Below are 57,671 nucleotides of genomic sequence, written 5' to 3' on the forward strand. Positions count from 1 at the left end.
GGCTTCAAGTCACAGGCCAAGCAGAAGGTCATAGACGGTGTCAAGAACGCAACTGATCTCGGTATGTACGCAATAATCGACTGGCACATCTTAAAGGACGGCAACCCTCAGACACACCAGAGCGAGGCCGTAGCGTTCTTTACCGAGATGGCCAAGAAATACAAGGGACAGAACAACGTCATCTACGAGATATGCAACGAGCCAAACGGCGGCGTTACATGGTCAAGAAACATCAAGCCCTACTGCCAGGCGATAGTCAGCGCTATAAGAAAGTATGACAAGAACGCTATCATCGTATGCGGCACAGGCACATGGAGCCAGGACATAGACCAGGTGCTCGGCAACAGGATAGACGACAAGAACTGCGTCTACACGCTGCACTTCTATGCAAACACTCACACCGACTGGCTGAGAAACAGAGTTACAAGCTGCTATTCAAAGGGTCTGCCGATACTTGTTACTGAGTTCGGCACCTGCGATGCATCGGGCAACGGCGGCTTCAATGCGGCTCAGACAAAGACATGGCTCAGCCTGCTTGACAAGTACATGATAGGTTACATGAACTGGAGCGCCTGCGGCAAGGCAGAAACAGCCTCGGCGTTCAAGAGCGGCACAAACCTCTCCGCAATAAAGAAGGGCACCACCCAGCTCACCGAGAGCGGCAAGCTGATACGCTCGCTTTACAAAAAGAGGACAGGCAAATAAGAATAAGAATACCCCCTGCGGCCGTGATGACTGCGGGGGGTGATGTATAAAGAAGATGATAAATATGGAAAGGAAAGAGATAATATTATATGAAACAGCAGATCATGCTGTAAAGCTTGATGTGACGACGGACAGGGATACGGTGTGGCTAAACAGAGCGCAGATTGCAGAGCTGTTTGACCGAGATGTAAGTGTTATTGGACGACATATCAATACGGTATTTAATGAAAAAGAACTTGATAAAGAAAGCAATGTGCAAAATATGCACATTCCAAATTCTGACAAACCGGTCGATTACTACAACCTCGATGTGATAATCTCGGTGGGATACCGTGTAAAGTCGCAGCGTGGCGTGGAGTTTCGCAGGTGGGCGAACGGAGTGCTCAAGGATTACATAATCAAGGGGTATGCTGTCAATAATAAGCGTATAGAACAGATAGGCGAGGTCATACGCATTATGAAGCGTGCAGAAAATCAGCTTGATGCAAAACATGTGCTGTCGGTGATAGAAAAATTCAACACCGCACTTGATCTGCTTGATGATTACGATCATCAGACAATGAAAAAGCCGGCAGGAAACAAGGCAGTATATGTGCTTGATTATGACGAGTGCCGCAGGGTGATAAATGAGATGAGGTTTGCATCAGACAGTGAGCTTTTCGGCAATGAAAAGGACGACTCCTTCAAGGGCAGTATCGCAAACATCTATCAGGAATTCGGCGGCGTGGAGCTTTACCCCTCGCTTGAAGAAAAGGCTGCGAACCTGCTCTACTTCGTCACCAAGAACCACAGCTTTTCAGACGGCAACAAGCGCATAGCGGCGGCGATGTATTTATATTTTCTTGACAAGAACGGGGCACTGTTTCTTGATGATGCCAAAACAGAAAAAGCCATAGCCGACCAGACGCTTGCCGCACTCACGATAATGATAGCCGAGTCACAGCCGAGCGAAAAGGAAATGATGATAAACGTCATTATGAATTGTATGGTCAAATAGTTTCCCCCCTGCGGCCGTGAAAGGCTGTAGGGGGGGTTCTATTTAGTAGGCATACGACCTACATCGATCTCCTTTTCGAGAACGCCTTCATCGTCATATATGTATACATAAAACAGATTTATCCCTTCGATGTCGGTATTCTTCGGGTATTTCCTTGTCTGAAAATATCCGATATCATAAACTATGCCATTATCTGTGGTCGTTTTTTAAGGCAACACCGCACAAAGATTGTGGTACAGATACGCAGTCAGAATTTTCGTCAGATTGCCCAAATTTACCGCAGGAATACTAACGTATTTCAAGGTGAATTTGGGTGATATGACGGAAAATCTGCAAGTAGATGTGCCGCAAAGCTCTCAGGCGGTCTTTGTGCGGTGTTGCCTTAAATTCGATACCGAGATGTGAGTCTGATATCTCGCCGTTTTTGTCGATCGTCATTCCTTCTCGGGGAATGCTCACCATTCTCTGCCCTCGTTGTTTTTTTCAAGAATATGCCCGTCTTCGGGGTCAACGAGGAATCTTCTTCCTAAAAAGTCATTTACCTGCAAAAGCCCGTCGGACTCTCTTATGTACATTCCTGTGTAGCACACCGACGAGCTGGCTGCCTTTGGACTGCCTGTTCTTTTGAAAAACCTACCGCTTTTTTCTATCTGCCACAGTATATTTGCCTCAAAGTCAACGCAGAAGATGTTTGCAGGATCATCTGCGCCGTTTGGGATATCCAGCAGCACAATGACCCGATCATCGGTTATATCTATCTGTCTGATGTTATAGTCAAAATATATATCGTGATGATCAATATGGAGATCGTTCCCGTTTATTTCAATGTTCATTTTAGTTTATCCTTTCGGCCGGGTCAGTTGTTATTTCTATAGGCAACACCGCACGAAGATTGTGCGCAAATTGCGCAGTCAGCTTTTTCGTCAGATTGCACAGATTTTCCGAAGGAATACTACCGTATTTCAAGGAAAAAATGTGTAATATGACGGAAAAGATACAAGTAAGTTGCGTACAAAGCCTTCAGGCGGTCTTTGTGCGGTGTTGCCTATATACAATATACCGGAATAAGTATTCACATATCAATATTTAAACATATTACATAGCACAGTAAAAGCATTACTGCACTCAGACAGCCTAAACCGATCATAAGGTCTTTTCTTATTTTTGCCAGCGGTATGTTATAACATAAGAGCAAAAGAAAACAAAACAATACTGAAAGGTACGCATTTCCGTTTACGAGCATAAACCACCAGGAACCAAAAATGCAAAGGATAATATTACTGATAATTGTATCTGTCATGATCGTTCGTCTGCTCAGTTCTGTTATATCATCATCTTCAAGCTGACTGACAAGAAAAAAATATCTTAGGAAAATAATACCTAATCCTGATACATAGCAAATAGGATAACCTATCAGATCTCTGTCATTACCATAGAATCCTCCGGTCGCTGTTTTACACAATGATACGCCGAACAGAAACGGTATGAATGATAATACAGTTGCGATTTTTTGTTCTTTTTTATTCATATGTATGTACTTCCGATGCTTTTACTTAAATTTATATGAATATTATATCATTACTGACTTATTATGTCAATCTCCGCACCGCAGGCATTGATTATTTTACATATAAAATACAGTTTTTGCAGGGAATTTTTGAGTAATAAGATAAATTTTCAAAAAGTGCTTGACAAGTGCGTATGGATATGATATAATATTATCTGTCAAGCGGCAGTGCTGGAATAGGCAGACAGGCACGTTTGAGGGGCGTGTGTCTTTGACGTATGGGTTCAAGTCCCATTTGCCGCACCATCTAAAAGCTCGTAAACACGGCGTTTACGAGCTTTTTTCATGCCCAAAAACATAGCCTGTCCATTAACTGTCCATTATTGTAACTTGGCTGTCCATTGTGTGACCTGATGTAAGTTTATTCAGCTTGCATCGGGCTTTTTCTTTTTAAAGTCAAGCACATTTGCGATAGCATCGCCTGCCCTCGCCTGCGCCTGCTGAAAGGTATGGCAGTAAATGGAAGTCGTTGTTCCGATAACACTATGTCCTAACGCACTCGACACAGCCGCAGGGTCAACGCCCTCGTTGATGAGGGAACTGGCGTAGAAGTGCCGCAGGGAGTGTATGTCGCAGAATTTGAAATCGTGGCTCTCGCAAAACCTCTTGAACCAAATGTACGGCGTGGTGTGATACATCGGTAATCCGTTCTCCTGCACAAAAAGTCTGTCGGTGTCCGTCCACTTGCTGCCAATAAGCGCCCTGAAAGCGTCCTGCTCTGACTTGTAGCTTTTCAGTAAGTCCATTACATGGTCGGGAAATTTAAGTGAGCGCTGCGACTTTTTCGTTTTTGTAGTGTCGGTGTAGGTGCCTTTGCTTGCGGTGTAGTTGGACGTTCTCCAAACGCTTATGATATTATTATCAAAGTCAATGTCCTTCCACTCCAAGCCCAAAAGCTCTCCCCTGCGAAAGCCGCTGTATATCGCCAATGTAAAGAACACCTTGTATTTTAAAGGGGCGTCCTCCAACAGCTCAAACAGCTTTTCGACCTCTTCAAGCGTGTAGATCTCTTTTTCTTTTTTGCTGCCCTTCGGCACGCTGACCTTAGCACACGGGTTGTCCGACAGCATATCCATTTTTACCGCATAAGCAAAAACGTCGCTGATAAAGCTTAAATGATGAACCACCGTCTTGCGTGAAAGCGGCTTGCCGCTGCGGAGATTTTTGCCGTTCTGCGACAGATCATTGATAAACTGCTGAATATGCCTTGCGGTTATCTTGTCTATCCGTATATGCCCGAGCGCAGGATATACCCTCGCTTTGAGGTTCTTCATTCGCTCAAAAGATGTGTTCCTAAGATTGAGCCTCGCATACTCCTCAAACCACTGCTCTGCAAATTCCTCAAATTTCACATTCGCTGTGACTTGCCCTCTTAGACACTTTTCTTCAAACAGTATCGCTTGCTTTTGAACTTCCTTCTCTGCCTGCTTTACGGTCATTCCTTCCGGCGGTTTCCAACTCATAGTCTGCACGACTTGCTCACCGTTCAGCTTGTACCCACACGATACCCTGATCTGATATGTATTTCCTCTTTTTCTGATATTTGCCATGTCTGATCCCTCCTATAATCAGACCCTTGACATCTCTGTAATTATTATTATACACCATTTCACGTTGTAAAGCAATAAAGCGAATTGAAAACTTTTTATTACAAAGATGCCGGTCTGTTTTCTTTTGTCCTTTTATCTTTTTCTCTTCGGGTGTAAGAAATTATCCAGCTTTTCCTTTAATCCCTGCTTGTGGATAAAATCCATTACCCTGTCAAATCTGTTCTTTAATGATGATAACTCATCTGTAAGACCTGTTATGACCTTATTGAGCCTTGACTGCTCGTCTTTTAGAAGCATTCTTTCCTTGTTCAGCTTGTTAATAAGCTCGACCTTTTCTTCCAACGATAGCTTCATCAAGTCTATTTCTTTGTTGAGCTTGGTGTTCTCTGCCTGCAAATCAACTTGCTCCGAAACGCTGTCATAATATTCCGAGAACTGTATATCCAGTTCTATATATTTTGCCGAGAGCACTTTGTTCTCCTGCTTTAAACTTTCATTCTCATTGCAGAGCCGTCTGTTTTCCTCTGATAGCTCTTTGTTCTTCTCTTCAAGAGCTTTGGCGGTAACATATCCCTTTGCTGCCGATGCCAGCGTTTCAAAGTCTGCCCTTTTGACAGACACCATATTAAAGGGAAGATTTGTGGTGCTGATGCTGTCAACGGCTTTGACCTCTTCCACCTTGCCTTGCAGGTCGGCAAGCTGTTCTTCTGTCTTTTTGATTTTATACTCTTCTACGGACAGATGCACGGCGCTGCTGCCTTTAACACCTCGTTCAAGGTCGTAACCGCAGTTTGTCACCCACTCATAAAATTCGTCCTGTAAGCGTGAGTAGCTGTCCCTGCCTTTCCAGAATTCGGAGGCATTTATTCTGCGGCAGGGGTTGCCCTTCCTGTCCTTGCCTTTGACTGTCGGGATAAAGGTAAGGTGCATATGCGGCGTTTTCTCGTCCATGTGAACGACTGCCGACACTATGAATTCCTCACCGCCGACCTTGTGAGCGGCAAATCGGTAGGTGTCAAGAAAAAACTGCTTTGTCCTCTCCTTGCCTATGCGGTCAAAGAACTCTTTGTCGGATGTTATGATAAACTCACAAAGTATTGTGCTCTGCTTCTCGCCCGTAAGACGAAGATTGCCTTTTAAGCCATAGGCTTCCTTTATGCGGTAGAATTCTTTTTCGTAGCTCGTCTCTTGCGGCTTTTTTATTGCATAGTTTTCGTGTGTGCGGGAATGATCTATGTCCTTGTTTGTGTAATTATGATTGCGCCTTTCATTGTGCCTTTCCACAAGAGGCACTGCACCCATTTTGTGATTTGCGTTCCTTATAATTGCGTAGCTTATGTTTTTCTTGTCTCCTTTCTTTTTTAAAGCCAAACTATCCCACAAGGATAGTTGTAACCCACTAGGACTATTTGACAGGCAAATAGTCCGGTGGGCAAGCAGTTCCTCTTGACCCCTTTATTGTCGGGCTGCGCCCTCCCTTTTGGGAACGGGCGCTGCCCGATATTTTTATGCGCACACCGCACCGAGGTATTCAAGCAGGCTGTCTCGGCTAACGAGTATTTTTCCTCGCTCGCCCTGACCACACCTGATAAATTTCACCTTGTTTTGCTTTACCAAAGTTCTGACGGTGTGCTCGGTAAGCCCCGACACAAGCTCGGTACATTCCTTAATGGTGAGCATTTGCGGAGCAGAAGGCTTGCTTACAGCTATGGCAGGGGTGTCCTTTTCGACAGGGATAAGCTGCTGCAATAGATCAACTACCTGCCGAATCAGTTCATTCTTTTCTTGTAAATTCAAGTGCCTCCTCCTTTCGTTTTGTCAGCTCTTCGATCTTTGTTAGCATTTCAAGCTGAGTCTCCTCATCAAGCTCAAAGCGCAAGCGCCTCACCATAGTCTGCTCGGATATACCGAGTGCAGCGGCAAGCTGCCATTGGCGCACGCCCTTTGCTTTGAGTTCCTCTCTGATAATTTGATTTGCCATTTGTCTTCTCTCCTTTGTATTATTTTGAGGGTATCTTCCCTCTGATAATAATGATAACACGAAAAATGCATCTGCGCTGTATGTTTCATAATCCGAAAAAAATGAAAGCGGCAGACTTGAAATTTCATATGTGGAATGATGATATGGAGAAGGAATAAGAAAAAACTCCTGTTTTTGAGAATATTTAAATTATTCTAAAAAACGTATTGTTTAATCACTTTTGTTCTGATATAATATTATTATAAATCTATTAAGAAAGCAGGGATCATATAATGATAAACCGCAATTTAATGTTTAAGCCTGAGAATAATATTTTTCAGAAAGATACGGAAGAGATCAGCCGACCAGTCAAAACCTTTATCGATCCTTCTTTAAATAATATCAAGTATGGTGAAAAGCTGGAAGAGCTTTTGAATGAATTGGGAATCAAATATGGAGACTTTGCTAAATCCATAGGTATGACAAGAGATAATTTAGCCGAAATCAGGAATGGCATAAAAGCCAGACCGCTTAAGGATGATATAAAGGCTATAATAAACCTTGCACTGAATAAGGAAATGTACTATAAGGGCTATAAACATATGCCTGCAGAGGAGTTTGGCAAGCTGTTTGCCGAGCTATGGGAGGAATTCAAGTCCGATATAATCCAAGAAGATTTTGCTGTTAAAGCAGGACATAACAACCAAAGCCATATCAGCCAGAAAAAAACCGGAGATGAACTTGTAAGATCAACAAAAGAACAATATGATTACCTGTTGGCATTTTATGACCTCTGTAAAAGGAGAACTCACTACTGGTTCAGCGACAGAAACTCCGGCCTTGAGTTTTATACACGGCATCGTGAAGCTGCTGCTAAACTGGAAAAGCTGTTGTTCGGCAGCCCGGTATCACACGATACGTTAAGTGATAATGAAAACAACGATGAAGAGCTGTCAGTAACTGTTATTAACACAGTCATAGAGCATCTTATAACTCTGCCGCAAGAGGCACAAAAACTGATCCTGTCATATCCATATGCATTCTTTGATTCGCTTGCAGCTCCGAATTTTCACCATTCCGACGGAAGCTATATAAGTGCCGGTGAGTTTATCGAACGGTTCAGGCAGCTTACCAAAGATGAGAGACTTCGCTTCTATAACGATATGCAGAAACTTAACTCAGATGAAAAAATAAACAATTACATTTATAACAGCAGCGATTGGTTTCTGTTTGACATAAATCTGCATTATCAGAATATGATAAACAATGCAAGACACAGAAATATTGCCGATCCTATCATTACAGGCTGTTATAATGATGAAAGCGATCCGATACATGACATCAGTCTCGACAGCTTCCGTTCTGATAAAAAGAATAAGAAAATTGACAGTGAAAAGCAAAGATACTTATTTGAAGGCGTGATCAGCTCTTTTGATAAAAGATGCTGGAAAAACCGCCCGAAGGATATTATTACAGATACTATTATAGATGATATAGAATACAGGCTGAATATGAGTCCTTTTGAGTGGCATTTGTGGGCACTGTATGCCTCATATGTTTATACCTTCCATTCTGACAAAAGAATAGAGGTTCTGTTTAACAAAACAGAAATCGAACAGGGGCTTTCGGTCATCGCCGATCATATCATAAGCCTGCCTTTTGACAAACAGGAAAAGATCTGCCTTAACCCTATGTTTTTCTTTGATTCTATGGCGCTTTGCAGTATAAATTATGATAGTAAATCATCGGTAGTATATCTCAAAGCTCAGATGCTATTTGAGCAGTTTGATGCTCTGTCTGATGGAGAAAAGCAGCAGTTTATTAATAAAACTAAAGACTTTCGTGATATGTCAAGCGATTATGCAGGCTATCCTATAAGGTGTGATTACTACGATAATTACAAAGAAATACCTGTTTATGGTAATGCTCAAACCCAGAAAGATGCAATAATGGAATTCTTATTTTATCTTACGAACTACACATCTGACGAAACAGCCGCTTACAAAGAACTTGCAGAACTTGTCATAGATGACATTTCGTATAAGCTGAGTATGAGCCAGGAGCAGTGGGATATTTGGTGTCTGTTTATTGAGACCGTGTATAATATGTCATTCGGATCTTCCAAAGCCGTTTCAGCTTTAGAAGTACTTAATAGAATAATAGAGGCTGTTAAGAAACAGTAAAATCACTAGTATTTCTTATAAACAGCTTTTAGCTACAAAAAGGTTATTCCCAATCAAGGGAGTATCCTTTTTGCTTTGCCTTAACTGTATTAAGCTGTTTTGACCATAATAAAAAATGTCCGCAAAAAAGAATAATCAGAGTATTCCTTCTGAGGTATGGATTTACGCTTCGGCTTATGATAGAATAACATCATCGAAGACAGGGCGGCAGCAAACCGCCCGACAACACAAAGACCCAAACGGAGGAAGATAATATGGATTTTATTGAAAGATTAAGAGACCCCGAGAGCATTACAGATTATCACCTTGTAGCATTTATAATACAGCTTGTGGTGATTGCAGGGGTTGTACTTGGTTTCTATAAGTTTATTATGGTGACCGATGCAGGCAGATATGAGCTCGATACTGAGGATACATTTATATCATCAGTAATAAAAGACCTGAAGACCGAAGAAGGCGAAGAAAAGTTTCTGCGTAAGATACCCTCGCTTAATTCGGATCATGAAAAGGTACAGACCGACAGATTTATAGACATTAAGAATCAAGGCTTGTGGTTCACCGATAAACAGGATGTTATGTTTACAGGCTATCTTTTGGGTATGTATTTTGCCAACATAATACTTGTCGTTTTAGGTGCAGGACCTTTATATAGGCGTATAAAAGAGGTTTTGAAAACACTCTCAATAAAACTGTTACCCGGAATCTTTTTGATATTCCCATTTATAATATGGGCAGGTATCATGTGTGGTGTTTTCTATATAATGGGGATCACAACTATGTTTTTAGCTCCCTTTATTCTTGCTTATCATCTGATAATGGGTATCATTCAGATAGTAATAAAGATCAAGGACTGACAACAAACCGAAATCAGAAAGGAACAGGTGATACTATGTTAGAAACATATAAATCAAGCAATATGCTGCCTAAGAAAACAACAGTTGAGGATTGCAGGGGCAGCAGAGATACGGATATCATAACACAGCAGTTCTCAAAAGCAAGGCTTTATCTTGTGGGCGAGATAGACCAGAAAATGGCTATGGACTTTGTCGCAGCCATGTCTGTGCTTGCCGACGAGCAGAGAGATGTGGAGATAATAATAAACAGCCCAGGCGGCGAGGTTTCGGCAGGGCTGGTGATATATGATATTATACAGTCATATCAGTACAGGATAACAATGTACTGCACGGGGCTTGCGGCGAGTATGGGTGCTGTTATCCTTGCAGGCGGGCAAAGGGGCAGGAGGTATATTCTGCCACATTCAAAGGTGATGATACACGAGCCCCTTATATCGGGCGGTATGGGCGGCTCGGCAACCACCATAGAAAAAACGGCACAGAATATTCTTGAAACCAAGTCGGTGCTAAACAAGATACTTTCCCGCCACACAGGCAAGACCATAGAAAAGATCAACGAAGCAACGCTGTTTGATAATTATATGACCGCAGAGCAAGCCGTAGAGTTTGGTATCTGTGATGATATAAGAAGCTTTTTTACACGATAAACAACCACAGACGCATAGATATGAAAGGAATGATAATTATGGATAATAGAAACATAACTACAAAAGAATACCCCATAAGCTACATTTGCTGCTACCACACACCATATAATTCGCAGGAATTTGAAGCGGTAAGTTGTACTGACATAGCGGCTGCCATGGAAAAAGCGAAAACAGATCTTTCAGCTTATCATTTTGTTGACAGCATTTCTTTCGGTGACGATGAAACAAAGGTCGAACTCATACCCGATGATATAATTTTATCAGGCGGTATGATCAAAGTTACGTCAGGCTGTTATATTTATCAATGGCATACCGACAACATATGCTCGGCACTTGCTGATAAACTGCCTTTCGTGATTTGCAATAATAACGTGATTTCATAATCGGATAATATGGAACAGGAGTGATACTATGATAAGAGAAACAACAAGATACAATATCAAAAAGGCACACAATATGGGGTACGGCATTCTGCCAAACGGCGAGCTGTTTAATCTCGACAGCATAAGCACCAAGCTCAACAACAATATGGCTGTACTCGGCGCATCTGGTGCAGGAAAAACAAGAAGCGTAGTCATTCCTAATATTCTTGCAGCCTGCGGCAGCTATATCATTTCCGACCCGAAGGGCAGCCTGTATAAGAAATATGGCGATCATATGAGGCGCTGCGGCTATAAGGTCGTTCACCTTGACCTTATACACCCCGAATACTCTGACAAATACAATCCGCTAAACTATATCCGCAATACCGATGATGTGATGAAGCTTGCTTCGCAGATAGTCCTGCTCGGCTTTGGCGGCAAGACTGCAAGGGACGATCCGTTCTGGGAGAAGGCTTCCGAGCTACTCATATCCTCTCTGATAGGCTATATTATGGAGGGCGGCGATGAGATAGAGGGCTCTGTTCACGGCATAGCCGAGCTTCTTGCAAAGATAGACCCAAACGTATATGAAAACGACGGCAGATGTGCGATAGACTCAATATTTGAAATGCACCTCAGAGACTACCGCTCACGCACAGGCGAAACGAGCTGGGCTTACATGCAGTATGAGAAGTTCAAGTCAACAGCACCGCGTACCTTTGGCTGTGTTATCATAACGCTGCAATCAATGATAAACGCATTTGATTCGCTGGGAATGAGGGCTATGACCTCGGGGGAGTGTGAGCTTGATCTCAGAAGAATAGGCGAAGAAAAGACCGCAGTGTTTTTAAGCATAAGTGACACAGACCGCTCTAAGGACACGATAGCGAACATCTTTTACAGCCAGGCTATGAACGAGCTTTGTGATTACGCAGACGAGGAATGCGAGGACAGCCGTTTGCCCGTTCCCGTGAGATTTATTCTTGACGATTTCGGCACAAACTGCCGCATACACGGCTTTGAGAATATGATCTCAAATATCCGTTCAAGGGGCATCTCGGCAATACTTATCCTGCAATCGGAATCACAGCTCGCAGAGGGCTACGGCGAGAGCAGCCACACTATTCTTGACAACTGCGACACGATAGTTTATATGGGCGGCAACGATGTTGAAACAGCCCGTATGATCTCCGAGCGAAGCAACCAGCCGCTGCATAAGGTGCTTAATATGCCGCTGTGTACAAACTGGATATTCCGCAGGGGCTCGGAGCCTAAGTTTTCAAACACAGTCGATCTGTCGGAGTATCACATACAGAGCAGGCACTTTGACAAGGCATAAACATAAGAGTAACAACAACCCGTTAATCAAATGAGAGGATGATGAATTATGTTCAGAAGAAAAGACAAGGCTATGGTAGAAATGATCAACAAGGCATACGTGAGCGAGAGCATAAAATGGAGGGGCGTTTTCAGGGTAGCGCAAAGCGTCAAGTGCAATAGCTTATTCTATTTCGGCAAAGACGGTGATGTGATCATCGCACAGTTTTCTAAAACAGCTGACGGCAAGCAGCGGGAAGAGTTCTCTTACCGCACATCAGCAAAATCGTCAGCCGAGCTGCCGGTATTCTCTGTTTCAAATCACGGCACATACGCAAGAATACTTGATGACAATAATTTCTTCTCCCTTCCGAAGGAGTTCCGAAATATGATGTTCTCATACCGCAGCGCAGCCGAAAGAAAGCGTATGGGTATTGGAACGCCGACAGATGATGATTATTTGCCGGTAAAAAGGAATGGAAGAAAAAGTCCGTTATTTGATTGATCGTTTTCATCAAATACATTGTAAGGGAGCCGGTCGGTCGTGAGTCCGGCTCTCTTTTATGTTTATGCTAACTTGTTTTATTGGGCCAATCCTAAATCGATATTATGGCCTTCCGGTTCCTCAATCATATTGGTGAGGATATTTGCTGCCTCTGCATCGGCATCGGTCAGGTAGTGCAGATATTTCTGCGTAGTTTCGATTTCGGAGTGCCCGAGCCTTGCCTGTACCTGTCTGATATTTACACCGCCGTATAGCAGGAGCGTTGCCGATGTGTGACGTAGGCTGTGGAGATTATCAGAATACTACTTCAGCATCAACTGTACCGAATTTGGTACTGCTGGGCATATAATCTGAACTGTCCATAATTTGTTACATCACAATTTGAGATATATGGTATAATAGATGTGAAAAGAAACACCAAAACATCAAGGAGAGTGATATAATGAGGACAACTATGGGCGAAAAGATAAAGGACCTGCGAGTGGAGCGGCACATGACAACAAAGCAGCTTGCACAGGCAACGGGCATATCCGAGGCGGTGCTTAACGGCTTGGAAAATGACACGGGCAGAGATGTAGGGTACAGTCGTATCATAGAGCTTGCAAGGTTCTTCGATGTGCCGAGTGACTATCTGCTTGGGTTTACCGAAAGTAGAATCACCAAGAATATAGAACTGAAAGAACTGGGGCTTACCGACAAGGCTATCAAGGTTCTGCTTGAAAAGAAGCAGGACAATGAGCTTTTGAGTCAACTCATAGAGCACAGCGAATTCAGCAACCTTATCAATGCTATTGATATTTATGTTAAGCAGCTTGCCACAAAGTCGATAAATACAATAAATAACCTCACTGCGGTGGTGCAGCGAGGTGTGGAGAATTATGCGGCTGGTACTGGTATGACCGATGAATATGGCAAGGCGATGAAATACATAAATGAAACGAAGATCAACGAGGACGAGTTTTTGAGGTATCGTATTACCGAGCGTTTTAATCAGATACTTCGTGATGTTTATGATGACAATGCCGACAAGGTGAGTGAGGATATACCTTCTACGATAAAGAGCACAAATGAAATGGCAGAGTGCATGGTAGGTGTGCTGGATATGGTGAAGGTGGGAGAGGTGGAGCTTGATAGTCCTATGGATGCCGTTGAGTTGATGATGGAGAGGATGGGGGTGAGGGAGGAACAACTCATAGGTGGGTTAGATGTTTTAAGAGTGTTTTTGGATGAGGTGGAGGAACAAAAACATAATCGGAGAATAGATGAGAGCATCTAACAATACAAATGATGCACAATTAATGGTCGACTTTGAAAAAAGATTAGTGTGAAAAATGTGGTTTTTAATATTTATTGACTGTTAAATAAAAGTGTGTTATAATGAATAAAATAGATTAATTGGAGTGCTTTATGGATTTAGGACAAGTATTTACCTCGCCAATAGTTGCGAGATATATGGTTTCTTTATTAAATGTTAGTAAATCTTCTTCTATCTTAGATCCTTGTTTTGGTAATGGCGCTTTTATAAACGCCTGTTTGGATGAGGGATATACTAATATTACTGGGTATGAAATTGATAATCATTTATACAATAGTGTAAAACAAGTTCAACCTAGATTAAAACTTTATAATAGCGATTATTTGCAAGCTGATGAAGCAAAAAAGTTTGATGCAATTCTTATGAATCCGCCATATATTCGTCACGAGAAGATAGACGAACTATCATATATTGGAATTTCAAAAAAAACACTGCGTTTGAATCCTATTTTTTTAGAATTGCCGACAACTGCAAATATGTATATGTATTTTATAATAAAAGCACTTCAAATGCTCAATATAGATGGAAACCTTGTTGTGATTTTTCCAAGTAGTTGGCTTAATGCACGTTCTGGAAAGTCTTTTGAGCAACTAATCAGCAAACAAGCTACTATAGAGAAACAAATACATATATCTGGAGAAGTTTTTCAAAAGAGTGCACTTGTTGATGTCGTTATTCTTTGCATAAAAAAGACAATAGAAAAATCTGATAGAGAAATAATACACCTTAACCTATCAGATGATGTTATAACACCTCGAATAATTCAAAGGTCAACCAAAAAACTAATAGCAACTCCTGTTCCGTTTCATATATATGCTAATGTGAGAAGAGGTTTGACAACTGGTGCAAACGATATATTTATAAATCCCCCTCTCAAACATAATAATGAATATTTAATTAGCATTGTTTCAAGCCCTAAGTCAATTATTGGCTTTTCTACCACAGCAGCGATAACAGATCATCTATTATGGCTTCATGGTGAAAAAAAGAAATTCCCGAAGAGTGTGCAAGAATACTTATCTCAATGTAAAAAAATGATAATTAGCACTCAAAAGCCTAAAACACTCTATTTAAAAATACAACAACATTATTCATGGTATGAGTTATCTGACATTGATTCAGACGGAATATTGTTTAGCTATTTTGTTCGTAACGATATGAAGTTTATTATGAACACAACCAATGTATTGGCAAGAGATAATTTTTATATCATAAAGCCACAAATAGACAGGCATTTATTGTTTGCTCTTTTGAATAATTACTACACATTCTATCAGTTAGAGAGAATGGGGAAGAAATATGGTGCGGGATTATTAAAGTTACAAAGGTACGATATTGAAAAAATACTATTTCCAGATATAGCTAGCATATCTTCTTCTGATAAAGAACATTTAATCAATCTCTCAAAACACATGATAGATAATAATGAAGACATGATTGCTCAAATTACACTGATTATATCAAGGTATATGAATTGTAATTATAAAGAAATATGTGAGGATTATGCTTTAATTAAACAACAACGATTGGAGGATAAATAATGTCAATAAAGGTAGTAAGCCTGTTTTCTGGTGGAGGCGGTTTGGATTTAGGCTTTAAAAAAGCTGGCTATGATATTATTTGGGCAGTAGATAACAACCCCAATGCTGTTGAAACATATCGTGCAAATCTTGGCAATCATATTATTTGTGAAGATATTACAAAAATTGATCCCTCAACCATTCCTCACGCTGATGTTGTAATAGGTGGGCCGCCATGTCAATCTTTTTCTCTTGCAGGAAAACGCAATGTGGAAGACGAACGTGGACAATTGGTTTGGCAGTACATCAGAATAATTGACAGCATAAAGCCTAAAGCTTTTTTATTTGAGAATGTTCCAGGATTATTATCTGCTAAGAATTCTAATGGCGAAAGAATATTCACCCAGTTGAAACAATCGTTTGAGGAAATTGGATATACAGTAAATGCACAGCTTGTTAACGCAGCAGATTATGGTATTCCTCAAAAAAGATATAGAGTATTAATAGTTGGCACGTTTAACGGTAAAGTGTTTGTATTTCCTAAAGCGACTCATGGTGATGTATCTTTAGGATTAAAACCATATATTAGTGTAAAAGAAGCAATTGGAGATTTACCTTCAGCTTCTGTAAATGAGAATGCTCGGTTAAAACATGAGATTGCGCCATTTTCCAGTTACCAAAAACGAATGCGAGATACCGATTCCGTAACAGAGCATTTCATTCCTAAAATGAGCGATTTAGATAAATATATTATATCCCATGTAAAACCAGGCGGAAATTATATGGATATTCCTTCAGATGTTCCGTCTCAAAGAATCCGCCGTTTACAGCGTGACGGTGGGCATACTACTTGTTATGGTAGAATGCTTCCGGATGAGCCTTCATATACAATAAACACATACTTTAACCGACCAAATGTAGGTTGCAATATACATTATGCCGAGGATCGGCTCATTACTGTTAGGGAAGCACTACGATTGCAATCGTTCCCGGATTCTTTTGTAATTGTTTCATCAAGCAAACAAGGGAGAAATCTTATAGTTGGAAATGCTGTTCCGCCATTGCTTGCAGAAATTATGGCAAATGAATTAAAAAAATACATAAAGGAGGAATACATTATGGGCATTAAGTATTCTGATTCCGAAGTAAATGTCTTTCATCCGTTGTGCGAGCAAGCACTTAATGCAGCTTTGCAAAAGCTGAAGCTTCAGAAGAAATATAAAGTGATTCATCATCAGTATACGGGTAGTCTTGAAATGGATTTCTGCATACAGAATCAAGCAACAAAAAAATATCTCTGTGTAATTGAAGTTAAGCGCACTCCTGCTGATGTTCACAGTTCGAGATACCAATTCCAAGCGTTGTCTTATGTTCAGAGCAATGAAGGAAATAATGAAAAGCCGTTCTACATATTGACAAATCTTGAATATGCATTTACTTTCAGATATGATAAAAACCGTCCTCGTGTATTCCAGCAGATGCTAAAGCCCGGCTTGACTTCTATCTGCACATTTGGTTCTATGACGGATCAAGATATTGTTGATAAACTTACTGATTATTTCGCAAAGACAATAAACAGTTTTACTAAAGATAGCTATGATTATTTAGTAACCCTTGATGAGTTTGCAAAGCACATGGAGCAAATCAAAAATAGCCCTAAACTATGGAAAAGCCATCTTGCTGTACTGCTTTATGAATACATTAGAGGAGCATTCACATACATTAACCGTAACGATTTGAAAGACATCCGGCTATTCAATGGTGATGTTAAAAGAATTTGTGATGAAGCAGTAAGAATCAACTTCAAAGATATTTTCACCTATGATCCCAATGAATTTGAATCAAAAGTTACTATTAACGGCAACATACTAGCTGATTTATTTGACTTTGGCTCTCAAAACATTAATGGTGACTCTGTTGCTGGCGTCTTACACCAAATTGTTTCCTATGGGCAAGAGCATAATGGCGAAGTGCCAACTGACCTTGAGCTTGGAACATTGGTTGCCGAACTGGCTAAGAGCATTAGCGGTGATTTAAGTGAGAATGAGAAGCTATGTGATCCCGCAGCAGGAAGCGGAAATCTAATCAGTTCTGCAATAGGCGTCTTCAATATATCCTCAAGCCAAATAGTAGTTAATGATATTAACAGCAAGCTTTTGGAATTACTATCATTAAGACTCGGCTTAGGCTTTCCAAAAACAATATGTAAAACAACATCTCCTACAATTGAATGCAAAAATATAGCGGATATTGACAGCTCTTTTTTTGCTGATGTTAAGGTTGTTGTTATGAATCCTCCTTTTGTGGGCGGAATATACTGCGTTGATCGCAAGCCCCCTCTCTATAAAAAGATACGGGAATTAACAAAAGCTACTCCCATTTCCGATGTCGGTCAAATGCCGTTAGAGGGAGTATTCCTTGAATTAATCACTCATTTAGTGCCAAAGGGAACTACCATAGCGTGTATTATATCAAAAACTCATTTGATGGGTAGAGGTCCGGAATCACAGGCGATACGGAGAATCATACTTAACAAGTTTGGGCTAAGAATCGTTTTCACTTACCCAGGCAAGGAGATTTTTGATAAGGTTACGAAAGATACTTGTGTGATAGTTGGTAAAGCTATGACACCAAGTGAGTCGGTCAATATCTATTCGAGTTATGATAAAGTTCCCGATATAGATACACATACTTTTGCGGAATCCTTAAAAGTTTCTCTCACTGAATCGTTCAAACCAATAATGGCTGGAATACTTGCAAAATCAGTGCAGGCTGAACAACTCGAACAATGTATTGCAGACGGTTGGCGAGAATTAAACAGCGAGATGATTGAGGCAATCGAGTTTACAGACAGACATCTGTATTCATTAGCACAATTAGTCAAGCTTGGCGATTTAAAAATTCCAATCAAAAGAGGAACTGCCGGTAATAATGGTGGAAGCGATTTATTATTCTTTGATTCAAACACAGCTTTATTTAATAAGCACAAGACATCAGTCTCTATTGGAGTTGCAATGAGAAATGCTTATTATGACTCGTTAGATATAGGCTTAGGTGATTCCAAGTTTTTAGTTGAGTCAAAATCATCAGCACAGGCTATTGATGATGTGTTGACGGATTTTTTAGCAATTCCGCTTAAGCCAGGTAAGCAGCCTAAGAAATCAAAAAGTAAAGCTGATTTGATGGCTATTCTAAAAAAAGAGGGAGCTAATATTTTCAAGGGAAATGCGGTATTAATCCCCAGAGACATAAGAAAGAATGGAAAAATATACTACTCTAAAAGTCCTGTATATGTTTCGACTAATTTTATCGTATGTAATTTTGCTTCTCCTGACGCTGCCTTGCTTGTATCAACTTGGATGACTACAGTTTTCTATCAGCTTATTTGTGAAGTATCGTCAAAAGACCAAGAAGGCGCTCGTAAAATGGAAAAGAAGGATATTCTAACAACACTAATTCCTGATCTTAGTAAGGTATCTGACGATTTGGTCAAGGCAGTAAAAGCAGAAAAGGATAATATTACTTTCTTAGATTTGCAAAACCCTGTAATTAGGAAAATTGACAGGATATGGGCAAAGGAGCTATTTGGCAAGGAGGCAGATATAAGACTTAATGAAGCGGTACGGTTGCTTGAATTTTTAGCAAGGAAGCGAAATTCATAATTAATATTGATATCAGCATTAAAAATTGATAAAATGTATGTTTTAACAGTCTTACAGAAATAATTATCATTATGCGAATAAGTAAATGATGAGTTTGAAGTTTTTTAGGAGGTTAAGTTTATGTATGGTTATTCACAAACAAAGCACAAGGTCTTTATAAGTTTTTATCACCATGATGATCAGCAGTATAAAAACTACATAGATCGCAATCTAAGTGGAAACATAATCAATAAATCTGTAATGCCAGGCGAATATGATCCTGATGACAGTGATGAATATATAAAGCGACTTATTCGTGAAGATAAAATCAGTGATTCATCCGTTATAGTTGTTTTAGTTGGAAATAACACCAAAAATCGCAAGCACGTTGATTGGGAAATATATGCTGGATTAAGAGCGAGTATCAATGGTAATGCAGGTTTAATTGGTATCATGTTGCCTTCCGTAAAAAAATCTATCGCCGGAAAATACTATTCTGATGATATCCCCGCAAGATTAGCGGATAACTTAGTATCCAAATATGCGACCTTATATGAGTGGGATTATGCTATACATCACTTTGATTCTATCATAGAAGAAGCGTTTCAATCAAGAATATCAAAAAGGAACTTGATTAATAACTCTCGTCCACAAATGAAGTATAATCGATAATATTGGTGATAGATATGTCTGGTGTAACAAAAAGTATCTACAAACGGGATATTATTGAAATATGCAAAATGTGGAATCAGCAGCTAAAAACTATTAAAAAAATTCTTCCACAATACTATTCAAAAGAAGATATAATTGCTCTAATAAAGCGCTTTTACCCTCATGAATGGAACTCTGTTCAATTTAAATATGAATATTACACGATCAAAGATAGGCATCTGAAAAGAATAAAAGGTAGAACTCGATACAACATGGATATTCCTGAAAAACTAATTGAACAATCTCAAGTGTTTAAAAGGATTACTTCGTTAATAAGTAAAAAAGCATACTCTCAAAGATTTAATCAGGCTAATGCTGATCATAATTACCAGCAACTTTGGAATAATAGGAAGCCCAAAATCGAAAGAATAAATGACAAAATAGAAAAGGCGAAATTAAAAACTCAGCAGGTAACTCCTGATTTTTTAGATCAATTAATCGGGCTATATGAACGTAAGAATACCACACAGAAGGATAGAATGTATATTCTTTTAGAATTAAAGAAATACTATAATTCCAAAATCATAAATTTCTTTTTCAAATTGAATGATACAGAAATAAACAGACAATTAAGAGAGACGGCGTTTTACCATTTACAGAGCTTTAATTATCAACCAAGACTTAGGCGGCAAAAATATATGCAGGTTCGTACACAAAACAAAAAGAAAAAAGCATATCTAAAAAGGGATTACGCTTTTCAAACATCTAAAATTCCTCTTAATCCTGATGAACTTGAGTATCGTATAAATAATTCTCCAGAACAGAATATAAAAAGCTATGATTACTTCATTTCTCATAGTAGCAAAGATAGTAAATTGGTTCAAAAATTAATTATTCACTTGAATTCACAAGGAAAAAATGTTTATTGTGATTGGATAAGCGATTCTGATTATTTGAAACGTAACCTTGTTAGAGAAGCAACGTTGAAGGTAATCGAAAAAAGGTTAGAGCAGTCAAAAGCGATATTATTTGTCAATTCCAAACATTCTACAGAATCGGTTTGGTGTAAATATGAACTGAATTATTTCTCAGAGACAAGTAAACCAATTTATCAAATCTGCGTATCTGATTTAGAAAATGGCACATATATTATCAATCGGTTGACAGATAAGTGGTTTTATGACAAAGAATACAAAGCACTCACTTTGCTGAATAGCACAAGTGAATAATCATATCGAAAGGTAAGGTACAGATTATGAAATTTGGCGATTTTTTCAGAAAATGGGGATTAAACAGCATAAAGCTCAATCTCAAGTTTGCTGAACTTGAATTTTCTCCCACTGAAGATGATCAAACGGCTGCTTGGGATATGTATGTTGAATTAATAACACGAATAACAACACAGCCGTTAGCTCAAGACGAGGGTGATGAAGCTACTGCATTAGATAGTGTATATAGTATTTTCGGAATCACACGAGAGATACTGAAAAACAAAGGCAGAAATGCAGGGGAATTCACAAAAATAGCAATTGTTGTATTAAATCAGATTATTAGACCATTCACAGCCAAATGGCATAGAAAAAAGCTGGAGGGTGCATTTGAAAACTCAGCGGAGTGTTTGACGTTCAGAAGCGAATTAAGCGATTTGCAAATAGAACTCATAAAATACACAAAGTTGTTAGCGGGATTAGCCAAGGTTGAAGATTTAACTGCAATAACAGATGTCGATGAGGATGCGTAAGGATAAACGGCTGCACCCGAAGGCACAGCCGCAAATAGTCCTATTCAATCTTCCCCAACATCTCTAACGCTATCTGCCCCCCTATCCTAAACCCATTCACAAACTCCTGCCTGTTGTTAATGCTAATAAGCTCGATCTGAGCACTCTGGTACTTGTCAAACAGCTCCCTGATCTGTGGGTAGGTGTTCAGCAGCTCCGTCTCGGCAGCGACAAGTGAGTCCATAGCCTTCTTATACTCCTCACAGGAATTGCTGTATGTACCGACGGGGAACAGGTCACCGTTATACATCTCTTCAATGATATTCATAGTAATTCTCCTTAAAAATAGATTCAGAGATGTCAGAGGTCTGTCCATTATTTGTCCTTAAAACACCCGCATTTCGCATCCTAAACAAACGTTTAGTAATTTCGCTCAAACGTCGCAAAATAGGCGTTTATGAAAAGATAGTCAAAAGTATATTTGTTTGATTTTGGGCAACTTCATATAACTTTGTTGACCAAAAGTTGTCCAAGACAGGATAAGGCAGTGGAATATATCGTAAACACATTTTCAATAAAAAGCCGACCATTTATTACCGGGTGAGAAAAATGGTCGGCTTGAATTATGTTGATTATATCAGAATCAGTTTTTGGGGCAGGAGAATTGCTATGATGTATTATAATTGCTAAACATGTTAAGTATATTACTTGATCGTACCAAACTTACTTACGCACATAACCCCATACCCTGCACACTTTACAATACATATCAGACAGAATACCCATACGCTCATTCCGGACAGATACATTCCGTTATGCGCCGAAGATGAAAAAGCATAGCTCATAACCTTTCCCTCAGCTATAAGCGCAGGGAAAACACAGGCTGCAAAGCTCAAAAAGAATGTAAACAGCATATTTTTTGTATAAACGGAAATAAGGCAGATAAATGCAGCACATACTGCAAATGAAAACGCTCGCATCAGGCTGCTGCGTACAAACAGACCGATAACTGTCATTTCCCCATATTCCTCACAGCCCAATATGCTTTGAAGAGGAGCAAAGGCGCTGTCAAGCCCGTATCGGGCTGCAAATGTGCATAACTCTGCTGTACTTATTATCAGAGAGAGCAAAAACATTACAACCATGCTGACCGATAGCTTTATTACGGCAAGACGTGTTTTTCCGCATTTCGTAGTACGGAGGATATCAGCCATTTTGCTGCTGTATTCATTGCAGAAAACAGGAGGGATAAGCAGCATCATAATCAGCACCGACAATAAATCATAGCGGCGATAGGAGTAAAGATCATACCAATCCGTATCATAGAAAAACTCTCCAGTACCGAGGCTGTCAAAGCTCTCACATTTCATTGCAAGATATTCAAGTGTCTGCTGCTCGGCGATTGCCTTGTTGTATTGCTTGTTGTGAGTTGCAAATTCATCAAGGTCTATCAGATTGGCATTGTACTGCTCCAAAAGCTGTTCATGCTCTGCAATTACATTGTTGACCTCATCAAGCCGAGTGAAGATCAATTCACGCTTTTGGGGGGTGTATTCTCCTGCAAGCTGCTCTGTATACTGCCTGTATACCAGCGTTGAATATGGGTGCTCATGATCTGCAGGCAGCAGCCCAAGAACTATTTCCAAAGCAATGGCTATAACGATAATTATAAGGCGTTTATGCAGCAGCTTTTTTGTTTCAAAATATATAAGCGTCACTGCCCACTCACCTGCCCGAACCTGAGCATATATACATCTTCAAGTGTCGGAGAAACGGAGACAGCGTTTTCAAACGGTTTGCTGCTCTGAACGATATGCAGCCTTGTTCCGCCCCCTGTCTTTATGATTGCAGAATTGGTATGTAACAGCGCATACTCATCAGCAAAGCCGTCCTCACATTCAAGCTCCCAGACACAGCCCTCGGCAGAGGAAATGACCTCTGCAAGTGTGCCGCTTTTAACAACTTTTCCTCCGTCAAGAAGTATCACATTATCCGATATACTCTCTATATCTGATACGATATGCGTAGCGATCAGCAACAGCTTTCCCCGACCGATACGGCTCAGGATATTGCGAAATCTCATTCTTTCCTTCGGGTCAAGCCCTGCGGTAGGCTCGTCAAAAACAAGAATATCGGGGCCGCCAAGAAGTGCCGCAGCTATACCGAGCCTGCGTTTCATCCCGCCCGAATACTCACCGCATTTTCGCTTTTTGTCATCAGTAAGGTTTACAAATTCAAGCAGCCTATCTATTTCATTATGGGCATTTTTTATGCCCTTTACAGCCGCAAAATATCTCATCATCTCCTCTCCCGTAAAAGAGGGGTAAAAGCCCATATCCTGCGGCATAAAGCCAAGCCTTGTGCGGTAATCGGCACCGAGAGAGAGTATCTCTCTGCCGTCAAGAGTGACACTTCCGCTTGTTTGCCAAAGCAGCCCGACTATTATATTCATAAGCGTACTTTTGCCTGCACCGTTTGGCCCGAGCAGGGCATATACACCGTTCCCGAGAGTTAGGTCTATCCCGTCAAGGGCAGTCTTGTTTTTATAGCGTTTTGTAAGCCTGTCTATTTTAAGCTCCATTTTCTCACCTCGCAGGTCTTGCATATTTTTTGAAAGCTGTAATAATACATACAAAGGTTATCAGACAAGTGAGCGCTGCGGCGCATACCAGTCTTGATACCGCAAAGCCGACGACCGTGATATAGTCGAACCTGAAAAAATAGGTTTTCAGGTTAAGAAAGCTCTGCGGCAAGACCGTGCGCAGACGGTCAAAAGCAATGTATCGGGTGTCAAGCGCAGAGGAGTTTTCACCCGACACATAAATAAACAGCATCGTCATTATTATCTGCGGCATTATCGTCACAAGTGCCGAGACAGGCACGGCAGCGCCTGCTTTTTTGGTCAGCACCGATGCTAAGACCGAAACCGCTGTAACAAAGAGATAAAACAACAGCTTAAGGCAAAGCTTAATGGCCAAAAAGCCGCCTAAGGTGATGATGTAGGGGCAGTATTCAAAGCCCTCGAACTGCTGCAAGGGAAGTGAAAGGTCAGTAATGCCAAAGCACAATACCCCCACGATAAGCTGGCTAACAGCGCTAAGTATTACTACCGCTGCCGTTACCGAATACGCTGCTGCAAGCTGACTCCAAAAAAGCCGCCCCTTGCTTTTTATCTCCGAGTTTATGACACGGTATGCCCCCGATGAATAGTCAAGGGTGAACATTCTGACAGCGATGATCACAGCTAAAAGCATCATTGCATAGTCCCAATATATATTGTCAAGATAAACAAGCAGCTCACTTAGCTTGCCGCTTTCGGTGAGTTTCATATCTATAACAGTATTGTATTTTTCTGCCGCAAGCTCATTGAGGGTGATTACACTTTGATCGGGATCAGTCTTTGCACGTTCACGCTCGGCGGCGGAAATCGCATCTGTTATAAGCGCCCTGCGGTGAGAGGGAAAGTCCTTTTCTATAAAGTCAAGTCTTTGCCTGATCGTTTGGCAGATAAACAGCTCATTTATAAGCTTTGCAGGATACTCCTCATCGGATGCGGCTATCTGCTCGTTAAGCTCGCTCTCTCTTGCTAAGATATATGAGCGTATCTCCGCACTGCTTTTTCCCGATGAAATGCTCTCGATGTATTCTTGCCGCTGTGATAAGCTCTTTCCAACGTCTATATTATATTTTACCGTTCTGAACACGAAAATTCCAAGCAGAGCTGCGCACATCAGCAGCGATATCAGCATAAGCCTTGACGAGAACAGCTTTTTAAGTTCAAAACACATATCATACACCGTCCGTTATTATACTGTGATCTTTGCTGCCGTTTTTGAAAACAAAGCCTATCCTGCCGTTCGTAAGCTGCCCGTCGCCGTCTGTAATAGTATCAAGCACAAACACCTTGTCGGTCTGAGCGTTCCATATTATTCTCGGCATAAAGCCGCCTTGCGGATAGCAGATCTCTTCGTCTATATCCTCCGTATCGGCATTATCCTCACGCACCTTGCAGGAAATGTCACATTCCGCCGTCTTCCCCGTTTTCAGATCATACACATATACCTTCCCCTCATCAGCATGAAAATGCGTATAATATATCGCCTTATCTGTGATACAGCAGCCCACATAGCAGTTCTCTATAAGCCTTTGAGGTGAGCTGCCGTCACGCTCTGCGCTCATCAGGATCGGGGTCTGCCCCTCCCATTTTATGTAATAGAGCCTTCCTCCGCTTACCGATACCTGCCCTGCCTTATCGTCAAGCTTTTTAAGCTTATTGTCCGCAAAGGTGCATGAAAACAATTCGTTATTCTCTGTGCAAAAGAATAAATAGTCCTCATTTGCCGCATAAGAGATAATACTGCTGTCCTCGGATAGTATCACGGGTTCGCTTGCAGTATTTGTTGTTACATCAAATGTTTGAAACCAACTCGCCCCCAGAATATACAGCCTGCCGCCCTGCGACATTATCCCGCCTAAAGAATTTGGCGAATCCGGGAAAAATTCCTTTTCGTAGCTTGTTGAAAAGGTGTTTTCATAAATGGGTTCCTGCTCTTTGCCGTCAAAAAGCATAAGTGCATTGCCGCTTGTAAAGTAAAGCCCGTTTGATGCTGCAACGGGGGCGTTCATCTGTAATTGGTCAAGACACCCGGGGCTGTTCTCAGAATGTGCGCAGCCTGCGATATTGCAAAGGTGCGAAAACCTCTCGCTTTCTGTATCAAGCACGCAGCTGCTCACACCCACGCCGCCTATACAAAAGGTCTTAGTTCCAATTGACGTGATCCCGAGAGAGCTTATATTAAACGGCTTTTCATCAAGCTCTGTCGGTTTGCCCGAAGTAAACTCGTATGTGTCAAGCTCACTTATAAGCTCAGCCTGCTGTGCTTTCTCGCTTTCTATGTCAACATAGCTGCCCGTGCTGTTTGCACAGCCCGAAAGCAGCAATATAGAGAGCAATATAAATGCTGATCTTTTCATCACTTAACACCCCCAAACGGTATATCTATGCTCATTTCCTCAAATACTCCCGCCGTCATTTCCTCGGGAGATCTGTTTTGTCTGAGGTCAAGAAACTCCACCCTTATGCTGTCTGTGTTATCAGTTATATCAAAAGCTCCCTGTATTATACACGGGTCATTTTCCGACAAAGGCTCGCCCTTAAATGTCGCATCCTTTATATCCGCCGAGTGATACCAATGCTTTTCGCCGCTTTTAGCCGTATAATACATCTGCGGAAAAAGTGACATAAATCTGTCATTTTTATGCAGTTTATCATATTCCTCCACTTTGCCGTTATACTCGTCCTCGGTCATAGTAAACGGGTCAAGCGTTTTTGAAAACTCCGCCCATTGCATTTCGGTAGAGGCTTTTATATACTCTTTACCGACATCATCAAGCCCCTCAATAGCCGCAATAAATCTAAGCTGACCGTCTGTGTAGTCTTTAGTTTCAATTGTGATCCGAAAATGTTCATTCTCTGTTACATATTCTCCAAACTGAGCTGTCTGCTCTGATCTGCTGTCAGTAACTATATCTTTTTCGGGGCGGTAGTTACCCATATTATTATCAAGCCTTCCAAGCGCTAAGGGCACACCAAATGCCGCAACAGCGACAGCACCGGCAGTAACAAGCTTTACAGCGATACTCTTTCCTGCTAACCTTGCGGCACCGGATGCAGCAGCTTTGGCATAGCTTGCATCTGCCGTGTCTGAAAGCAGAGAATTTATTGGGAATGCCGCAAGCATACCACTGCCAAAAAGCTTTTCTATCCTTTTGCGGATAGTTTTTCTTGCCTTATATAGCTTTTGCTTTGCGTTGTTTTCATTCGTTCCGAGAGAGCCTGCCACCTCGGCAACAGACATATCTTCAAAGTAATACAGTATCACCGCCGAGCGCTGATCAGCAGGCAGCCCGTCAATTACAGCCTTTAGCTTTTCTTTCGTGTCTTTGTTCACGGCATAGTCCTCGGGCAGCATGATAGGCTCATTCAAAGCAGCATCAGCAAGGGTGCGCTCCATTTGCTCGTCGTCCTCAAAATGCTCAGACCCCGAGCTGTCCTTAATACTTTTGACGCATTTGCTGTAAGCAATCGAATAAAGCCACCCGATGAATGACTCACCCGAGCGCAGCTTTGATATATTTTCAAAGGCTGCGGCAAAGGTCTCGGAAGCGATATCCTGCGCCGCATCAGCATTTTTAACATTCCGCTTTGCAAAGAAAAACACCTTTTCATGAAACTCTCTATACAGCGTTTCAAAAGCTACCTTATCACCCTTCTGCGCTTTTTTTGCAAGAGCGCTTATCTCTGTTTTGTTCATCAGTGTCACCCACCTCTCTGCCCAATAGTCCTCGGTATGTGTCAAGATACTGCTCATCTGATGGGGAATCGTCAAATTGCAGGAGTATCCATTTTATCAGCTCATCAAGAGAAATCTCCATATCGCCGCCCCTTTCCTTTGCTCTCATAGGTATAGAGTTTTTTTAAGGAAAATGGTTAGCGGACAAATATATTTTTGTTATCATGTACAAGGCTGTGACCGTTTTATTGTGCAATTTGATGTCATAGATAACGATAGGATTATTATATCATAGATGCTTATATTTATCAAACAAAACGGACGCAATGCCCATAGCCGAGGAATGCGTCCGGTTTCATTTTTGTTAGGGTGTAATCCTATCGTAAATCTAAATATTTTGTAAACATGGGCGATTTTGCCTTAACTTTTCGCCCGAAATCCTAGGTATAAGTGAGAGGCTTTTATTTTCGATGAAAAATATTTCTTGATGAAACCGCCTGCACCCTCTTTATCAGAATGCTGTGCAAGTCACACATTTTACATAGGTCTGATTTGTTGAATTCGGAGAAAATATTTTTGGAAGGCTAAATATCACTTAAAAATATACCGCATTATGTAGTGTCTTATGGAGGGAGTTTTACTAAATCATTATGCAGCCCAAGTACATTTAAGCAAAGCGACTATGCCGCAGCGTCTATATGCAAACCATACATTTTTCACAGGTCGGAATTGTTGAATACAGATATAAATATTACAACTTTACCGAAACCGCTTATATAATCATCTCTAAATGTCGGTACTAGTGAAGGCTATGCTACACCCTCTACTGTCTGCATATATTTTGCAATAACTGCACACCCTCAATGATTACCATTTGTGTAACCATACAGTTTTTCAAAAAACCATTAGCTTTTCCGCTCGTCATTCAGAATTAACTTATGAAAGGCACATATTTCTTCCTGCCTCGCCAGCAGAAGAAAAAGTGCAAAGTCACACACACAATCGTCCAGACACGAAAGGAGGAAACAGCAGCGTACATTAAAACCATACAAAACAAAAATCAGAGAGGAGAATGACATTTGAATTTAACAGAAAAGCAGCAGATCATTTCACAGATAGCCCAGCTATTGGAGCAGCTTATCGAAGCGGAAACGACCGAGCCTTCACCGCAGCAAGATCAGAGCAAAACTCATCCGCTTGAAATGCTCACAGTCAAGGAGTGTGCTGCACTTGTGAACGGCTTATCTGAGCATACAGTCCGTCAGCTTGTCGCACAGGATAAGATTGCCTATGTAAGAGCAGGCAGTGGTGTGAGGGGCAAGATACTTGTGAGCAAAGCGTCGCTGCTAAAGTATCTTGGAGTAGCAAATTGAACGTAAAAAAAATCGCCCTGCCGAGGGCAGCAGGGTGAAATGTGTAAATACGATTATTTAAATTTATACTTTACATAATTACGCAAGTACAGAAAGTCCCGGCAAAAAACCGGCACTTTCCCGCAGAGATCAACGTGGTTGACCTCTGCGGTGTTTAGAGGCTTTGCAGCTCTAAACGCAGGCTCGGCAAAAGCGAGCCGAATAGCAAAAACCAAAAAAGAAAGGACTGATGAAAATAGCAAGAAAAAACAAAACGCTCCGCCGCAAGGAGATAGTGTATTCAGCCGAGGAATGGGCACAGATCGAAAAGCAGGCTGCTGAGTGTCACTTGAAAACCTCTACTTTTATTAGGGCGATGTCGCTGAATGGGAAGATAAAAGTTGTTGACCTAAAAGAACTTGCACCCCTGCTCAATGGTATGAGAATCATCTCGAAAAATATCAATCAGGTGGCGAAGAAAGCAAACGAAACGTGCAGCATTTATGCCGAGGATATTGATAAGCTGAAAGGAGATGTTGCTGAACTTTGCCGTACTGTAAATCTGTGGCTGTCCACCGTAACGTCAAGCAAGCGCTGACCTACATTCTCAACCCCGACAAGACCGACGAGCGAGTTTTGACGATCTCGCTGAATTGCATGACCGAGCCCGATTTCGCCTACACGCAGATGAAGACGGTTTACGAGCAGTACGCAAGGCGCAGCTATGATGCCACTCCGAGCAAAAGCGGCAAAAGCCCCGTCAAGGCTATCCACTACATAATGAGCTTTGCCAATTCCGAGGGCGTTACTCCGGAGCTTGCCCACAAGATAGGCATGGCATTTGTCCGCAAAATGTTTGGTGACGATGTGCAGGCAGTCATTGCAACTCATGTCAATACTGATCACATTCACAATCATATACTGATAAATTCTTACTCGCTCACAGGTAAGCGGTTTTATGACAACAAGGCATCTGTCCGAAGAATGCGTGAGGTCACGAACGGGGTGTGCCGTGCTTTTGGAGTTGAGCCTGCACTCAACTTTGAGAACGAGGGGAGGTCTATTAGTTACTCCGAATGGCAGCACAAAAAGAAAGGCACTTCGTGGAAGGAGCATATTCGTAATGCTATCGACAGCTTGATACCCAGTGTCAGCAGCTTTGATGATTTGCTTGCGGAGCTTGAAAGGCTTGGCTTTACGGTCAAGCGTGATAAGAATTTTTTGATAAAAGCCCCCGGGCAGCAGCGTTCGGTCAGCTTGTGGAAGTTGGGGGAGGACTACACGGAGGAGTCACTCAATGCGAGAATAGGTATGATTCAGGTTTTTGCAAAGCCTATTAAAAAACAAGTTGATGTTTACAAACTCTCGGAGATGTTGTCTGTTATCAGCAAAGATCATATTTCATCAATCGGTGATCTGGAGGGGAGAATCATGCAATTGAGAAAAGAATATGAAAAGACTAAGGGTGAGGAATGTCGAGATAAGCTAAGAGTATATCAAGATATTAAGGATACATACAAGGAAATATCTCGGGGGGATTATATCTCCAAGCTTGTAGAGAAAGAAAAACTCCGCAGGGAGCAAGAACAGAAAAAGCAGCCACCAAAAAAGAAACACCACCGATAAATATTCAAAGATTTAACGCAACTTTTATATTGAACAAATCAGCGGAATGTGTTATACTGAATATACGATATATTCCGCTGTCGGAAAGGAGTTAAAATGATAAGACAGCAGAATAAAACCACCACACGAAAGGTGGTGGCAGAATGAATATACAGGAGCGCAAGAATAAAGAAGGCAAGATAACCTCGTTTCGTATTCGTGTTTTCGATCATCGTGACGCTCAGACGGGCAAGCAGGTGTTCAAAACTTTATCCGTAAAATACGATAATACTAAATCGGCTCAGTGGAATCGTAAGAACGCTGAAAAGCAGGGTGCGGTCTTTGAAAAAGGTGTGGAGGAACAGACAGTTTGTGATTCTCGTATCACGTTTGACAATTACTGCGAATACTTTCTGAGGATAAAGGAACAGCAGGGTATAAAAAGCTCGACACTATACAGTTATAAATACAGAAGGAATAAGCTCGCACCGTTTATCGGGCATATCCAGCTAAAAAATTTGCTGCCGAATACTTTGAACCGTGCTTATGCCGATATGGTTGACAGCGGCATCACAAGGAAATACATTCATGAGCTTCATATTTTTATCCATAACGTAATGCAGTTAGCTCTGCGTGAGGGAATAATCCCTCGGAATTATTCCGAAGCGGCACTTCCGCCAAAAAAAGAACGTCCGAATATATCAGCGATCGGTGAAGAAGAGCTTGGCAGATTTTTCGCTTGTCTGTACGCAGACAAGGAGCATTATATGTATCAGGTGTTTTTTAGTATGCTTTTAGCGACGGGCTGCCGCATTGGTGAACTGTGTGCGCTGACATGGAAAGACATTGATCTTGAAAAGAACAGGATACATATATGGAGGCATTTCGTTCAAGATCATAACGGCTGGCATATTGACGAGGGCTGTAAGACAACAGCAGGAGAGCGCTGGCTGTATATGGATAATGACACAATGAATATGTTGAAAGAGTACAGAGCCTATTATTTCCAGACAGGCAAGAAGTACGGAAGCAAGTGGGACTGGTTCAAAAATGCGGTATTCTTTACGCACTGTCATCACCCCGGAGATTTTACCAAGCCTAATACTGTCAGAATGTGGTTCCAGACTTTTCTGAAAAAGAACGGGCTACCGAATTATCACCCGCATCAGTTTCGTCATACTGCGATTAGTTTGCAGCTCCAGGCAGGGATAAGCGTACCTGATGTATCCAAACGTGCAGGACACGCACGACCGGACGTCACACTCTCAATATACGCCCACACGCTCAAAAACAACGATGTGCATTGCTGCGAAGCCGTTACGAAAGTTCTGCCGGATATGCCAAAGCATAAGACAGGTTAGGTCAAAGAAATGACAGAAACGATACCACTAACTTGTTGTATCTTAAAAGTTGACCAATTGTTGACCAAAGGGTTTATTCTATGGTGAAAAAAGTGCGGAAATGACGTAGATACGTGGAGTGATAAGGGAGTGTTGGCCTTAACTTGTCCATTAAAGATATAAAAACTTAGCTCAAAATACTTATGTTGAAAAAAGTTGCATTAACGCAAATGCCCTAAAATCAGCACTTTATGAAAGATGAGTTATAGTAATATAACCCAAAATTTCATTTCAAGTTCCATTTGCCGCACCAGTTTAAAAAGCTCTGAAATGGCGTAAATACGCTGTTTCGGAGCTTTTTATTTTGCCTGCTTTCGGGCTTTGGGTGTTGTTTGGGTGTTATGCGTTTTATTTTTCCAAAAGTCAGCAGGCATAAAAAAGGGTAGCAAGCTGTAAAAGCCTGCTGCCCTTTTGCATTTATATTATGCCTTTTTCTTTATCGGTTCATTGAGTACGGCAGCGACCGCCCCGAGAGCCTGAGCCTCACGCTCACGAAAAGCGGCGGCGTAAATATCAAGCGTGGTGCTTGAATAAGGCATCTTTTGAATTTGAGGAAAAATGCCGCAGCGGTCAGATCGTGAACGCCGTCAAGTTTGAGAGCTTTTACATATCACGTTATCAAGTCTATGCCCAATACAACCAAAATGGACAGAACGATCAGCATGACCTTGAGTGCTTTATGCTTCTTTGCTGTACCTTTTCCCATAACGACCATCCTTTCTTGTCAAGTGCTTGACAAAACCGCTTTTCTATGATACTATTTGGCGAAAAAGTATCATCTGGCAGAAAGGAAGAACGAAAAGTGTCGGAATATGTGACCTCAGCCTACGGTGAAGCGTTGTTCAAGCTAATGAAAAAGAAGAATATCGAGAAGATCACCGTGGACGAGCCGTGCGAAGCAGGCGGCATCGGCAGAGCGACCTATTTTCGCAACTTCAAATCAAAGGACGAGATCATCACCGCTTACATCATCATGAAGTGGCGTGAATATGAGTGTGAGCACAGGCTTAAAGAGCATCAGTTGAGTGACAGCTATCGTGTCAGGCGATACTTTGATTTCTGCTATTCACTGCGGAAAAAGAACGACCTCATCATCGGACAGGGGCATCACGGCGCGATCCTCTCGGCTTATGAGGTCATCATGACCGACAGCGACATCGAGCAGACCTCAGACACCTACGAAAGATACTACCTTGCCTACGGGCTGTTCGGCATTTTTATGAAATGGGCAAAAGGCGGTTATGCCGAGTCAGTGCAGGAAATGACGCAGATCGTGGTAGAGAGGATATTTGCGGGAAATATGGAATAAACAAAGCCCTGAGAAATGCTTATCGGTAAGCAGATCTCAGGGCTTCTTCTGTTATTCAGTTCCAAAAGGGTATGCTGTCATTAGTAAGCCTCCCACTGCGTACACCATTATTCATATTTTACAAAATATTCCCCACAAAGTTATAGAATATCTCGATTTTGCGTGTTTTGTTTACCTTGTCTTTTTCGTAAATATAGATCTTGTCAATGAAATACCACATTCCGACTCGGCTGTCTATACTTATTTTATTAAAACGGATTATGAAGCCTTGATATCTCTTTTTATAAGTCTTGCTATTTTATCCTCAGCAGTCTCATGTGATTATTCGCTAAAATGCGATACTACTGTATATGTGATACCACCTATCTCCATATCATGCGAATGCGAGATATTTGCATTAGATGTTTTATGTTTTGTTGTCTTTCTATTCAAATAATCTCTCCTTTACAAAACGATTTAAGTCCAATTGTTCGTACACTTATCCATTGCAATCATCTCCTTTTTGTGATATACTATTTATGACGATAACTAAGGGAGGTGTACCATGAACAGCTGTGATTTCTATTCTATTATGCAAATAATCACTCAATATATTTCCGACGCCAAAGCCCCAAGCCAGACCGAGCTTGCCTATAAAGTACGGCGAGGATTATATTTCAAAGCTTGAACAGGACAAGCAGAGCGTTCTGGAGCAGAAGGCACAAGAGCAAAAGAAGATAAATATCGCAAATAATGCTGTCAACCATAATCATCTGTATACAGAAGAGATCAATCAGATGAAGGAGGATAACGAGCTTATTTATCTTAACCGCAGCAACGATGAAAAGCTTAAAGGTCTTGACAAGGTATCTGCCGACGTTGCAATGAATGCCTTTAATGAGCTTTCAACAAAGGGCGGATTAGAGAAGCTCAGCCCCGAGGATGTTTTGCAGGCAAAGGATAACATAGCGGAGCTCGTGCTTGATAAAATGGTTCAGCTCGATCACGGAAATGTGCTTCATAAGAATATGAAAAACATTGACCAGGAGCAGTTCAAGGCACAGGCAAAGGATCTTAGCAAGAGCCCCGAATTCAATGCTGTGATCCCAGATACGCTCAGCACAGAATATATCAACAACATTCTTGCCGATCGTGAAGGCCTCGGTGTTATGCAGATCAAGGGAAATATGGAAAAAATCCGCAAGGCATCAAAGCCTGTAAATAATAACGCCCCTGCGAATAAAGCAGAGCATATTATTGAAAATAATTTAAAGGCCATAAAGCCGTAGTAAAGGCAGCAGCCAGCGGTAATGCGGTATTTCCCCCAAAAGTATTCCTGTATCACGGCAATATTTGTGTTAATCTTCTCAAACGCCGTATTTACGGGGGTTCAAGGCATTCCAAATAGGACTTTACCACCGATTTGCCATTAAAAACGACCCGAACTTGCGTACATTTTATCGGACAGTTAAAGCCCATGCGGCAGAACTGCCGATGTCCTATGGCAATAATTATCATCAAGTAAGTGAACAAAGTTTATGCCTCCTGCTGCCAAGTTTGACAGCAGGGGGCGGATTTGTTATCAATAATGGAATTGCTCAATTGTTGCAAAGTACGCAACAGTTCGATTTGAATGGAGTACGAAAGTCACTTGTTATCATTTCACCCGATAATAAAACGTTCCCTTGCCAACGCCCTCTCTTTTGATTTCTCCGGCTTGAACAAGCTTGCGCAGCGAGCCTTCAACGGAGCTGAGGCTCAAAGACGGGCAAAGCTCGATAATATCCCGTTTCGTGAACTTTCCGATCTTAGTCAGGGTCGCTTTTCTGACGATTTCAACAGCAGGCAGCTTTTCCTCGACAATGGAGAACCTGTCCTCAAAATCCTTGTATGCCGCCAAGATCGTTCCAAGCAGATACTTGATAAAAGGAACAACATCTTCGCTGCCCTCATGCCAGCCGTCCTGCGAACGCCGAAGAGCATCGTAATACAGATCCTTGTTTTTAGCGATCTTTGCTTCAAGGGAGATATACTTCCCGACATTGAAACCGCTGCGGTACAAAAGCAGCGTAGTGAGCAGCCTGCTCATTCTGCCGTTGCCGTCATTAAATGGGTGTATGCACAAAAAATCGTGAATAAATATCGGAATGATGATAAGCGGCTCGACCTCAAAATTGCCGATGACACGGGAATATTCCTCGCATATCTTTTCAAGTGCGTCGGGCGTTTCAAAAGGCGCAAGCGGAGTAAAAACAGTCTTCGTATGACCGTCGGGATAGGTCGCACTGATATAATTCTGCACTGTCTTCGTCTGCCCTGCAAGAGGATTGTTCATATGGCTGTAAAGCATCTTGTGGAGCTGTAGGATATATTTTTTTGTTATCGGGATAGTGTCAAAGCTTTCGTGTATGACGTTCAGAACATCACGATAGCCTGCGATTTCCTGCTCATCACGGTTCCGGGGTGCGGTCTTCTCTTCGACCAGCTGCCGTATGCGAGTATTGGTAGTAACAATCCCCTCGATAGCGTTGGACGCTTCTGTGCTTTGTATTTTTGCGATCTCCACAAGGTTTTCCAGCTCATGCGGCTTTTGCTTCAGATAAAGCTCCTGCTTTCCGGCATACTTGTAAATTGCTGCAACCAGACCAAGTATCTCCGAATCCCATTTTTGATCTTTGATCGCTGAATAATTGAAAGTCCTCATGCCCTTATTCACCTGCTCTTTCCCTTAAATTATAGCAGGTTTTAAGGGGAAAGTCAAGAGTATAGGAATAATTGTATTTGTTCTAAATCAATTTATTCCTAAATAAAAAAGGATAATGCCCAGAAGCGCTGCACTCATTACGAGTACAGCGCTATATAATAGCTTATTTGTTTGCAGGCTTTATCTGACCGGTCGGGTTGTTTATAGCATTATTATCAATCGCTTTTTCATTGGCATTTGCGTTTTGTAATGCTATCTCTTCATTTGCGGCAACGGCTTTTTTAGCTGTAGCGAGCTTGTCTAAAAGCTGCTTGCCGCCGTTTGTTGAGGCAGCTGTAATTATCTCCTGTGGGGAGGCCGTCTGCATAAGGTGCTTAAAGTCGGCACGCTCTCTTATATCGCCCATGGTCTTTGTTACATCGAATACAAATGAATCCTTATTAAACCCTTCGTAAACGCCCATTTCAGAATCCGCCTGATATACTCTGTTTACAAGCTGCATAGCGATGACCTTTGCTGCAAAGGACGTAAGCTTATCGCTCTCCTTCTTAGTGAGCGCACCCGGGTTCTTGCTAAGCGTTTTGTCAAACGCCTTTATCTCCTTCTTTACAGCTGCGTATTCCTTCTCTATCGCCTTATCTGCCTCGGAGTTTACTATTTTCTGCCCTGCGATTTGCTCCTGCTGCGTTTCATAGTCTGCTGTTTCTTTTGGGGCATATTTCTTAGCTAAGTCGATAATGATATCGGCAGCTCTCCACCTTGCCTGCCCCATAGGTGAGCCGGGCTCGTAGCTTTCATCATCGGGGTCTCTTTTTGCCTCTATCCTCTTGACTCTCTTGTACTCTGTTGCTGCCTTATACGCCTCAAAAAGCTGGTTCCTGAACTGCTCATTCTCTTTAAGGTTACCCTGCGAATTGTTTACTGTTCCGATAAGCTCGGCAGTCTTTGCTTTGAGTGTCCTGATCTGAGCCGAGTCCTGATGTCCTTTCTGATAGAAAGCAGGTGCTGTAGCCATCTCTCTTAAATAATTGTCAAGCTTATTCTTTACGCTGGTCTTTACCTCAAGTGCCTTCTGCTTTGCAAGCTCTATTCTCATCGGCTCTCGCTGTGCCTCAAACCGCTCCTGCCAAATGCGATTTTGTTCCTGCTCAAGGCGATTTTGTTCCTGCTCAAGGCGCTGCTGTTCCCTTTGAGCATCATCATTTTTTACAAGCTTATCAAAGGTAGGCACACCGCCTCTGATATCAGCCTCTTTAGACCTGCTGCCCTTTATCTCCTTAGGATCGATCTTGTTAAAGCCGTAGTATGCCTCCTGCTCCGCCTTTTCACCCTTAACATCTTTAAACCTTGTGATATCGATACGGTTCTTATTATTCTTTACGCTATTATATGTATCTTCCAGTTCTTTCAGGATATTATTCTTATGCGTGATCGGGAATTTCTTGTCAATTTTTGTATCCCAAAGCTTGTCATAAAACGCATTAAGCGGCTTATTATCTTTTATATAAAAACTTCCTAAATGCGTTACATCATACAGCATAGATATCTCTTTGCTTTTCCAGCCGTTTTCTTTAAGTCGTGCTTCAAATTCCTTTTTTTCTTTGGCTTTACTGCGTACTTCGTCGTTAAGATATGCCTTCGCTCTATTGTACTCACTTTGCTTGTATATTTTACTTGTGTTATTGTCAGATATACCGATACCTTCTTCAATAAGTGCGTTCATCTGCTTATATTCAGTGCCTTTTTCAAGCTTGGTGCTTTTTAGCTTTTCAAAGAATTCATTTATGCCGTCATTTTTTTCCGTTTCTTTTCTGTTCATAGGCTTTGCAAGTATTGTGTAGAACTTTTCGGCAACTTCTTTAGCATTTGCCCAGCCGTTCTTTTCAAGTGTTTCGCCAAGCTCTGCCTGTTCTTTAGCCTCACGCTCCTCCAAAGCCTTCTTTTCAGCATTTTTCTTAGCCTTCTTACGGCGATATTCCTCCTCTGCTCTTTGTTCTTCTTCATATTTCTTGACATATTTCTTGGAGGCAGCGTCTATATCCTCACGAGTCGGATCATTTTTGAGCTTTTTATCAAGCGATTTTATTCCTATATAAAATGGCACAGAGAAATGCGGCTTCACAACGAGCGTGGAACGTGCGTCCTTCAGCTCGGTGAGCATCTGTTTGCGCACAGCAGGATCCCTTGCATCTGTAGTAAGGAACTTTTCATACAGTGCAGCATACTTTTTATCATTGGATTTTGTAGCAACAGAGTACAGGCCTCCTGTTATATCTGTGTCATTTCTTAATGCCCAGCCATTTTTAGCTGCTCTATATAGAAATTCATTTTTGCTGATTCTTTCATGTGTTTCAAAGAACTTATCTTCTTCGGCTTTTATAAGATCTTCTATATATTTGTTCTGTCCTCTGGAAATGTCATATGTGAAATTTAAAGGATCGTTAGAATGATCTATGATCTGCTCGTCAGTCAGGTTATCATATAGCTTATCAAATATGCCGTATTGAGTTATGTCATTTTTCCATTTGCTTTCAAGATCTTTAACGTCAGTGATATCATTTTCATAGCCATTATTTGAGCGTGCGTAATTATAGTACGCTAATAGCTCAATAAAAGGCGCCTTCTTATCGGCCTTGTTCGGTGTGTTTGCTATCTGCTCACGGAGCTGCTGCATTCTTTCATTTACTGTCATGGTTTATTCCTCCTGATAATGTGTTTTTTGGGGTTTCCGATAGTAATACCCCCGAAAGCTGTAAATGGGTGCATATATATTAAAACACTTTTAAAAAAGCTTCACGTCTAACAATTGCCCAAAAAAGCGGCTCAAATGCATAGCGGAGTGAAAAAATATCGGAAATGTCTTTAAATATAAACAGAAATATGTTATAATGTAATTGACCCCCCAAAAAACACCGATAGGGATGAAACAAAAACACCGTAGACAATATAAAAAAGATGCCGCAGTTTGACCCTGATTCTTATGCCATGAGTCTTGCACTGACAATTCCTTCCTGGATTAAGACGATATCTAAAGCCAAGGATAATACTGACATAAAGATTATTTCCCCAAGAGCAAGGGTGCAGTTGTTCCGGGCTCTTAATGATTTAAAAGAAACATCTGATAATTTTATAAAAGATTTGGAGGTAAAATAATAATTATGGAAACAGAGAGCAGAGAGGTAATTGATGATTTTTCAGCTTTTATTCCACAGGTGAATTTTGAACTTATCCCTATCAAAAATCTTGTATCCAATCAGGAATATCAGCGAAATCTGTCAACTAAACACGTTAAGCAAGCCGCAGAACATTTTGATCTGTATCAGATAAATCCTGTCAAAGTCAGCCGCCGTGACGGAATCAATTATGTATTTAATGGTCAGCACACGATTGAGATAGTTGCGAGCGTATCCGGCTCACGGGACACGCCTGTCTGGTGCATGGTATATGATGGTCTAATATACGAGCATGAGGCTGATATATTTGCCAATCAGATGAAATATACCAAGCCACTCAGCCCATATGAAATATTCATGGCAAATATTGAGGCAGGCAACGACAAACAGCTCATAATTCGTGAGCTGGTAGAATCATATAATCTTAGAATAGCCCACAACAAACAAGTTGGAACCATTTGTGCTATTGCCACTTTGGAATCGATCTACGATAAATATGGGCTTCAGAATCTTCACAGAGTCCTGCGCCTTATTATTGGTACTTGGGAGGGAGATGTGAACTCCTTTTCCTCCAGCATACTGACTGGTGTTGCTCGTCTTGTTTTCACATATGATACTGAGCTGATCGATGAGAATTTCAAGGAGAAACTTGGTATGTATTCTATTCGGGAAATCACCAGATCAGCAAGAGAACGAGCCAATGGTTCTCTCGGTTATGCCGAAACTATGCTCGCTATGTATAACAAAAAAATGAAATATCCTCTAGATTACTTAAGACTTCATAGCAACAAAGGGCGAAAAAGAATTGTGCCAGAGGAATTTCCAGAAGAAGAGGATTTCTTTAGTTCTCCGGATGAGAGGAATAATCAATCGGAAACAGAGATTAACAATACCGATCCCTTGCATTCTAATTATTATGATAAAACCCAGGAAGGTTGATAGTAGGAGCCTTCCTGGATATGATTATTCAATTTCGGCTTTAATTTCAAAACGGCTCTGCGAAAAAAACTCTGTAAATTCAAAAACTGTGATAAAAAACGATATATGGGAGCGGCTTGAATTAGCCGCTCCGATTTTTTTACAGTATACAATAGATACTGTAATTTGTCAAGGTTCTTTGGATATCAGCCGATCCTGTCGGGGTACATGATCTCCAGCTCGCCCAGAACTTTGCCCCAGTTCCGCAGCGGCATGGTCCATTTCTTAGCTATCTCATAAGCGGATTTTTTATCGCAGCTACGCACACGCAGATCGTGATAGGTCTCATTCAGAAAATGACTGACAACAGCAAACCTCTCAACTCCTTGCACAGCCTAAGTTAGCAATAAAAAAATACAAGAATTTATTTTGCCCCTCCCGCCCCTCGCTGAGCAAAAGCGGATAGTTGAGCGGGTTGAGGAGATATTCCGCTTGCTTGATGCCATTGACGAGGCGCAGGAGAAATACTCCGCAGATGCCGAAAGCCTGAAAGCAAACTGTAATTAGAATGAATCGTAAAGAAAAAATAAACAAAATCAGCATTCTTCCAAATGATAAAATCAAAGAATTATGGACAAATCCTTTGTTAAGATATTCTAATATTCTAAATGGTTTATTTCATGAAAAGATTATTGTATGTGAGAGTGATTATGATTGTTTGCTATATCAAGCAGTTTTGAATGCAATGGTAGATAATAAAGGAGATATATTGCAAGAGCATATACCTTACAAAACTGATCGCTGATACTATTTATAGCAATAGCAAACAGAATATACGGTGGTGGTATTTTTCTTGCAGCCTACATGTATCTGATCAAGATATGAGGAAAAGCTGCTGCTTCCAAAAGCGTTTACACAGTCGTTATAGGAAAACTTTGCATAGCTGTGACCATTAGCTGTTCCGTATTCATAAGCTGAGACCTTAGCCCAGCCTGTTCCGCCGCTCCAGCTTTGCAGTATAAGCTCTATCTGCTTTGCATTATTGTTGGAATATTCCACATAGAAATAGCCATTCTTTTTAATATTGGAAGCATTAAATGAACCGCCGTTTTTGCTTGTTATAACAGAAACGGGCTGTCCCCAAGGGCTTGCTGTAGCCTGTCCCCAGAACAGAGAAATATAAGGATCTCCACTGTTTGAAGAAGCCGATGAAGAGCTGCTGCCGGAAGACGAAGAACTACTCGATGAAGATGATGAGCTTCCGGTAAACACCGAGCATATCTTTGATGTATTCTTTATACCGTTGGAGTCGTTAAAGAGGGTGCTGCCCCATGATGTGAGAGAGTTTCCTGCCCAATCGTTTGCTATGTCAAGATAATTCATATCCGAGCCATTACCTTTCCACGACCAGCCAAGATAGCCAACACCCTTCTGCTGACAGTAGCTCATTATTGTATATTCATCAACATCCCCGTTAGTGTGCTGACCGCCAAATTCGCCGATGACTACGGGAACGCCGATATTCAGAGCATTGTCGATGTTGTTTTTAACTGTATTTGCATTGCCGCCTGCGTATTCATACATATGGATAGAGAATACCGTGTTTTTCTTGCTGTCAGCATTGAAAACAGACTTGCCGTAGTACTTTATAGAGTCAGGATACTGTCCCCAACCTGCACAGTCGATCATTATCATATTTGAGATCCCGGCGTTTCTTATCTTTTTGATCGCAGACTTATTGCCCTCTGCCCATGAATAGCCATCCCAGGAGCCGTACCATTCGTTGGCGATATTCAGGATAACATATTTCTCATTGCCTTGGAGCACGTTTTTGTTCTCGATCCAGTAATTGACTGCTGCATCAAGATCGCTTGTGCTGTCGCTTCCTGTTGCATCGTGTACTTCAAGAATGCAGACCAACTTGTTGTTCTTGCAGGCTGAAACGATCTTCTGAAGGTCGCTGTTGGATGTTTTGGACCATTTTTGCCCGTCCGCACAAACTATTCTTACTGTGTTTGCATTAAGATTTGCAGCCGCCTTTATTGCCGTTTCCGTGTAGGAAGAGAACCACGCATGAGGAATATTAACTCCTCGCATTACAAAGGCTTTTCCATTTGCATCCATGATCTGAGTCCCACTCACATAAAAGCCGTCGGATGCGGCATCTGCGGGAATGCTGTAGCCTGTCAGCATCAGAACGATAATAGTCATCAATATCGTTATTTTGCGCATCAAAGCTGTCTTGTCCGATCTTACACTAATCATTTTGACCACTCCTTAAAAAATAATAATAAGCCTAATGCTTGTTTTTTAGTATATCAATCAAGTTAAAATTAGTCAACACCAAATTAAAATGTAAACGTATTCCCAAATTGATTTTGTATACCTAAACAACAAAGCTCCAGCAAAACTATGCATATTTGCTAAAGAACGTCCGAGCTATTGAAAATATACGGCAAAGTCGCACAAAGCGCAACATAGTGTTGTCTTAATAATTATAACCTATTGAAATAATGCCTTATGTAAGGATTTTGCTATTTGGTGTTTTCCCTTGACAAATAAGCTAAATTGTGCTAAAATTAACTCATATTAGCTTAATAGTGGAGGGGAATATGAGTAAAGCAGTAACACTTTCTGATATTGCAAAGCTATGTGAAACAAGCACAGTTACAGTTTCTAAGGCTCTTGCAGACAAAAAAGGAGTAAGCAGCGAGCTTAAGCTGAAAATCAAACAAACTGCTGATGAACTGGGGTACGTTGCTCCAAAAACGCAGGAAAATTCAAATAATGAAAATATTGTTGGTGTACTGATACCTGAAAAATTCATGAATCCAAACGGCTCCTTCTACTGGGCACTGTACAACGACCTCGTTAAGCTGTTTTCTCAGAGCGGATACTTCTGCCTTATCGAAATACTCACGGAGGATAACGAGAATGAGCTTATAATGCCGAAGATGATAACGGACGGAACTGTTTCGGCTTTAGTATCGCTCGGTCAGCTCAGCCGTGAATATATAGTTGCACTCAAAAGAAAAATGCCCAAAATGATACTTCTTGACTACTATATTCATGGGCTTGACTTTGACTGCGTCACTTCTGACGGCTATGGGGGAGGATATGAGCTTACCTCGTATCTGATCGGGAAAGGTCATAAGAAGATAGGCTTCATAGGAACTGTCAAGGCTACTTCCAGTATTTTTGATCGTTATATGGGATATATGAAGGCAATGATAGACAACGACCTGAAGGTAAAGGATGAATGGACGCTTGATGACCGCAACAACAGAGAGTTCATCAGGATAGCCTTCCCTGAAAAACTGCCTACTGCATTCGTCTGCAACTGCGATGAGACCGCTTTTCATGCTATCAAACAGCTTGAGGAGATCGGGCTCAAAGTACCGGAAGATATATCTGTCGTAGGTTATGATAATTATCTTATATCAGAGGTCTGCAATCCATCGATAACTACAATGAACATTGATTCACGCAGAATGGCTGACAAGGCGGTCAAGCTGCTGATAAGCCGAATAGAGGATCCGCTTCGGGACACACAGTCAATAAAAATAGGCGGAAGCCTGATCGAAAAAGCATCTGTCGCAAGCTGTGCCGAACAATAAATATGATCCGATTTCGTTGTTACAAAACCTTTCTTGTTTTTAGAGGTGTTCATATAACAATGTGGTCGTCATCAGTATTGAAAAAACGAATAAAAACAAAATGTGCTGTAACCGGGTTATGGCACATTTTTTTATTTTCCGCACCAAAACATTACAAAAGACGTTTCTATGAATTGGAGAATGCTCTTGCGGCATAGCAAAAAGCTCTGCAAGATAAATTAACCAATATTACAGGTTGAAAATGATTAAAGTTAGGCTAAAGTTACAGGTAAATTTATCTTGACATTATTATGTTTTTGAGGTATAATATATACGACGCCAAGAATACATAATAAATTTCCACAATTAATCAACCCACAAGACCGAGGCAGGAGTATACCAAGCTCCTGCCTCGGTCTTTTTGTTATCAATTTATACTTAATTGTGCAGTGTTAACAATCTGCAAACATTAATTTTATATATCCTAACAAAATTAGCTCGAAAACTCGATTAACTTTAGCTAAAGTGTTGACTTTATTTTAAGCTGATGATATACTTTATCTGTGGTTAAAGATTAGCCATGCAAACCGGGTAAATTTATTCTGACTATTAACGGAGGTATATCTATGAAGATCAAACGAATCGCATCGGCGGCACTTGCTGCCGCAATGGCATTATCGACAATGACCGTGCTAAGCGGCTGTGGCGACAAAGACAGCTCGGCAAGCGGTGACAAACCTGTGCTTGAGGTGCTCACAAACAGAACAGACCGAGTTGATGACGGAAGCCTTGATAAGCTGACAGACGCTTTTGAAGAAGCAAACAACTGTGAGGTCAAGTATGTAGGCTATCAGGACTATTCGGGAAACGTTGCTACAAGAATGGGTACAGAGGATTACGGTGATGTGCTTATGATCCCCGATGAAGTAGAGATAAAGGACCTCGCAAACTTCTTTGAGCCGATAGGCAAGTATGATGACCTTAAGGACAAATACCGCTGGGCTGACAAGAAAATGGATTCCGACAAGAATGTTTACGGCCTTGCCTACGGCGGTACTGCAACAGGCGTTCTTTACAACAAGAAGATATGGGCTGATGCAGGAATCACCTCAATGCCCAAGACACCCGATGAGTTTATCGAAGACTTAAAGCTCATTGATGAAAAGACAGATGCCATCCCTTACTATACACAGTATAAGGACGCAAGCTGGACGATAACACAGTGGCAGAGCCTTGTACTCTCCGCATCAGGCAACCCCAACTATTATAACGACCTGCTCACAAACAAAACAGACATTTTCGCCAAGGACGGCGGTTTCTATCCTGTATATAAGCTTATGTATGATGTTTTCTCAACACCTTCCATTATCGAAGAAGACCACATGACCACCGAATGGGAAAGCTCTAAGGTATGGATGGGCGAAGGTAAGATAGGTACAATGGTAATGGGCTCATGGGCTGTTGCACAGTTCCAGGAAAAGGCTGAAAATCCTGACGATATAGGCTATATGCCTGTTCCGATCACAGCTCCCGACGGCAAGCAGTATGCACAGACAGCTTCTGACTACTGCGTAGGCGTTAATAAGAACTCAAAGAACAAGGATCTTGCAAAGAAGTACGTTGAGTGGTTTGTAGGCGAATCAGGTTTTGCTGCAAACGAGGGCATGATCCCCACACCTGCTGATTCAAAGCTTCCCGATAACCTTTCTGATTTTTCCGACTGTGTGCTCTTTGAAGAGCCTGCTGCACCCGATGAGCTTATAGGCAAGTTCAACGAGATAGACACGGCTGCTAACTTCGGCGCATGGAACGGCGATACAGACAACTTCAAGATCAAGCTCGCCGAGGCTGCATTTGCCGGCAAGGGCGACAGCGAATTTGAAAGCATTATAGATGCTGAAAACCAAAAGTGGGCAGAGGCAAGAGATTCTATAATGAAATAATCAACTGACAAGTTATCTTCCTACCGGTAGCATCTCATGGCTATTGTGCGTAAGCTGCTGCCAATATATCAAAGTCGTTTCCCTCGCATACTTTCGTGGCATTATTGCTCGGAAAAAAATGCGGGGGAAATGCCGTGCAAAAGGAGAACCACAATGAAAACGAAACTCAAAAAGAAAGGCAGCTTTTCCGAATGGCTCAAGACCTATGAAGGGCAAAAGCTGTATGTGTCGATACTCTTTCTTGTGATACCGTTAGCACTTTTGCTGTTATTTACCTTTGTTCCTGCGTTCAATATGATAATATACAGCTTCCAGAAGCGTGACCAGTTCGGCGTTGATCCCGAATTTGTCGGTATCGACAATTACAAAACGATCTTCACAAACCCCGATTATTTTATAACCTTCAAGAACAGCCTTTATTATCTGTGCGGTTCATTTATTCAGCAGGCACTTGCGCTGCTGCTGGCATCTATCCTATGCTCAAAGCTCTATGCAAAGGGCTTGTTCAAGGGTGTGTTGTTCTTCCCGTATCTGATGAACGGCGTGGCGGTCTCTATTATATTTCTGCGCTTTTTCACAAAGGGCAACCCTCCTCTTACAGGCGAGGGAACGCTCAACAGCGTGCTTATGTCATTTGGTGCCGAGCCTGTGCGCTGGATGGACCCTGCAAAGCCTTTCTTAGTCAATTGCTGTCTTGTGTTTGTTTCGGTATGGAGGTATATAGGCTTTGACATTATAATGTATATAGGCGCTATACAGTCGATAAGCCCCGATCTTTACGAGGCATCCGATCTTGACGGGGCAAACCCCTGGCAGAGGTTCCGCTATATAGTTTTCCCGAGCATAAAGCCTATAATATCGCTGCAGCTCATACTTGCTGTCAAGGGTGCTATATCAGTATTTGAGATACCTTACATTATCACCGGAGGAAACTACGGCTCATCTACCTTCGTTGTCAAAACTATCGAAACAGCCTTTAAGAAAAAACAGGTAGGTCTTGCCTCGGCAATGGCCGTGGTATTGCTTATCATCATAATAATAGTTACGCTTATCCAGCAGTTTGTTTTCAAAGATGAAAAAGATGATTCTGACACAAAGCGGGTAAGACGTGCAAAAAAAAGACTTGAAAAGAGGGGTAAGGCATGAACAGCAAAGGTCATACAAGAAAAAAAGTGATATACCCCGGTATTGTCATAATAAGCCTGCTGAAATATCTTGTTCTCATTGCAGGCTGCGTAATGGTGCTGCTTCCCTTGCTCGTTATCATATTAGGTGCATTTAAAGACAGCAAGGAGTTTGCAAACACAGGTGTGTTTGAACTGCCTGTAAGCTTTAAGTTCGATAATTTCAAAACAGCATTTTTTGAGGGCAAGGTACTTCTGGGACTTAGAAATACAGCTCTTATAATAGTCATCTCCTGCTTCGGAACGATCCTTACGGGAACTATGACGGCTTTTGTTATCCAGCGCTTTGACGGATATTTCACAAGGGCTATAAAGGGCGCATTCCTTTTAGCAACGCTGCTGCCTAACATTTCTATGCAGGTAACTGTATTCCAGATAGTTTCAAAGCTCGGGCTTTATAACACAATGGCAGCACCCATAATACTCTACGTCGGAACAGATATTATCTCGATATACATTTTCATGCAGTTTTTAAGTCAGATACCTGTTTCTCTTGATGAGAGCGGTATAATGGACGGGGCTTCCTACCCGAGAATATATTTTTCGATAATTCTTCCCAACTTAAAGCCTGCGATAGCAACTGTACTTATCATAAAGTTTGTAAGCATATATAATGATTTCTATACCCCACAGCTTTATATGCAGGACGAAGATCTGCTCGTGGTATCAACAGTTTTGTATAAATACATAAGCAGCACATCAATAAAGTGGGAGATAGTCTTTGCAGGAATTATCATATGTATCCTCCCCACACTTACGATCTTCCTTTTCCTGCAAAAATACATTTACAGCGGTCTTGTTTCGGGCGCTGTAAAGGAATAAGCCATCATCTTTTTGATATATCACCATTCTCCTTCAAAAAACGTCCTTCGGGGCGTTTTTTGTGTATAACAACACATAAAAAACAGCTCTATACCCGGGAGGGGGGACAGAGCTGTTGCTGTATCAACTGTTTTTCAGCCGTTTTTTATCTTCGTACATTTCTTTATCTGCTCTTTTGAATACATCGAGCAGGCAGTTGTCTTTATTGGGTATATAATCTGCACTGCCGACGGCAATAACTACAAAGCCGTGCTGCTTATTGTATTCAACTTGCTCTCTTATTTGTTTTTTGAGCTGTACTCTGTTTTCGTAGTTGCTGTCTTTCACAATGCAGGCAAATTCATCTCCGCCTATCCTGAAAACGGGTGAATGTTTGAATGTTTTGCATATCAGCGATGAGCCTGAGCGTATATATTTATCACCTTCGTCATGCCCGAAATTATCGTTTATCTTTTTCAGATCATTTAGGTCAAATACAAATACAGAAAAATCCTCACATATATTTTCTTTAATAAGAGCATTCATTTTCTTTTCTGTATTGCTATATGCAGATTTGTTCTTTACACCCGTAAGTGAGTCTTTGAAGAGCGCTGCTTTCATTTCGATCTCACGGCGCTTCTGAGCGTCTATATCCGTAACGCCTATAAACACCGTGCCTTCGTTTTCATCTGTGCCTACTATGGTTTTCAGACGGTAGTATTTAAAAACATCGCCCTTTTCGTATCTGTAATCAAAGCCGAAAAGCTCACCGTTATTGATCCGTTTAATGAACGACTCCTTGCTGAACATATCACGAAAAAGCGCACGGTCTTCTTCGTATATTATTCTGCCGCAGGCTTTTTGGCAGTCATTGAAAAAGTTTGTGCCCCTGTTCTTTAACGCAAAATCCTTGTCGGTCCTTTCACGCCGATATTCGATGTAGCTGCCGTCTTTTGTATCTATGCAGTATATATACTGATAGTCATTAGCCATAGCAAGAGCGAGCCTTGTGTCGGTGAGGAGGTTGTTCAGGTTTTTGAGAATATCAAGAGTTCTCACCGCCGAGCTGAGCTGATATGTCGCAAGCTCAAGCTCATCAATAAACTCAGCGCTCTCCGGCTCAAACAGTGCTAACCCGTACTGTGTCTGAGCAGAAAAAAGGTCGGCTGCTATCAGTATCCTTGTGCGGTCTGATACGAGCTTTGGATTATCAAATACCTTGCAGGTGCTTATTTTCTGTTCACTCTCGGGTATATTAAAGCACTTGGCTCCATAGCAGAATGATTTGAAAAGCCATTTAACATCATCGGGGAATTCAGAGCCATTATAGTGTTCAACGGGCTTTTCGAGGATATAAAGATAACTTGTCACAGAGCCGATGTTGCAGAGCCTTTTTAGGATATCCGCATAGCTACCCTTCAGATTGCCGCCGAACATCAGCGAATCACGTATAAACAGGTTTTCAAGATGCGTGCGTTCGATATATCTTATCGGCATTGATTTAGACGATTGGTTAAAGGTGTTTTCAATGGTGCTCAACAGCTTTTGTATATACGGCAGGTTTTCCTCCATACAATTTCTCAGAAGCCAGGTATACAGGCTTTCCCTAAGTGCATAAAGCTTGGAAGTTACCTCGCCGAAGGTGCTGTCTTTGGGGAAGACACTCATTATCTTTTCGTAAGCGATGTTAACAGAATCATCAGATGCCGTGCTATCAAAAAACTCCTTTTCAAGAAAATCTATCAGCTCAGACAGCGGCTCGTATATGGTCATTGTTTCTTCATAAGAGCCTGTTCTGTCCGATATGTATTCCTTCAGATTATTCTTTATTGAGTCAGTACCACCCATAAAGAGCATTTTCGGGGTCTTGATAAAGCGTTTATCCTCAAAGCAGGATTCTCTTGGTATAAATCTTGTTTCGACAAGGTGACGCTTGTCTTCTATGCCGTTGAGATAATTATATGCCTTTTCAACAGCCACGCTGCCAAGCAAAAAAGCATCAGCCCGTACTGTTGCAAGCGGAGGGTTCAGGTCTTTTGCAAACGGAAGGTCGTCAAAGCCTATTATGGCAATATCCCTTCCGACAGTTTTGCTGCACTCCTTGACAGCATTATATACGACAGATGCGATTATGTCATTTATACATATCACCGCATCTATCTCGGGATTGTCCTCAAGCAGTTTTTTTGCTTCGTTTATACAATCGTATGACATATCGCAATACATAAGATAGCTTTCCTTGAAAACAAGACCGTTCTTTTCAAGTCCTTTTCTGTAAGCGATGTACCTTTCAGTGCATTCGCTGTTTTCAGACCTGCCTGCCATTATGCCGATATGCTTTCGGTTATGCTGCGCAAGATAGTCTACCGCAGAAATAATACCTGAGCCATTGTCAAATTCAAGACAGTCATATCCCTCGACATCAGATGCAACGCATAAAACCGGTGTATCGGAAAAGCTGTCGAGAAATCTCTTTTTTTGCTCATTGTCATACGCATATGCAATAGTACCGACGGGTGCTATGATATAATCAAAACGGGCTTTGGCGGCGTAATTAAACAGAACATTGTACTGGTATTCATAATATGCTTCAAAACCGTCATTGATATGCTGTATACCGAGATATTTTCCGGGTATAACGGTAAGGTCTGTTTCAAGACGCTTTGCCGCAGAAACTGCGCCCTTCACGAACTCGTTTGAGAATGCATCTGTAAGTGTAGCTGCAAGCAGCCCGATATGAGGTCTTATTCTATTCATGATAGTTCTCCGTTTTGTTGCTATGATCATAAAAGCAGTTAAAAAACGGTTTTATGTTTTTACTTTCGAGTGCATATTCAAAGTTGGTCAGTATATAGCTTTCATCGTTGATCATCATAACACAAAGATCCTTTTTTCAGTATTCTTTTTAACAAAGTCAGCGCTTGTTTTAGCTGTATGTTTCTAAATTATTATACCACATTTTTATAGTTTTTTCAATATAATTTAGGTATATATTTCATGTATATCTATTATTCCAATGCAGTGCATTGCATCTTCAAGAAGAAAGCAGATTGCTACATAAGGCAATAAACAACAAGAGATTAGCCGATTTTGGGCTAATCTCTATGTCAGACTACTACACCGAAAGGTGTGTTACTTGTTAAGTTGGTTGAACTGCCGTGTACCGAGCGGTACGCACGGTGATGTGAGAGGTCGGCGGCTCATTGCCGCCTCCTACTCGATTATATGATTTTAATATTGACACCTCCCTCAAAATATAGTATAATAATCATGAAAACCATAAGATAAATAATCCCTTATAATTTCTACTATTGTAGATGAGTAGTGTAAAATTATAGGAAACTAAGATAAGTAATCCTTCATGATTTCTATGGAAGAATAACTTACGAAACATCACTATCAATAAGTATAGGGTAGTACAGAATCATCTGTTTATAAGTACCTTACATCTAATAATCAACGAGATCTATGAACTAAAGAGCGAAGAAATAGACGGGATTACGCTGTTTAGTATAGCAAAGAGCTTTGATTAAAAATGAGCCGACCTCACAAGAAATCGGCTCATTTTTTAACGGAACACGCCCATAACTTTGGGACTTATTTGGGCCTTATTACCCCAAAAAGATACTAAAAGCCGCATTAAGCCGTTTTGCTTAGCTTGCTTTGAAATGTCGTAAAATAGGGCTTTAGCGGGATTGGTAAAAAGTTGTAAAAGAACATTTGTGCGATTCAAGTTCCATTTGCCGCACCACCCAAAAGCTCGTAAACACGGCGTTTACGAGCTTTTTTCATGCCCAAAAACATAGCCTGTCCATTAACTGTCCATTATTGTAACTTGGCTGTCCATTGTGTGACCTGATGTAAGTTTATTCAGCTTGCATCGGGCTTTTTCTTTTTAAAGTCAAGCACATTTGCGATAGCATCACCAGCCCTCGCCTGCGCCTGCTGAAAGGTATGGCAGTAAATAGAAGTCGTTGTTCCGATAACACTATGTCCTAACGCACTCGACACAGCCGCAGGGTCAACGCCCTCGTTGATGAGGGAGCTGGCGTAGAAGTGTCGCAGGGAGTGTATGTCGCAGAATTTGAAATCGTGACTCTCGCAAAACCTCTTGAACCAAATGTACGGCGTGGTGTGATACATCGGTAAGCCGTTCTCCTGCACAAAAAGTCTGTCGGTGTCCGTCCACTTGCTGCCAATAAGCGCCCTGAAAGCGTCCTGCTCTGACTTGTAGCTTTTCAGCAAGTCCATTACATGGTCGGGAAATTTAAGTGAGCGCTGCGACTTTTTCGTTTTTGTAGTGTCGGTGTAGGTGCCTTTGCGCTCGCCGAGAGAGCTGTCCTTCCTGCCGACCACATAGAAGCTGTTGTCTACAAGCTCATATTCGTCTGAGAGAATGTGAATTCCGTTGTCATGCAAAGCTTGTTCAAGCTCTGCGGCTGTAAAATCACGGCTGTTCATAAAGCCCTCGTCATGATTTCCGTAGGAATACCACACGCCGTATTTTACATTCATTTTGCCGAGTGCTTCGCAGGCTCTCAGCATATCTACCTTCTTTGACCAGTCATCAACGAAATCTCCGGGGATAAGCACAATGTCGGGGCGCTGTTCCTCGATAGTTTTCATATGCTACGCAAAGCCCTCGCCGTCAAAGGTGGTGCTCATGTGGCTGTCGGCAAACATTGCTATTTTCAGGCTGACGGGCTTTTCGGTTTCAAGGCTGTAATCAGTCTGCCAGACGTGGTGAAGAAGATAATATCCGACCGCAAGGTAGATGACCGATGTCCCTATCGCGAGCCACCCCTGCCAGTAGACTGCTGTCTCCCTGCCCGTGAAATGCCTGACTATTCGCATTATCCCGCCAAAGGCAAGAAAGAACAAGACCTCGTGAAGAAAAACAACTGCCGCATTTACGGGCGACATCGCAAGTGATACTATCAGGGCAACACCGCACAAAGACCGCCTGAAGGCTTTGTACGCAACTTACTTGCATCTTTTCCGTCATATTACACATTTTTCCCTTGAAATACGGTAGTATTCCTTCGGAAAATCTGTGCAATCTGACGAAAAAGCTGACTGCGCAATTTGCGCACAATCTTCGTGCGGTGTTGCCTCAGAAAAACTAATGCGATGCACGCAAGTGACAATACATTTTTCAGCCATTTCCTGTCTCCTGCAAGCGCCTTGATACCTCCAAAGCGCCCAACAGCGATCACCATATATACAACTCCCGTGATGAGTGCTGCAGCTATAACACCGAGAATAATGAGCCACATTATGCTTGCTTGTCTTGTCATTTTTATCACCTCGTTAAAAATCCGCCTTGTGTTTCTACAATAATTGTAGCACACAAAGCGGTGTAAGTCTAATTGAAATATTAAATAACCGATAGAAATATTTAATCGCTATACTTTAAGGTCGCTGTTCTCGTAGGTCTGTTGAACGAGCTTTACAAAGTCATGTACGAATTTCCGGCTCTCCGACTTGTGGGTATAAAGGGCGCAGGGCATTTTCTCCTGACAGTCAAAGGGTATCCACACAAACTCGCCGGTGTGGTCATTGAGGAATCCCGGTGACAGGCAGATGCCACGCTCGGACGCCACATTTGTCAAAGTGGTGTTGTGGTCGGGGCTGTTGAAATAGCTGATATTGCCGCCTGCGATAAGGCGCTGCTGTACGGCTTTCAGCTCGGGCGGTGAGGTATTGCCAACCATTAAATTCCGCCCCGAGAGGTCGCTTTCACGGATCAGCCGCTTGCGTGAGAGCATATCATTTTTCTTGCAGATAAGGTAAATGCCGCTGTCGAAAAGGTGGTGTTTTTTTACGTCATGGATTCGTTTCATATTGTGTTCGAGGGAGAACGTCACGTCCATTTCGCCTGCAAAAAATCGCTCTAAGTAGCCCGAATAAATAAAGTAAGGCGTGACGGAAATATCGGGGTAGACCTTTGCAAACTCCATAATTATCTGCGGCAGATAATAAAGTGCAGACCGCACTGGCATACAGATGTTGATGTTGCCCTTGTACTTTGAGCTGAAATTCTGCCCGTTTTCTATCGCCTTGTTCAGCTCAGTCAGCACACTTCTTATTGTCACGATAAACTGCTCTCCTGCGGGCGTGAGCGCTGCGCCCTTGCCCGAACGTGCGAATATCTCAAAGCCGATCTCCTCCTCTAACAGCTTGATCTGATAGGTCAGTGTGGGCTGGGAGATAAAGAGGTTTTCAGCCGCACGGTTGAAATTCTGCGTCCGTGCAAGCTCGGCGGCATAGGTAAGCTGCTTTGTGGTAATGGTATCACCTCAATTTAATTTTTCTATCGGTTATAGGATTATTCTATTGGACTATTTCATTATAGCATGATATAATGAAAATGTAAAGAAAAACTTTTATGAGGTGATCTGTATGACAAATTTCAACCTGAACGATAACACAACAATTCCCGCAACAGGCTTCGGCGTATTCATGGTACCAAACAACGGTCCGACTGAGGAAGCTGTCACGACTGCTCTCAAAGAGGGCTACCGCCTGATCGACACGGCGGCGGCATATCAGAACGAGAGCGATGTGGGCAAGGCTGTGAAAAAGTCGGGTATTCCCCGTGAGGAGATCTATGTGACCTCAAAGCTGTGGCTTCAGGACTACGGCTATGAGGCGGCGAAAAAGGCGACCGACACCTCGATTTCAAAGCTGGGGCTTGATTACATGGACTTGTATCTGCTCCACCAGCCCTACGGCGACACGGCAGGTGCGTGGAAGGCTCTTGAAGAAGCGGTCAGGGCAGGCAAGATACGTTCGATCGGAGTGAGCAACCACACGGTCAAATTCCTTGACAAGCTGCTGCCGAAAATGGAGATACTGCCCGTTGTCAACCAAATGGAGTGCAATCCGTATTTCCAGCAGAAAGAGCTGCGCGAGTATCTTGCAAAGTACAATATCCGCATGGAGGCATGGTATCCGCTCGGCCACGCAAACCGCAAGCTGCTGACCGACAAGGTGCTTGTGGGGCTTGCAGAAAAGTACGGCAAATCAGTCGCACAGATCATTCTTCGCTGGCATTATCAGGAGGGCATCATCGCACTGCCGAAAGCGACTTCTATTGAACATATCCGTGACAACATCAGCATTTTTGATTTTGAACTTAGTGACGAGGATATGACTGCGATCCGTGGGCTCGACAAGGGCAAGGGAACCCATGACCCCGATAATTTGTCGAATGCGGTGACGCTTGGAATGTATAAAATTCACTGAGGTGAGAGTATGAAAATATTAAAGTGCATTATGCCCATTATGATATGTGCAGCACTCGCTTCCTGCGGTGCAACCGACAGCAGTTCTGTTTCAACAACTGATAATACGACCGCAGAAGTTTCCACAACTGCTGTAACATCAGCCAAAACAGAGGTTGAAGTCAATTCAGAAGAAACTGACGAAGCAACAGTATCACAGCAGGAAAATCAACCGAATGAAACGGACAATTCGGGCTATCCCGAATTTGATTTCGACACGAAAACCGTCACTCTCAACAGCGGCTATGAAATGCCGATACTGGGGATCGGCTGCTTTTCTCTCTCGGACGAGGAGGCGGAGAACTCAGTCTACTGGGCGCTTTCTGACGGTTATCGGCTTATCGACACAGCCTGTATTTACGGCAATGAGGAGGCGGTCGGACGTGGTATTCAGCGAGCCATAGATGATGGCATCGTCACCCGTGATGAGATATTCGTCACCACGAAGATGTGGACCGATGACTATGATGACGGTGAAGCTGCGGTGCAGGCTTCCCTCGACAGGCTGGGGCTTGATTACATTGACCTGATGATACTTCACCACTCCCAGCCCGAGAACGATGTGCAGGCTTATCAGGCTATGGAAAAGGCGGTCGGCGAGGGTAAGCTGCGAAGTATCGGGCTTTCCAATTACTATAAGCCGGAGGACTTTGACAGGCTTGTAAATGCCACGACGATCAAGCCGGCACTATTACAAAATGAAACCCACCCCTACCACCAGAGCAAGGAAATGCAGTCGCATATCGCACAGTACGGAACGGTGCTTGAATCCTGGTTTCCGCTTGGCGGACGCAGCAACACGCAGACGCTTTTCGATGATCCGACTATCTCGGCTATCGCAGCGGCTCACGGCAAGACCTCTGCACAGATCATTCTGCGCTGGCACTTGCAGGCTGGGAATATTGCGATACCCGGCAGCAGCAACCCCGACCACATTCAGGAAAACTGCGAGATATTTGACTTTGAGCTAAGTGCTGACGAAATGGCACAGCTTACGGCAATTGATAAAAATGAACGCTTTGCGGACTATTAAGGAGGAATCTTTATGGCTATGGTATTTGACAGAAACGAAAACAAAAGGGTCGCTGTACTGCTTGGTGCAGGCAGCATGGGAACGGCTATCCTGCGCCGTGTTTGTGCAGGAATGACACTGCTCTTCGGTGACATCAGCGAGAAGCGCCTTGATGAGGTAAAGCGTGAGTATCAGGGTTACGGCTATGCGGTGGAAACTATGGTGGTCGATGCCAACAGTAAAGAGAGCATCGAGGCCTTTGCCGCAAAATCCGCCCGGCTTGGCGAGGTGAAATACTTCATTCACACCGCAGGACATTCGCCCAATCAAGCAAGTCCTGAGAAGATCATCGACCTTGATCTGATCGGCTCAAAGTACGCACTCGATGCTTTCGGAAAGGTCATCGCAAAAGGCGGCGCAGGGCTGCTTATCTCCAGTCAGACGGGGTATATGTTCCCGCCTCTCACCGCCGATGAGGAATAACAAATCATGACCACTCCTGCGGATAAGCTCAAATACCTGCCCTGTCTGTCGCCCGAACGCATTACCAATTCGGGAACAGCATATATCGTTTCCAAAAAAGCGAACCACTTGCAGGTGCAGTATGCCGCCGCTCATGAATGGGGCGAGCGTAGTGCGAGAATAAACACCATAAGCCCGGGAGTTATTGTCACGCCCCTTGCCTATGACGAGTTCAATGCAAACGGCGCAGGCTATCAGCGAATGATCGACGCAACACCGATGCACCGTGTGGGCTCTCCCGATGAGATCGGTGCGGCAGGTGCGTTTCTATTAAGTGATGCCGCAAGCTATGTGACGGGCACAGACCTGCTTGTGGACGGCGGAACGATAGCGGCGCTGAAAAACAAGAAGTTTCAGTTAGGTAGGTAAAATGAGAGCGCTGTTGCTATTGATGATATTGCTGCTGTCGGGCTGTGCGGCAGAGGGAGGAAATACCTCATCAAAACCTGTGACAACTATCGAAAGCGGTGATAATATGACAAACTACGACTTTTCTACACTTACAAATGTGGAGCTGATTAATGCAGACATCGGCTCCATGACCGATGAGCAGCTTTCCGTTCTGTACGCACAGGCGAGATACTGTCAGGCTATGACCAATGCGGACATCGACACGATGCGTGAACTGGTTTCAGAGGATATGACCTACACCCACATGAGCGGCATGACGCAGACCCGTGAGGAATACTTTACAGACATTGCCGACGGAAGCCTGCGGTACTTCACGATCGGTATGGACAGCCCGAAGGTCGAGGTCAGCGGTGATACAGCAAGTGTGACTTATACCTCGGTGCTGAATGCCAATGCCTACGGTGCAAGAGGAACATACCGCATGAAAGGCACGCATTACTACGAAAAGCGTGACGGCGAATGGATAGCCGTCAATGCAACTGACAGGTAAGGAGGAATCATAATGAATACAAGAAAACTGAAAGACATAGAGGTTTCCGCAGTCGGCATGGGCTGCATGGCTTTTTCTCACGGCTACGGCAAAATCCCAAGTGAGCAATACAGCATTGAGGCGATACAGAACGCCTACCGGCACGGCTGCAATTTCTTTGATACAGCGGAGGTCTACAGTCCGAATCTGTCGGGGATAG

The 57,671-nt window shown here is 42.2% G+C and carries 51 protein-coding genes, 1 tRNA gene and 3 pseudogenes (2 of these 55 only partly in view); 31 read left to right on the forward strand and 24 right to left on the reverse strand.

The window, feature by feature from the left end; all coding sequences use genetic code 11:
* Positions 1 to 705 carry the 3' end of a cellulase family glycosylhydrolase gene (locus CD05_RS20125; RefSeq protein WP_051589072.1) on the forward strand. 1,566 nt of this gene lie to the left of the window's left edge, so only the last 705 of its 2,271 coding nucleotides appear in the window; the start codon falls outside the window, past its left edge; the stop codon is at positions 703 to 705.
* 64 nt (positions 706 to 769) lie between these two features.
* The gene (locus CD05_RS0115600) at positions 770 to 1,702 is read left to right on the forward strand and encodes a virulence protein RhuM/Fic/DOC family protein (protein WP_028511268.1); all 933 of its coding nucleotides are present in this window, start codon (positions 770 to 772) and stop codon (positions 1,700 to 1,702) included.
* A gap of 455 nt (positions 1,703 to 2,157) precedes the next feature.
* Here CD05_RS0115600 and CD05_RS0115610 read toward each other — a convergent pair whose 3' ends face one another.
* Together CD05_RS0115610 and CD05_RS0115615 are read right to left on the reverse strand one after the other, a co-directional pair.
* Positions 2,158 to 2,535 (reverse strand): hypothetical protein, encoded by a 378-nt coding sequence (locus tag CD05_RS0115610; protein WP_028511269.1) that lies wholly within the window; start codon positions 2,533 to 2,535, stop codon positions 2,158 to 2,160.
* 239 nt (positions 2,536 to 2,774) lie between these two features.
* Positions 2,775 to 3,230, reverse strand: a complete 456-nt coding sequence (locus CD05_RS0115615) for a hypothetical protein (protein ID WP_028511270.1) — start codon at positions 3,228 to 3,230, stop codon at positions 2,775 to 2,777.
* 201 nt (positions 3,231 to 3,431) lie between these two features.
* On the opposite strand from CD05_RS0115615, the gene CD05_RS0115620 reads away from it, so the two are divergent.
* A tRNA-Leu gene (locus tag CD05_RS0115620) sits at positions 3,432 to 3,515 on the forward strand.
* Between the two features lie 119 nt (positions 3,516 to 3,634).
* On the opposite strand, the gene CD05_RS0115625 is transcribed toward CD05_RS0115620, so the two are convergent.
* From CD05_RS0115625 to CD05_RS19065, 4 genes are all read right to left on the reverse strand, one after another.
* Positions 3,635 to 4,819: a site-specific integrase gene (locus CD05_RS0115625; RefSeq protein ID WP_028511271.1), complete on the reverse strand. Its 1,185-nt coding sequence runs from the start codon at positions 4,817 to 4,819 to the stop codon at positions 3,635 to 3,637.
* Between the two features lie 132 nt (positions 4,820 to 4,951).
* Complete coding sequence (gene mobV / locus CD05_RS0115630) at positions 4,952 to 6,190, reverse strand: MobV family relaxase (protein ID WP_028511272.1); 1,239 nt, start codon at positions 6,188 to 6,190, stop codon at positions 4,952 to 4,954.
* Positions 6,191 to 6,325: 135 nt separating this feature from the next.
* Positions 6,326 to 6,616 (reverse strand): helix-turn-helix domain-containing protein, encoded by a 291-nt coding sequence (locus CD05_RS0115635; protein WP_028511273.1) that lies wholly within the window; start codon positions 6,614 to 6,616, stop codon positions 6,326 to 6,328.
* On the reverse strand, positions 6,594 to 6,800 hold the full coding sequence (locus tag CD05_RS19065) for a hypothetical protein (protein WP_028511274.1): 207 nt from the start codon (positions 6,798 to 6,800) through the stop codon (positions 6,594 to 6,596). The genes CD05_RS0115635 and CD05_RS19065 overlap by 23 nt, the downstream gene beginning before the upstream one ends.
* A gap of 272 nt (positions 6,801 to 7,072) precedes the next feature.
* Here CD05_RS19065 and CD05_RS0115645 point away from each other — a divergent pair, with 272 nt between their 5' ends.
* The 6 genes from CD05_RS0115645 to CD05_RS0115670 all read left to right on the forward strand — a co-directional run bounded on the left by CD05_RS0115645 (position 7,073) and on the right by CD05_RS0115670 (position 12,647).
* Positions 7,073 to 8,962 (forward strand): hypothetical protein, encoded by a 1,890-nt coding sequence (locus CD05_RS0115645; RefSeq protein WP_028511275.1) that lies wholly within the window; start codon positions 7,073 to 7,075, stop codon positions 8,960 to 8,962.
* 254 nt (positions 8,963 to 9,216) lie between these two features.
* The gene (locus CD05_RS20970; RefSeq protein WP_028511276.1) at positions 9,217 to 9,816 is read left to right on the forward strand and encodes a hypothetical protein; all 600 of its coding nucleotides are present in this window, start codon (positions 9,217 to 9,219) and stop codon (positions 9,814 to 9,816) included.
* 35 nt (positions 9,817 to 9,851) lie between these two features.
* A complete protein-coding gene (locus tag CD05_RS0115655; protein WP_028511277.1) occupies positions 9,852 to 10,463 on the forward strand; it encodes an ATP-dependent Clp protease proteolytic subunit in 612 nt (203 codons plus the stop codon).
* Positions 10,464 to 10,483: 20 nt separating this feature from the next.
* Positions 10,484 to 10,846, forward strand: coding sequence for a hypothetical protein (locus CD05_RS0115660; RefSeq protein ID WP_156947522.1), 363 nt, complete (start codon positions 10,484 to 10,486; stop codon positions 10,844 to 10,846).
* Between the two features lie 28 nt (positions 10,847 to 10,874).
* On the forward strand, positions 10,875 to 12,164 hold the full coding sequence (locus CD05_RS0115665) for a VirD4-like conjugal transfer protein, CD1115 family (RefSeq protein WP_028511279.1): 1,290 nt from the start codon (positions 10,875 to 10,877) through the stop codon (positions 12,162 to 12,164).
* A gap of 48 nt (positions 12,165 to 12,212) precedes the next feature.
* A complete protein-coding gene (locus CD05_RS0115670) occupies positions 12,213 to 12,647 on the forward strand; it encodes a hypothetical protein (RefSeq protein WP_028511280.1) in 435 nt (144 codons plus the stop codon).
* Between the two features lie 77 nt (positions 12,648 to 12,724).
* Here the strand turns inward: CD05_RS0115670 and CD05_RS21375 are convergent.
* Positions 12,725 to 12,922: pseudogene (locus tag CD05_RS21375) on the reverse strand (tyrosine-type recombinase/integrase); the annotation flags it as partial.
* 167 nt (positions 12,923 to 13,089) lie between these two features.
* On the opposite strand from CD05_RS21375, the gene CD05_RS20130 reads away from it, so the two are divergent.
* From CD05_RS20130 to CD05_RS0115700, 6 genes are all read left to right on the forward strand, one after another.
* Complete coding sequence (locus CD05_RS20130; RefSeq protein ID WP_051589073.1) at positions 13,090 to 13,923, forward strand: helix-turn-helix transcriptional regulator; 834 nt, start codon at positions 13,090 to 13,092, stop codon at positions 13,921 to 13,923.
* 131 nt (positions 13,924 to 14,054) lie between these two features.
* Entirely contained in the window at positions 14,055 to 15,503 is a 1,449-nt protein-coding gene (locus CD05_RS0115680) for an N-6 DNA methylase (protein WP_028511281.1), read from the forward strand.
* Positions 15,503 to 19,144, forward strand: coding sequence for a BpuSI family type II restriction endonuclease (locus CD05_RS20420; protein ID WP_084262225.1), 3,642 nt, complete (start codon positions 15,503 to 15,505; stop codon positions 19,142 to 19,144). The genes CD05_RS0115680 and CD05_RS20420 overlap by 1 nt, the downstream gene beginning before the upstream one ends.
* 120 nt (positions 19,145 to 19,264) lie before the next feature.
* Positions 19,265 to 19,795 (forward strand): TIR domain-containing protein, encoded by a 531-nt coding sequence (locus tag CD05_RS0115690; protein WP_028511282.1) that lies wholly within the window; start codon positions 19,265 to 19,267, stop codon positions 19,793 to 19,795.
* A gap of 14 nt (positions 19,796 to 19,809) precedes the next feature.
* Positions 19,810 to 21,003 (forward strand): toll/interleukin-1 receptor domain-containing protein, encoded by a 1,194-nt coding sequence (locus tag CD05_RS0115695; protein ID WP_028511283.1) that lies wholly within the window; start codon positions 19,810 to 19,812, stop codon positions 21,001 to 21,003.
* A gap of 26 nt (positions 21,004 to 21,029) precedes the next feature.
* Complete coding sequence (locus CD05_RS0115700; protein ID WP_028511284.1) at positions 21,030 to 21,515, forward strand: hypothetical protein; 486 nt, start codon at positions 21,030 to 21,032, stop codon at positions 21,513 to 21,515.
* 40 nt (positions 21,516 to 21,555) lie between these two features.
* Here the strand turns inward: CD05_RS0115700 and CD05_RS0115705 are convergent, their stop codons facing one another.
* From CD05_RS0115705 to CD05_RS20975, 7 genes are all read right to left on the reverse strand, one after another.
* Entirely contained in the window at positions 21,556 to 21,822 is a 267-nt protein-coding gene (locus CD05_RS0115705) for a DUF6809 family protein (protein ID WP_037323095.1), read from the reverse strand.
* Positions 21,823 to 22,198: 376 nt separating this feature from the next.
* Entirely contained in the window at positions 22,199 to 23,212 is a 1,014-nt protein-coding gene (locus CD05_RS0115710; protein WP_028511286.1) for an ABC transporter permease, read from the reverse strand.
* Positions 23,209 to 24,075: an ABC transporter ATP-binding protein gene (locus tag CD05_RS0115715; protein ID WP_028511287.1), complete on the reverse strand. Its 867-nt coding sequence runs from the start codon at positions 24,073 to 24,075 to the stop codon at positions 23,209 to 23,211. Before CD05_RS0115715 ends, CD05_RS0115710 begins: the two co-directional genes overlap by 4 nt.
* Positions 24,076 to 24,079: 4 nt before the next feature.
* Entirely contained in the window at positions 24,080 to 25,282 is a 1,203-nt protein-coding gene (locus CD05_RS0115720; protein ID WP_028511288.1) for an ABC transporter permease, read from the reverse strand.
* 1 nt (position 25,283) lies between these two features.
* Positions 25,284 to 26,468 (reverse strand): DUF5050 domain-containing protein, encoded by a 1,185-nt coding sequence (locus tag CD05_RS0115725; protein ID WP_028511289.1) that lies wholly within the window; start codon positions 26,466 to 26,468, stop codon positions 25,284 to 25,286.
* Positions 26,468 to 27,808 (reverse strand): sigma-70 family RNA polymerase sigma factor, encoded by a 1,341-nt coding sequence (locus tag CD05_RS0115730; protein WP_028511290.1) that lies wholly within the window; start codon positions 27,806 to 27,808, stop codon positions 26,468 to 26,470. The genes CD05_RS0115725 and CD05_RS0115730 overlap by 1 nt, the downstream gene beginning before the upstream one ends.
* The gene (locus CD05_RS20975) at positions 27,759 to 27,929 is read right to left on the reverse strand and encodes a hypothetical protein (RefSeq protein ID WP_198021554.1); all 171 of its coding nucleotides are present in this window, start codon (positions 27,927 to 27,929) and stop codon (positions 27,759 to 27,761) included. The genes CD05_RS0115730 and CD05_RS20975 overlap by 50 nt, the downstream gene beginning before the upstream one ends.
* A gap of 937 nt (positions 27,930 to 28,866) precedes the next feature.
* Between CD05_RS20975 and CD05_RS0115735 the strand changes: the two genes are divergently transcribed.
* From CD05_RS0115735 to CD05_RS0115765, 6 genes are all read left to right on the forward strand, one after another.
* The gene (locus CD05_RS0115735) at positions 28,867 to 29,160 is read left to right on the forward strand and encodes a helix-turn-helix domain-containing protein (protein ID WP_028508785.1); all 294 of its coding nucleotides are present in this window, start codon (positions 28,867 to 28,869) and stop codon (positions 29,158 to 29,160) included.
* Between the two features lie 229 nt (positions 29,161 to 29,389).
* A complete protein-coding gene (locus tag CD05_RS19080; protein WP_242841211.1) occupies positions 29,390 to 29,737 on the forward strand; it encodes a plasmid mobilization relaxosome protein MobC in 348 nt (115 codons plus the stop codon).
* The gene (locus CD05_RS0115745) at positions 29,686 to 30,765 is read left to right on the forward strand and encodes a relaxase/mobilization nuclease domain-containing protein (RefSeq protein ID WP_084262050.1); all 1,080 of its coding nucleotides are present in this window, start codon (positions 29,686 to 29,688) and stop codon (positions 30,763 to 30,765) included. Before CD05_RS19080 ends, CD05_RS0115745 begins: the two co-directional genes overlap by 52 nt.
* Before the next feature lie 143 nt (positions 30,766 to 30,908).
* Positions 30,909 to 32,105: a tyrosine-type recombinase/integrase gene (locus CD05_RS0115750; protein WP_028508787.1), complete on the forward strand. Its 1,197-nt coding sequence runs from the start codon at positions 30,909 to 30,911 to the stop codon at positions 32,103 to 32,105.
* Between the two features lie 841 nt (positions 32,106 to 32,946).
* Positions 32,947 to 33,453 carry a TetR/AcrR family transcriptional regulator gene (locus tag CD05_RS0115760; RefSeq protein WP_028511291.1) on the forward strand — a complete coding sequence of 169 codons (507 nt, stop codon included), beginning with the start codon at positions 32,947 to 32,949 and terminating at the stop codon, positions 33,451 to 33,453.
* Between the two features lie 626 nt (positions 33,454 to 34,079).
* Positions 34,080 to 34,721, forward strand: coding sequence for a hypothetical protein (locus CD05_RS0115765; protein ID WP_028511292.1), 642 nt, complete (start codon positions 34,080 to 34,082; stop codon positions 34,719 to 34,721).
* 368 nt (positions 34,722 to 35,089) lie between these two features.
* Here the strand turns inward: CD05_RS0115765 and CD05_RS0115770 are convergent, their stop codons facing one another.
* Both CD05_RS0115770 and CD05_RS0115775 read right to left on the reverse strand, forming a co-directional pair.
* On the reverse strand, positions 35,090 to 36,136 hold the full coding sequence (locus tag CD05_RS0115770; protein ID WP_028511293.1) for a Fic family protein: 1,047 nt from the start codon (positions 36,134 to 36,136) through the stop codon (positions 35,090 to 35,092).
* Between the two features lie 163 nt (positions 36,137 to 36,299).
* Positions 36,300 to 38,828 (reverse strand): hypothetical protein, encoded by a 2,529-nt coding sequence (locus CD05_RS0115775; RefSeq protein WP_028511294.1) that lies wholly within the window; start codon positions 38,826 to 38,828, stop codon positions 36,300 to 36,302.
* A gap of 466 nt (positions 38,829 to 39,294) precedes the next feature.
* Here CD05_RS0115775 and CD05_RS19090 point away from each other — a divergent pair, with 466 nt between their 5' ends.
* On the forward strand, positions 39,295 to 40,248 hold the full coding sequence (locus CD05_RS19090; protein ID WP_051589075.1) for a DUF6551 family protein: 954 nt from the start codon (positions 39,295 to 39,297) through the stop codon (positions 40,246 to 40,248).
* Between the two features lie 185 nt (positions 40,249 to 40,433).
* Here CD05_RS19090 and CD05_RS20740 read toward each other — a convergent pair whose 3' ends face one another.
* Together CD05_RS20740 and CD05_RS0115790 are read right to left on the reverse strand one after the other, a co-directional pair.
* Entirely contained in the window at positions 40,434 to 40,619 is a 186-nt protein-coding gene (locus CD05_RS20740) for a hypothetical protein (protein WP_156947527.1), read from the reverse strand.
* A 415-nt stretch (positions 40,620 to 41,034) separates the two neighbouring features.
* On the reverse strand, positions 41,035 to 42,492 hold the full coding sequence (locus tag CD05_RS0115790) for a cellulase family glycosylhydrolase (protein WP_028511295.1): 1,458 nt from the start codon (positions 42,490 to 42,492) through the stop codon (positions 41,035 to 41,037).
* 347 nt (positions 42,493 to 42,839) lie between these two features.
* Between CD05_RS0115790 and CD05_RS0115795 the strand changes: the two genes are divergently transcribed.
* The 4 genes from CD05_RS0115795 (at position 42,840) to CD05_RS0115810 (ending at position 47,772) form a co-directional block, all read left to right on the forward strand.
* A complete protein-coding gene (locus CD05_RS0115795; RefSeq protein WP_028511296.1) occupies positions 42,840 to 43,844 on the forward strand; it encodes a LacI family DNA-binding transcriptional regulator in 1,005 nt (334 codons plus the stop codon).
* A gap of 605 nt (positions 43,845 to 44,449) precedes the next feature.
* Positions 44,450 to 45,766, forward strand: a complete 1,317-nt coding sequence (locus tag CD05_RS0115800; protein ID WP_028511297.1) for an ABC transporter substrate-binding protein — start codon at positions 44,450 to 44,452, stop codon at positions 45,764 to 45,766.
* A 153-nt stretch (positions 45,767 to 45,919) separates the two neighbouring features.
* Entirely contained in the window at positions 45,920 to 46,912 is a 993-nt protein-coding gene (locus CD05_RS19100) for a sugar ABC transporter permease (protein ID WP_051589076.1), read from the forward strand.
* On the forward strand, positions 46,909 to 47,772 hold the full coding sequence (locus CD05_RS0115810) for a carbohydrate ABC transporter permease (RefSeq protein ID WP_028511298.1): 864 nt from the start codon (positions 46,909 to 46,911) through the stop codon (positions 47,770 to 47,772). Before CD05_RS19100 ends, CD05_RS0115810 begins: the two co-directional genes overlap by 4 nt.
* Positions 47,773 to 47,895: 123 nt before the next feature.
* On the opposite strand, the gene CD05_RS0115815 is transcribed toward CD05_RS0115810, so the two are convergent.
* The 6 genes and pseudogenes from CD05_RS0115815 to CD05_RS21220 all read right to left on the reverse strand — a co-directional run.
* Positions 47,896 to 50,508, reverse strand: coding sequence for a GGDEF domain-containing protein (locus CD05_RS0115815; protein WP_028511299.1), 2,613 nt, complete (start codon positions 50,506 to 50,508; stop codon positions 47,896 to 47,898).
* Between the two features lie 1,113 nt (positions 50,509 to 51,621).
* Complete coding sequence (locus CD05_RS20140; protein ID WP_051589077.1) at positions 51,622 to 52,377, reverse strand: tyrosine-type recombinase/integrase; 756 nt, start codon at positions 52,375 to 52,377, stop codon at positions 51,622 to 51,624.
* Between the two features lie 3 nt (positions 52,378 to 52,380).
* Positions 52,381 to 52,707: a hypothetical protein gene (locus CD05_RS20145; protein ID WP_028511300.1), complete on the reverse strand. Its 327-nt coding sequence runs from the start codon at positions 52,705 to 52,707 to the stop codon at positions 52,381 to 52,383.
* Positions 52,708 to 52,757: 50 nt separating this feature from the next.
* Positions 52,758 to 53,048 carry a hypothetical protein gene (locus tag CD05_RS0115835; protein ID WP_028511301.1) on the reverse strand — a complete coding sequence of 97 codons (291 nt, stop codon included), beginning with the start codon at positions 53,046 to 53,048 and terminating at the stop codon, positions 52,758 to 52,760.
* Positions 53,049 to 53,156: 108 nt separating this feature from the next.
* Entirely contained in the window at positions 53,157 to 53,846 is a 690-nt protein-coding gene (locus CD05_RS0115840) for a LysR substrate-binding domain-containing protein (protein ID WP_242841280.1), read from the reverse strand.
* 21 nt (positions 53,847 to 53,867) lie between these two features.
* Positions 53,868 to 54,041 (reverse strand): annotated as a pseudogene (locus tag CD05_RS21220) (LysR family transcriptional regulator); the annotation flags it as partial.
* Between the two features lie 112 nt (positions 54,042 to 54,153).
* Here CD05_RS21220 and CD05_RS0115845 point away from each other — a divergent pair.
* The 5 genes and pseudogenes from CD05_RS0115845 to CD05_RS0115865 form a co-directional block, all read left to right on the forward strand.
* On the forward strand, positions 54,154 to 54,999 hold the full coding sequence (locus tag CD05_RS0115845; protein ID WP_028511303.1) for an aldo/keto reductase: 846 nt from the start codon (positions 54,154 to 54,156) through the stop codon (positions 54,997 to 54,999).
* A 9-nt stretch (positions 55,000 to 55,008) separates the two neighbouring features.
* Positions 55,009 to 56,070 carry an aldo/keto reductase gene (locus CD05_RS19115; RefSeq protein WP_242841281.1) on the forward strand — a complete coding sequence of 354 codons (1,062 nt, stop codon included), beginning with the start codon at positions 55,009 to 55,011 and terminating at the stop codon, positions 56,068 to 56,070.
* Between the two features lie 75 nt (positions 56,071 to 56,145).
* Positions 56,146 to 56,940 (forward strand): annotated as a pseudogene (locus CD05_RS21225) (SDR family oxidoreductase).
* A 1-nt stretch (position 56,941) separates the two neighbouring features.
* The gene (locus CD05_RS0115860; RefSeq protein WP_037323097.1) at positions 56,942 to 57,472 is read left to right on the forward strand and encodes a nuclear transport factor 2 family protein; all 531 of its coding nucleotides are present in this window, start codon (positions 56,942 to 56,944) and stop codon (positions 57,470 to 57,472) included.
* 12 nt (positions 57,473 to 57,484) lie between these two features.
* On the forward strand, positions 57,485 to 57,671 hold the beginning of the coding sequence (locus CD05_RS0115865; protein ID WP_028511305.1) for an aldo/keto reductase. 779 nt of this gene lie beyond the right edge of the window; only the first 187 of its 966 coding nucleotides appear in the window; the start codon lies at positions 57,485 to 57,487; its stop codon lies off the right edge, out of view.

Source organism: Ruminococcus sp. NK3A76 (genome assembly GCF_000686125.1).
Classification (GTDB): domain Bacteria; phylum Bacillota; class Clostridia; order Oscillospirales; family Ruminococcaceae; genus NK3A76.

Bases quoted from the DNA above. Each gene is read 5' to 3' on its own strand.
- CD05_RS0115615 (WP_028511270.1), bottom strand. From the start codon at position 3,230: ATGAATAAAAAAGAACAAAAAATCGCAACTGTATTATCATTCATACCG.
- CD05_RS0115810 (WP_028511298.1), top strand. From the start codon at position 46,909: ATGAACAGCAAAGGTCATACAAGAAAAAAAGTGATATACCCCGGTATT.
- CD05_RS20130 (WP_051589073.1), top strand. From the start codon at position 13,090: ATGAGGACAACTATGGGCGAAAAGATAAAGGACCTGCGAGTGGAGCGG.
- CD05_RS0115645 (WP_028511275.1), top strand. From the start codon at position 7,073: ATGATAAACCGCAATTTAATGTTTAAGCCTGAGAATAATATTTTTCAG.
- CD05_RS20140 (WP_051589077.1), bottom strand. From the start codon at position 52,377: ATGAAAACTATCGAGGAACAGCGCCCCGACATTGTGCTTATCCCCGGA.
- CD05_RS0115670 (WP_028511280.1), top strand. From the start codon at position 12,213: ATGTTCAGAAGAAAAGACAAGGCTATGGTAGAAATGATCAACAAGGCA.
- CD05_RS0115680 (WP_028511281.1), top strand. From the start codon at position 14,055: ATGGATTTAGGACAAGTATTTACCTCGCCAATAGTTGCGAGATATATG.
- CD05_RS0115815 (WP_028511299.1), bottom strand. From the start codon at position 50,508: ATGAATAGAATAAGACCTCATATCGGGCTGCTTGCAGCTACACTTACA.
- CD05_RS0115795 (WP_028511296.1), top strand. From the start codon at position 42,840: ATGAGTAAAGCAGTAACACTTTCTGATATTGCAAAGCTATGTGAAACA.
- CD05_RS0115835 (WP_028511301.1), bottom strand. From the start codon at position 53,048: ATGACAAGACAAGCAAGCATAATGTGGCTCATTATTCTCGGTGTTATA.
- CD05_RS0115705 (WP_037323095.1), bottom strand. From the start codon at position 21,822: ATGAATATCATTGAAGAGATGTATAACGGTGACCTGTTCCCCGTCGGT.
- CD05_RS0115845 (WP_028511303.1), top strand. From the start codon at position 54,154: ATGACAAATTTCAACCTGAACGATAACACAACAATTCCCGCAACAGGC.
- CD05_RS0115715 (WP_028511287.1), bottom strand. From the start codon at position 24,075: ATGGAGCTTAAAATAGACAGGCTTACAAAACGCTATAAAAACAAGACT.
- CD05_RS0115660 (WP_156947522.1), top strand. From the start codon at position 10,484: ATGAAAGGAATGATAATTATGGATAATAGAAACATAACTACAAAAGAA.
- CD05_RS0115730 (WP_028511290.1), bottom strand. From the start codon at position 27,808: ATGAACAAAACAGAGATAAGCGCTCTTGCAAAAAAAGCGCAGAAGGGT.
- CD05_RS0115610 (WP_028511269.1), bottom strand. From the start codon at position 2,535: ATGAACATTGAAATAAACGGGAACGATCTCCATATTGATCATCACGAT.
- CD05_RS0115720 (WP_028511288.1), bottom strand. From the start codon at position 25,282: ATGTGTTTTGAACTTAAAAAGCTGTTCTCGTCAAGGCTTATGCTGATA.
- CD05_RS0115750 (WP_028508787.1), top strand. From the start codon at position 30,909: ATGAATATACAGGAGCGCAAGAATAAAGAAGGCAAGATAACCTCGTTT.
- CD05_RS20420 (WP_084262225.1), top strand. From the start codon at position 15,503: ATGTCAATAAAGGTAGTAAGCCTGTTTTCTGGTGGAGGCGGTTTGGAT.
- CD05_RS0115700 (WP_028511284.1), top strand. From the start codon at position 21,030: ATGAAATTTGGCGATTTTTTCAGAAAATGGGGATTAAACAGCATAAAG.
- CD05_RS19090 (WP_051589075.1), top strand. From the start codon at position 39,295: ATGGAAACAGAGAGCAGAGAGGTAATTGATGATTTTTCAGCTTTTATT.
- CD05_RS0115790 (WP_028511295.1), bottom strand. From the start codon at position 42,492: ATGATTAGTGTAAGATCGGACAAGACAGCTTTGATGCGCAAAATAACG.
- CD05_RS19100 (WP_051589076.1), top strand. From the start codon at position 45,920: ATGAAAACGAAACTCAAAAAGAAAGGCAGCTTTTCCGAATGGCTCAAG.
- CD05_RS0115770 (WP_028511293.1), bottom strand. From the start codon at position 36,136: ATGAGGACTTTCAATTATTCAGCGATCAAAGATCAAAAATGGGATTCG.
- CD05_RS0115695 (WP_028511283.1), top strand. From the start codon at position 19,810: ATGTCTGGTGTAACAAAAAGTATCTACAAACGGGATATTATTGAAATA.
- CD05_RS0115725 (WP_028511289.1), bottom strand. From the start codon at position 26,468: ATGAAAAGATCAGCATTTATATTGCTCTCTATATTGCTGCTTTCGGGC.
- CD05_RS20975 (WP_198021554.1), bottom strand. From the start codon at position 27,929: ATGGAGATTTCTCTTGATGAGCTGATAAAATGGATACTCCTGCAATTT.
- CD05_RS0115860 (WP_037323097.1), top strand. From the start codon at position 56,942: ATGAGAGCGCTGTTGCTATTGATGATATTGCTGCTGTCGGGCTGTGCG.
- CD05_RS19115 (WP_242841281.1), top strand. From the start codon at position 55,009: ATGAAAATATTAAAGTGCATTATGCCCATTATGATATGTGCAGCACTC.
- CD05_RS0115775 (WP_028511294.1), bottom strand. From the start codon at position 38,828: ATGACAGTAAATGAAAGAATGCAGCAGCTCCGTGAGCAGATAGCAAAC.
- CD05_RS19080 (WP_242841211.1), top strand. From the start codon at position 29,390: ATGAAAATAGCAAGAAAAAACAAAACGCTCCGCCGCAAGGAGATAGTG.
- CD05_RS0115690 (WP_028511282.1), top strand. From the start codon at position 19,265: ATGTATGGTTATTCACAAACAAAGCACAAGGTCTTTATAAGTTTTTAT.
- CD05_RS19065 (WP_028511274.1), bottom strand. From the start codon at position 6,800: ATGGCAAATCAAATTATCAGAGAGGAACTCAAAGCAAAGGGCGTGCGC.
- CD05_RS0115600 (WP_028511268.1), top strand. From the start codon at position 770: ATGGAAAGGAAAGAGATAATATTATATGAAACAGCAGATCATGCTGTA.
- CD05_RS0115800 (WP_028511297.1), top strand. From the start codon at position 44,450: ATGAAGATCAAACGAATCGCATCGGCGGCACTTGCTGCCGCAATGGCA.
- CD05_RS20970 (WP_028511276.1), top strand. From the start codon at position 9,217: ATGGATTTTATTGAAAGATTAAGAGACCCCGAGAGCATTACAGATTAT.
- CD05_RS0115665 (WP_028511279.1), top strand. From the start codon at position 10,875: ATGATAAGAGAAACAACAAGATACAATATCAAAAAGGCACACAATATG.
- CD05_RS0115655 (WP_028511277.1), top strand. From the start codon at position 9,852: ATGTTAGAAACATATAAATCAAGCAATATGCTGCCTAAGAAAACAACA.
- CD05_RS0115625 (WP_028511271.1), bottom strand. From the start codon at position 4,819: ATGGCAAATATCAGAAAAAGAGGAAATACATATCAGATCAGGGTATCG.